Annotated in this window: 60 protein-coding genes, 1 tRNA gene and 2 pseudogenes; 40 read left to right on the top strand and 23 right to left on the bottom strand. The window is 62.0% G+C overall.

Going from position 1 to position 48551, the window contains the following annotated elements; all coding sequences use genetic code 11:
* Positions 1-608 (bottom strand): annotated as a pseudogene (locus ACE3PR_RS11380) (acyl-CoA dehydrogenase family protein); the annotation flags it as partial.
* Positions 609-776: 168 nt separating this feature from the next.
* On the opposite strand from ACE3PR_RS11380, the gene ACE3PR_RS11375 reads away from it, so the two are divergent.
* From ACE3PR_RS11375 to thiL, 16 genes are all read left to right on the top strand, one after another.
* Entirely contained in the window at positions 777-992 is a 216-nt protein-coding gene (locus ACE3PR_RS11375; RefSeq protein WP_374371804.1) for a hypothetical protein, read from the top strand.
* 221 nt (positions 993-1213) lie between these two features.
* Positions 1214-2176, top strand: a complete 963-nt coding sequence (locus ACE3PR_RS11370; protein WP_374371802.1) for a branched-chain amino acid ABC transporter permease LivH — start codon at positions 1214-1216, stop codon at positions 2174-2176.
* A gap of 4 nt (positions 2177-2180) precedes the next feature.
* Positions 2181-3698, top strand: a complete 1518-nt coding sequence (gene livM, locus ACE3PR_RS11365) for a high-affinity branched-chain amino acid ABC transporter permease LivM (RefSeq protein WP_374371800.1) — start codon at positions 2181-2183, stop codon at positions 3696-3698.
* Entirely contained in the window at positions 3695-4546 is an 852-nt protein-coding gene (locus ACE3PR_RS11360) for an ABC transporter ATP-binding protein (RefSeq protein WP_374371798.1), read from the top strand. The genes livM and ACE3PR_RS11360 overlap by 4 nt, the downstream gene beginning before the upstream one ends.
* Positions 4547-4552: 6 nt before the next feature.
* Positions 4553-5263: an ABC transporter ATP-binding protein gene (locus tag ACE3PR_RS11355; RefSeq protein ID WP_374371796.1), complete on the top strand. Its 711-nt coding sequence runs from the start codon at positions 4553-4555 to the stop codon at positions 5261-5263.
* Positions 5264-5289: 26 nt separating this feature from the next.
* Complete coding sequence (locus ACE3PR_RS11350; RefSeq protein ID WP_374371793.1) at positions 5290-5616, top strand: DUF6867 family protein; 327 nt, start codon at positions 5290-5292, stop codon at positions 5614-5616.
* Positions 5617-5774: 158 nt separating this feature from the next.
* Entirely contained in the window at positions 5775-7010 is a 1236-nt protein-coding gene (locus tag ACE3PR_RS11345) for a branched-chain amino acid ABC transporter substrate-binding protein (protein ID WP_374371791.1), read from the top strand.
* Positions 7011-7131: 121 nt separating this feature from the next.
* Positions 7132-8301 (top strand): branched-chain amino acid ABC transporter substrate-binding protein, encoded by a 1170-nt coding sequence (locus tag ACE3PR_RS11340; protein WP_374371789.1) that lies wholly within the window; start codon positions 7132-7134, stop codon positions 8299-8301.
* 122 nt (positions 8302-8423) lie between these two features.
* Positions 8424-8858 carry a ribose 5-phosphate isomerase B gene (gene rpiB / locus ACE3PR_RS11335; RefSeq protein WP_374371787.1) on the top strand — a complete coding sequence of 145 codons (435 nt, stop codon included), beginning with the start codon at positions 8424-8426 and terminating at the stop codon, positions 8856-8858.
* 76 nt (positions 8859-8934) lie between these two features.
* The gene (gene glyA, locus ACE3PR_RS11330) at positions 8935-10227 is read left to right on the top strand and encodes a serine hydroxymethyltransferase (RefSeq protein ID WP_374372642.1); all 1293 of its coding nucleotides are present in this window, start codon (positions 8935-8937) and stop codon (positions 10225-10227) included.
* A 29-nt stretch (positions 10228-10256) separates the two neighbouring features.
* Positions 10257-10715: a transcriptional regulator NrdR gene (gene nrdR / locus ACE3PR_RS11325; RefSeq protein WP_374371785.1), complete on the top strand. Its 459-nt coding sequence runs from the start codon at positions 10257-10259 to the stop codon at positions 10713-10715.
* Positions 10699-11826 (top strand): bifunctional diaminohydroxyphosphoribosylaminopyrimidine deaminase/5-amino-6-(5-phosphoribosylamino)uracil reductase RibD, encoded by a 1128-nt coding sequence (ribD, locus tag ACE3PR_RS11320; RefSeq protein WP_374371783.1) that lies wholly within the window; start codon positions 10699-10701, stop codon positions 11824-11826. The genes nrdR and ribD overlap by 17 nt, the downstream gene beginning before the upstream one ends.
* A 31-nt stretch (positions 11827-11857) precedes the next feature.
* Entirely contained in the window at positions 11858-12451 is a 594-nt protein-coding gene (locus ACE3PR_RS11315; protein ID WP_374371781.1) for a riboflavin synthase, read from the top strand.
* Between the two features lie 93 nt (positions 12452-12544).
* The gene (ribH, locus tag ACE3PR_RS11310) at positions 12545-12997 is read left to right on the top strand and encodes a 6,7-dimethyl-8-ribityllumazine synthase (protein WP_374371779.1); all 453 of its coding nucleotides are present in this window, start codon (positions 12545-12547) and stop codon (positions 12995-12997) included.
* Positions 12998-13002: 5 nt separating this feature from the next.
* Entirely contained in the window at positions 13003-13536 is a 534-nt protein-coding gene (gene nusB, locus ACE3PR_RS11305) for a transcription antitermination factor NusB (RefSeq protein WP_374371777.1), read from the top strand.
* The gene (gene thiL, locus ACE3PR_RS11300) at positions 13517-14521 is read left to right on the top strand and encodes a thiamine-phosphate kinase (RefSeq protein WP_374371775.1); all 1005 of its coding nucleotides are present in this window, start codon (positions 13517-13519) and stop codon (positions 14519-14521) included. Before nusB ends, thiL begins: the two co-directional genes overlap by 20 nt.
* Here thiL and ACE3PR_RS11295 read toward each other — a convergent pair.
* Positions 14518-15126, bottom strand: coding sequence for an HAD family hydrolase (locus ACE3PR_RS11295; RefSeq protein WP_374371772.1), 609 nt, complete (start codon positions 15124-15126; stop codon positions 14518-14520). The genes thiL and ACE3PR_RS11295 overlap by 4 nt on opposite strands.
* Before the next feature lie 103 nt (positions 15127-15229).
* On the opposite strand from ACE3PR_RS11295, the gene ACE3PR_RS11290 reads away from it, so the two are divergent.
* The 12 genes from ACE3PR_RS11290 to ACE3PR_RS11235 all read left to right on the top strand — a co-directional run bounded on the left by ACE3PR_RS11290 (position 15230) and on the right by ACE3PR_RS11235 (position 29058).
* Positions 15230-15679, top strand: coding sequence for a hypothetical protein (locus ACE3PR_RS11290; RefSeq protein WP_374371770.1), 450 nt, complete (start codon positions 15230-15232; stop codon positions 15677-15679).
* Positions 15680-15696: 17 nt separating this feature from the next.
* Complete coding sequence (locus ACE3PR_RS11285; protein ID WP_374371768.1) at positions 15697-16899, top strand: MFS transporter; 1203 nt, start codon at positions 15697-15699, stop codon at positions 16897-16899.
* A 232-nt stretch (positions 16900-17131) separates the two neighbouring features.
* Complete coding sequence (locus tag ACE3PR_RS11280) at positions 17132-17524, top strand: hypothetical protein (protein WP_374371766.1); 393 nt, start codon at positions 17132-17134, stop codon at positions 17522-17524.
* 114 nt (positions 17525-17638) lie between these two features.
* On the top strand, positions 17639-18418 hold the full coding sequence (locus ACE3PR_RS11275; RefSeq protein ID WP_374371764.1) for a methyltransferase domain-containing protein: 780 nt from the start codon (positions 17639-17641) through the stop codon (positions 18416-18418).
* A 113-nt stretch (positions 18419-18531) separates the two neighbouring features.
* Positions 18532-19746, top strand: a complete 1215-nt coding sequence (locus tag ACE3PR_RS11270; RefSeq protein WP_374371762.1) for an MHYT domain-containing protein — start codon at positions 18532-18534, stop codon at positions 19744-19746.
* A gap of 249 nt (positions 19747-19995) precedes the next feature.
* On the top strand, positions 19996-20859 hold the full coding sequence (locus ACE3PR_RS11265) for a xanthine dehydrogenase family protein subunit M (RefSeq protein WP_374371760.1): 864 nt from the start codon (positions 19996-19998) through the stop codon (positions 20857-20859).
* Between the two features lie 10 nt (positions 20860-20869).
* Entirely contained in the window at positions 20870-21370 is a 501-nt protein-coding gene (locus tag ACE3PR_RS11260) for a (2Fe-2S)-binding protein (protein WP_374371758.1), read from the top strand.
* Positions 21367-23787 carry an aerobic carbon-monoxide dehydrogenase large subunit gene (locus ACE3PR_RS11255; protein WP_374371756.1) on the top strand — a complete coding sequence of 807 codons (2421 nt, stop codon included), beginning with the start codon at positions 21367-21369 and terminating at the stop codon, positions 23785-23787. Before ACE3PR_RS11260 ends, ACE3PR_RS11255 begins: the two co-directional genes overlap by 4 nt.
* 11 nt (positions 23788-23798) lie before the next feature.
* The gene (locus tag ACE3PR_RS11250) at positions 23799-24689 is read left to right on the top strand and encodes an AAA family ATPase (RefSeq protein WP_374371754.1); all 891 of its coding nucleotides are present in this window, start codon (positions 23799-23801) and stop codon (positions 24687-24689) included.
* Positions 24686-25876, top strand: coding sequence for a VWA domain-containing protein (locus ACE3PR_RS11245; RefSeq protein WP_374371753.1), 1191 nt, complete (start codon positions 24686-24688; stop codon positions 25874-25876). The genes ACE3PR_RS11250 and ACE3PR_RS11245 overlap by 4 nt, the downstream gene beginning before the upstream one ends.
* Before the next feature lie 9 nt (positions 25877-25885).
* A complete protein-coding gene (locus ACE3PR_RS11240) occupies positions 25886-26713 on the top strand; it encodes an XdhC family protein (RefSeq protein WP_374371751.1) in 828 nt (275 codons plus the stop codon).
* A 257-nt stretch (positions 26714-26970) separates the two neighbouring features.
* Positions 26971-29058, top strand: coding sequence for a sodium-translocating pyrophosphatase (locus ACE3PR_RS11235; protein WP_374371749.1), 2088 nt, complete (start codon positions 26971-26973; stop codon positions 29056-29058).
* A 76-nt stretch (positions 29059-29134) separates the two neighbouring features.
* Here ACE3PR_RS11235 and ACE3PR_RS11230 read toward each other — a convergent pair whose 3' ends face one another.
* On the bottom strand, positions 29135-29665 hold the full coding sequence (locus tag ACE3PR_RS11230; RefSeq protein ID WP_374371746.1) for an outer membrane protein assembly factor BamE: 531 nt from the start codon (positions 29663-29665) through the stop codon (positions 29135-29137).
* A 209-nt stretch (positions 29666-29874) separates the two neighbouring features.
* Here ACE3PR_RS11230 and ACE3PR_RS11225 point away from each other — a divergent pair, with 209 nt between their 5' ends.
* The 8 genes from ACE3PR_RS11225 (at position 29875) to ACE3PR_RS11190 (ending at position 34804) form a co-directional block, all read left to right on the top strand.
* Positions 29875-30450 carry a ubiquinol-cytochrome C chaperone family protein gene (locus tag ACE3PR_RS11225; RefSeq protein WP_374371744.1) on the top strand — a complete coding sequence of 192 codons (576 nt, stop codon included), beginning with the start codon at positions 29875-29877 and terminating at the stop codon, positions 30448-30450.
* A 14-nt stretch (positions 30451-30464) separates the two neighbouring features.
* A complete protein-coding gene (locus ACE3PR_RS11220) occupies positions 30465-31016 on the top strand; it encodes a DUF177 domain-containing protein (protein ID WP_374371742.1) in 552 nt (183 codons plus the stop codon).
* A gap of 132 nt (positions 31017-31148) precedes the next feature.
* A complete protein-coding gene (gene rpmF, locus ACE3PR_RS11215) occupies positions 31149-31343 on the top strand; it encodes a 50S ribosomal protein L32 (RefSeq protein WP_374371740.1) in 195 nt (64 codons plus the stop codon).
* A gap of 40 nt (positions 31344-31383) precedes the next feature.
* Complete coding sequence (gene plsX / locus ACE3PR_RS11210; protein WP_374371738.1) at positions 31384-32433, top strand: phosphate acyltransferase PlsX; 1050 nt, start codon at positions 31384-31386, stop codon at positions 32431-32433.
* Between the two features lie 4 nt (positions 32434-32437).
* Positions 32438-33415, top strand: coding sequence for a beta-ketoacyl-ACP synthase III (locus ACE3PR_RS11205; protein ID WP_374371736.1), 978 nt, complete (start codon positions 32438-32440; stop codon positions 33413-33415).
* Between the two features lie 173 nt (positions 33416-33588).
* A complete protein-coding gene (locus ACE3PR_RS11200) occupies positions 33589-33897 on the top strand; it encodes an integration host factor subunit alpha (RefSeq protein WP_374371734.1) in 309 nt (102 codons plus the stop codon).
* Positions 33894-34523: a MerR family transcriptional regulator gene (locus tag ACE3PR_RS11195; RefSeq protein WP_374371732.1), complete on the top strand. Its 630-nt coding sequence runs from the start codon at positions 33894-33896 to the stop codon at positions 34521-34523. Before ACE3PR_RS11200 ends, ACE3PR_RS11195 begins: the two co-directional genes overlap by 4 nt.
* 204 nt (positions 34524-34727) lie before the next feature.
* A tRNA-Pro gene (locus tag ACE3PR_RS11190) sits at positions 34728-34804 on the top strand.
* Between the two features lie 333 nt (positions 34805-35137).
* Here the strand turns inward: ACE3PR_RS11190 and ACE3PR_RS11185 are convergent.
* Both ACE3PR_RS11185 and ACE3PR_RS11180 read right to left on the bottom strand, forming a co-directional pair.
* Positions 35138-35791 carry a DUF4760 domain-containing protein gene (locus tag ACE3PR_RS11185; RefSeq protein ID WP_374371730.1) on the bottom strand — a complete coding sequence of 218 codons (654 nt, stop codon included), beginning with the start codon at positions 35789-35791 and terminating at the stop codon, positions 35138-35140.
* Positions 35792-36264: 473 nt separating this feature from the next.
* The gene (locus ACE3PR_RS11180) at positions 36265-36492 is read right to left on the bottom strand and encodes a hypothetical protein (RefSeq protein WP_374371728.1); all 228 of its coding nucleotides are present in this window, start codon (positions 36490-36492) and stop codon (positions 36265-36267) included.
* A gap of 413 nt (positions 36493-36905) precedes the next feature.
* Between ACE3PR_RS11180 and ACE3PR_RS11175 the strand changes: the two genes are divergently transcribed.
* Positions 36906-37385, top strand: a complete 480-nt coding sequence (locus ACE3PR_RS11175; RefSeq protein WP_374372639.1) for a helix-turn-helix domain-containing protein — start codon at positions 36906-36908, stop codon at positions 37383-37385.
* A gap of 9 nt (positions 37386-37394) precedes the next feature.
* Here the strand turns inward: ACE3PR_RS11175 and ACE3PR_RS11170 are convergent, their stop codons facing one another.
* Complete coding sequence (locus ACE3PR_RS11170; RefSeq protein ID WP_374371726.1) at positions 37395-37760, bottom strand: hypothetical protein; 366 nt, start codon at positions 37758-37760, stop codon at positions 37395-37397.
* 102 nt (positions 37761-37862) lie between these two features.
* Between ACE3PR_RS11170 and ACE3PR_RS11165 the strand changes: the two genes are divergently transcribed.
* Positions 37863-38807 carry a hypothetical protein gene (locus ACE3PR_RS11165; RefSeq protein ID WP_374371724.1) on the top strand — a complete coding sequence of 315 codons (945 nt, stop codon included), beginning with the start codon at positions 37863-37865 and terminating at the stop codon, positions 38805-38807.
* A gap of 43 nt (positions 38808-38850) precedes the next feature.
* Entirely contained in the window at positions 38851-39039 is a 189-nt protein-coding gene (locus ACE3PR_RS11160; RefSeq protein WP_374371722.1) for a DUF3606 domain-containing protein, read from the top strand.
* 149 nt (positions 39040-39188) lie between these two features.
* Here the strand turns inward: ACE3PR_RS11160 and ACE3PR_RS11155 are convergent, their stop codons facing one another.
* Positions 39189-39899, bottom strand: a complete 711-nt coding sequence (locus tag ACE3PR_RS11155; protein WP_374371720.1) for a hypothetical protein — start codon at positions 39897-39899, stop codon at positions 39189-39191.
* Positions 39896-40399, bottom strand: a complete 504-nt coding sequence (locus ACE3PR_RS11150) for a hypothetical protein (protein ID WP_374371718.1) — start codon at positions 40397-40399, stop codon at positions 39896-39898. The genes ACE3PR_RS11155 and ACE3PR_RS11150 overlap by 4 nt, the downstream gene beginning before the upstream one ends.
* Before the next feature lie 60 nt (positions 40400-40459).
* Here ACE3PR_RS11150 and ACE3PR_RS11145 point away from each other — a divergent pair, with 60 nt between their 5' ends.
* Positions 40460-40696 carry a hypothetical protein gene (locus tag ACE3PR_RS11145; RefSeq protein ID WP_374371716.1) on the top strand — a complete coding sequence of 79 codons (237 nt, stop codon included), beginning with the start codon at positions 40460-40462 and terminating at the stop codon, positions 40694-40696.
* Between the two features lie 411 nt (positions 40697-41107).
* Here the strand turns inward: ACE3PR_RS11145 and ACE3PR_RS11140 are convergent, their stop codons facing one another.
* The 15 genes and pseudogenes from ACE3PR_RS11140 to ACE3PR_RS11070 form a co-directional block, all read right to left on the bottom strand.
* Complete coding sequence (locus tag ACE3PR_RS11140; protein WP_374371714.1) at positions 41108-41680, bottom strand: hypothetical protein; 573 nt, start codon at positions 41678-41680, stop codon at positions 41108-41110.
* Complete coding sequence (locus ACE3PR_RS11135) at positions 41677-42276, bottom strand: hypothetical protein (protein WP_374371712.1); 600 nt, start codon at positions 42274-42276, stop codon at positions 41677-41679. The genes ACE3PR_RS11140 and ACE3PR_RS11135 overlap by 4 nt, the downstream gene beginning before the upstream one ends.
* 3 nt (positions 42277-42279) lie before the next feature.
* Positions 42280-42705, bottom strand: a complete 426-nt coding sequence (locus ACE3PR_RS11130) for a hypothetical protein (RefSeq protein WP_374371710.1) — start codon at positions 42703-42705, stop codon at positions 42280-42282.
* A 65-nt stretch (positions 42706-42770) separates the two neighbouring features.
* Complete coding sequence (locus ACE3PR_RS11125; RefSeq protein ID WP_374371708.1) at positions 42771-43436, bottom strand: hypothetical protein; 666 nt, start codon at positions 43434-43436, stop codon at positions 42771-42773.
* Complete coding sequence (locus ACE3PR_RS11120; protein WP_374371706.1) at positions 43426-43764, bottom strand: hypothetical protein; 339 nt, start codon at positions 43762-43764, stop codon at positions 43426-43428. Before ACE3PR_RS11120 ends, ACE3PR_RS11125 begins: the two co-directional genes overlap by 11 nt.
* Positions 43761-44204, bottom strand: a complete 444-nt coding sequence (locus tag ACE3PR_RS11115; protein WP_374371704.1) for a hypothetical protein — start codon at positions 44202-44204, stop codon at positions 43761-43763. Before ACE3PR_RS11115 ends, ACE3PR_RS11120 begins: the two co-directional genes overlap by 4 nt.
* A 124-nt stretch (positions 44205-44328) precedes the next feature.
* A complete protein-coding gene (locus tag ACE3PR_RS11110) occupies positions 44329-45102 on the bottom strand; it encodes a helix-turn-helix domain-containing protein (RefSeq protein ID WP_374371702.1) in 774 nt (257 codons plus the stop codon).
* Entirely contained in the window at positions 45099-45449 is a 351-nt protein-coding gene (locus tag ACE3PR_RS11105; protein ID WP_374371700.1) for a hypothetical protein, read from the bottom strand. The genes ACE3PR_RS11110 and ACE3PR_RS11105 overlap by 4 nt, the downstream gene beginning before the upstream one ends.
* A 9-nt stretch (positions 45450-45458) precedes the next feature.
* A complete protein-coding gene (locus tag ACE3PR_RS11100) occupies positions 45459-45689 on the bottom strand; it encodes a helix-turn-helix transcriptional regulator (RefSeq protein ID WP_374371698.1) in 231 nt (76 codons plus the stop codon).
* Between the two features lie 48 nt (positions 45690-45737).
* Positions 45738-46466: a hypothetical protein gene (locus ACE3PR_RS11095; RefSeq protein ID WP_374371696.1), complete on the bottom strand. Its 729-nt coding sequence runs from the start codon at positions 46464-46466 to the stop codon at positions 45738-45740.
* A gap of 19 nt (positions 46467-46485) precedes the next feature.
* Positions 46486-47034 (bottom strand): hypothetical protein, encoded by a 549-nt coding sequence (locus tag ACE3PR_RS11090; RefSeq protein ID WP_374371694.1) that lies wholly within the window; start codon positions 47032-47034, stop codon positions 46486-46488.
* Positions 47031-47210, bottom strand: a complete 180-nt coding sequence (locus tag ACE3PR_RS11085) for a hypothetical protein (protein WP_374371692.1) — start codon at positions 47208-47210, stop codon at positions 47031-47033. Before ACE3PR_RS11085 ends, ACE3PR_RS11090 begins: the two co-directional genes overlap by 4 nt.
* Before the next feature lie 97 nt (positions 47211-47307).
* On the bottom strand, positions 47308-47709 hold the full coding sequence (locus ACE3PR_RS11080; RefSeq protein ID WP_374371690.1) for a hypothetical protein: 402 nt from the start codon (positions 47707-47709) through the stop codon (positions 47308-47310).
* Between the two features lie 17 nt (positions 47710-47726).
* Positions 47727-48110 (bottom strand): hypothetical protein, encoded by a 384-nt coding sequence (locus ACE3PR_RS11075; protein WP_374371688.1) that lies wholly within the window; start codon positions 48108-48110, stop codon positions 47727-47729.
* Positions 48107-48551 (bottom strand): annotated as a pseudogene (locus tag ACE3PR_RS11070) (hypothetical protein); the annotation flags it as partial. The pseudogene ACE3PR_RS11070 and the gene ACE3PR_RS11075, both read right to left, overlap by 4 nt.

The raw sequence follows: 48551 nt of genomic DNA, 5'->3' as shown, positions 1-48551 counted from the left end.
CCGCGTTCCAGGACGAATCCGCGAATGACGTCGTCCTCGGTCTTGGCCCAGACCACGGCGATATCGGCGATCGGGGAATTGGTGATCCACATCTTTGCGCCGGAGACGCTGTAGCCGCCATCGACCTTCTTGGCGCGGGTCTTCATGCCGCCGGGATCCGAACCGTGATCCGGCTCGGTGAGACCGAAGCAGCCGACGATCTCGCCGGCAGCCAGCTTGGGCAGGTATTTCTGGCGCTGTTCTTCCGTGCCATAGGCATGGATCGGGTGCATCACCAGGCTCGATTGTACCGACATGGCCGAGCGATAGCCGGAATCGACCCGCTCGATCTCGCGGGCCACCAAGCCATAACTCACATAATTCGTGCCGGCGCAGCCATACCCGTCGATGGTGGAGCCGAGGAGGCCGAGCTCGCCGAGCTCATTCATGATTTCGCGGTCGAAGCGCTCATGCCGGTTGGCCGATACGATCCGCGGCATCAGCTTGTCCTGGGCATAGCCGCGCGCGGTGTCGCGGACCAGCCGCTCTTCCTCGCTCAATTGCGCGTCGAGCTGCAGCGGGTCTTCCCACTGGAACTCGGGTTTGGCGGCGTTTCGGGCGGAACTCATCGCAAATACTCCAGATTCTCGTGATCGGCGGCGGATGCTATATCATGCACCATATTCGGGTGACAGGCTGCCGCGCACAAGGCCGCCATGTCGGGCGCGACGAGCTATCGCGGCGACGCATGCGAGGCATGTGGGCCTGATCGGAGACCGACGGCTAGGGCAGGGAACATGCGTCAGGAAGGCTACATCATCGAATTTCATCAGGTTGGCGCATTCGTCAGGGTGTCCGCCATGGACCCTGTGACCCTGACTGAGGTAACGACCATGGGGCCGGCCACCGCGCTGCAGGCCGATCTGGCGCGGGCCGCCATTCGCAAGCTGGAATTCGTTCTCGCCCGGCGGAACGCGGATTCATCCGGCGGAACGACTGGCGAACACAAATAACACCTTGTCGCTCCCCAAGTGTCGAGATAGGTTCCGCCCTAATGACGAGCTGCACGGGCGCTGGGCCTTTTTTTGACCAGCGATAAGCGGCCGGAATGGGGGCTTTAGGCATTCTGGGACGATGGTTGTCGGGATTCATTTCCTGCGGCCAATATCTGGAGCATTTCCCTTTCCGATCGCCGATTCCTTGCATGCCGGGGTAAGGGGAGTTTGCGCGCCAGATGGAATGGCTCATTCAGTTATTTCAGCAAGTCCATTACGAACTCCCATACTTCCTGCAGCAGCTCATCAATGGGCTGACTCTGGGCTCCATCTACGGCCTCATCGCCATCGGCTATACGATGGTCTACGGCATCATCGGCATGGTCAATTTCGCCCATGGCGACGTCTACATGATCGGTGCCTTCCAGGCGATGATCGTGCTGCTCATCTGCGGCACGCTCGGCATCTCGTGGGTGCCGCTGCAATTGCTGCTGATGCTGATCGTGGCTGTGGTTCTGACTGCCGCCTATGGCTGGTCGGTCGAACGCATCGCCTACCGGCCCTTGCGCGGGACGCAGCGCCTGGCGCCACTTATCTCCGCTATCGGTATGTCGATCTTCCTGCAGAATTATGTGCAGTTGGTGCAGGGGCCGCGGCCCAAGCCGGTTGAGCCCCTTATTCGCGGCGGCGTCTCTCTGATGACGCGTGAGGGTGGTGGCTTCGTCGTTCAACTCGGCTATCTGCAGATCATCATCGTGTTGCTGACGGTCGCTCTCATGGCCGGTTTTGCGCTGCTCATCTCGCGTACCTCGCTCGGCCGCGCCCAGCGCGCCTGCGAGCAGGACATGAAAATGGCCTCGCTCCTGGGCGTCAATGTGGATCGAACGATTTCGCTCACCTTCGTCATGGGCGCGGGGCTTGCTGCCGTCGCCGGCATGATGGTGACGCTCTATTGGGGCAACAACGATTTCTTCATGGGCTTCAATGCGGGCATCAAGGCGTTCACGGCGGCTGTCCTTGGCGGCATCGGCTCTCTGCCGGGTGCCATGCTGGGCGGAATCCTGATCGGTCTCATTGAAGCTCTGTGGTCGGCTTATTTTTCGGCGGAATACAAAGACGTCGCCGCCTTCGGCGTGCTGGTGCTGGTGCTCATCTTCCGGCCGACCGGCCTTCTTGGCCGGCCCGAAGTAGAGAAGGTCTGACGTCATGGCCGCGACCTCTCAGACCACCGCTCCCACCAACATCTTCTTTCAGGCGGCTAAGGAAGCCGTCCTGACGGCGCTTCTGGTCGGCATGCTCAGCATCCTGATGGTCGGCTATCAGACCGAGGTCCTGCAGGGCCAGACCATGAGCTATGTGACGCGCTTCGACGACGTCATCTGGGCCATGGTCCTGGTTCCGGCCGGGCGTTTCCTCCTGGTCCTCGGCCGTTCCGGCCTGCTGTGGCCGCCCTTCGTCCTTGGCGGGCTGGCCATGATCTATCTTTTCACCGCGGCCATCCTGGGTCTTGCCGGATCGCCGCTTTATCAATCCCTGCCGCTTCCCTATGACCAGCCGATGGTCAATGCGATCTTCGGCGTCGGCGCGATCTTCGTTTTCGCCGCCGCCATCAAGGCGCATCGCACCAAGGTCAAAGGCGGTCACACGCTCGAGGTACGCGAAGCCGCCGAGGCGCGCCAGGCCAACATTGCCAAGAATCTCTCCCGTATTCTGGGACCGATCTTGATCGTGATTGCGCTGATCGTGCCGTGGACACCCTGGGGGGACCGCGCGGTTGTCGACAGCCTCGTCTTGGTCATGACCTATGTCATGCTTGGTTGGGGGCTCAACATCGTCGTAGGCCTCGCTGGCCTGCTCGATCTCGGTTATGTCGCCTTCTATGCCGTCGGCGCCTACACCTATGGCAAGCTCTCGATCGATCTCGGCCTGACCTTCTGGGAAAGCCTGCCGATCGCCGGCGCAATGGCGGCCCTGTTCGGTGTGGCACTCGGTTTCCCGGTGCTGCGTCTGCGCGGTGACTATCTGGCCATTGTGACGCTCGGCTTTGGCGAAATCATCCGCATCGTCCTCATCAATTGGCAGGAATTCACCGGCGGGCCGAACGGCATCGGCAATATCACGCGCATCGATTTCTTCGGATTGCCCTTCGAACGCAATCCGGCGCCTGGAATCGAGACATTCCATACCTTCTTCGGCCTCGACTTCAACACCACGCACCGCGTCATCTTCCTCTATTACGTCATCATCGCTTTGGCGCTGATCACGAACTTCGTCACCATTCGCCTGCGCAAATTGCCGATCGGCCGCGCCTGGGAAGCTCTGCGCGAGGACGAGACGGCCTGCCGGGCCCTGGGTATCAATCCGACCAATACCAAGCTCACCGCCTTTGCCATCGGCGCGATGTTCGCCGGTTTCGCGGGCTCGTTCTTTGCCGCGCGACAGGGTTTCGTCAGTCCTGAGAGCTTCACCTTTATCGAATCCGCTGTGATCCTCTCGATCGTCGTGCTGGGCGGCATGGGCAGTCAGGTGGGCGTGGCGCTCGCGGCCTTGCTGCTGATTGGCCTGCCCGAAGTGCTGCGCGATCTTTCGCTCTACCGCATGCTGGTCTTCGGCGGCGTCATGGTGCTGATCATGCTGTGGCGGCCGAAAGGTTTGCTGGCCTATCGCGAGCCGACTTTGTTGCTGTTCGGCAGGCGCGGCAAGAAGAAGGAGGCCCAGGCATGAGCAGCGCCTTGGGCAAGAAAAACCCGCAGGCGGCGGCGCGGGCAATAGACGATACTCTTCTGGAGGTCGAGCGCCTCACCATGCGCTTTGGCGGCCTCATCGCCATCAACGACGTGAGCTTCAAGGCCAAGCGCCGGCAGATCACCGGAATCATCGGGCCCAATGGCGCCGGCAAGACCACCTTGTTCAATTGCATCACCGGTTTCTATAAACCGACGGTGGGGCGCCTGAGCCTGCAGCGGGAAGATGGCGAGGAATTTCTGCTGGAGCGGATGGATGGTTTTCGCATCGGCCAGAAGGCACGCGTGGCACGCACTTTCCAGAACATCCGCCTCTTTACCGGCATGTCGGTCCTGGAAAATCTGATGGTGGCACAGCACAACAAGCTGATGCTGGCCTCCGGCTACACCATTTTCGGTCTTTTCGGTCTGCCCAATTTCCGCCGCGCGGAAGCGGCAGCCCGCGATCTCGCCGTGCATTGGCTGAAGCGCACCGGTCTGCTCGCGGTGGCGGATCAGCCGGCGGGAAGCCTACCTTATGGCGATCAGCGGCGACTCGAAATCGCCCGCGCCATGTGCACCGAACCTGTTCTTCTTTGCCTTGATGAACCCGCCGCGGGCCTCAACCCGAAAGAATCGGCGGATCTCAATGCGCTGTTGATGTCGATCCGCGACGAGATGGGCATCGGCCTGCTGCTCATCGAACACGATATGAGCGTGGTCATGGGCATTTCCGATCATATCGTCGTGCTGGATTATGGCCGCAAGATCGCGGAAGGGACGCCACATCAGGTTCGCAACGATCCCGCCGTCATTCGCGCCTATCTCGGCGAAGACGAGCAGGAGTAAGCGCCGATGCTGAAAATTTCCGGTGTTCATACCTTCTACGGCCATATCGAGGCGCTGAAGGGTGTTGACCTTGAGGTGCATGAGGGCGAGATCGTGACCTTGATCGGCGCCAATGGTGCCGGCAAATCGACCTTGCTGATGACCATTTGTGGCGCGCCGCGCGCTCGCTCCGGCCGCATCACTTTCGAGGGGCGCGACATCGCCCATATGCCGACCTATGAAATCATGCGTCTCGGCATCGCGCAGTCGCCGGAAGGCCGCCGCATCTTTCCGCGCATGTCGGTGATGGAAAACCTGCGCATGGGGGCGATCACCTCGGCGCCGCAGCATTTCGAGGGCGACCTTGAGCGTGTGTTCAGCATTTTCCCGCGTCTCAAGGAGCGCGCCATGCAGCGCGGTGGCACGCTCTCGGGCGGCGAACAGCAGATGCTGGCGATCGCGCGTGCGCTGATGAGCCGGCCGCGTCTCCTGTTGCTCGACGAGCCGTCATTGGGCCTGGCGCCCTTGATCGTACGTCAGATCTTCGAAATCATCCGCGACATCAACCGGCAGCAGAAGATGACGGTGTTCCTGGTCGAGCAGAACGCCAATCACGCTTTGAAGCTCGCCCATCGCGGCTATGTCATGGTGAACGGTGTGGTAACCATGTCCGGCACCGGTCAGGAATTGCTCAGCAATGCCGAGGTGCGCGCCGCCTATCTGGAAGGCGGACACTGAGATGCGTGCGGGGATATGAGGGTTCGATGAATTTCTGGGTTTTCATCCTGCTGACCATCATCATTTTCGGCGGTGCCGCGTTCCTGATGGGACAGGCGATCGCCGAAACCTGGCGGCCGGCCTGGCAGAACGTCGCCTATGGTCTGCTCCTTGCCGCGGCCAACAGGTTTCTCGACGGCGCACTTTTTGGTGGTGACTGGCTCGACCTGTGGCAATACGTCCTGGATGCGGCGGTGATCGTCGGTATCGCCCTGTTTGCCCACCGGATCACGCTGGTGCGCAAGATGGTCACACAATATCCCTGGCTTTACGAGCCGGCAGGCCTGCTCTCCTGGCGGGACCGGGCTGGTTAACGAATGCGATTCCCCCGGCAAGGGCTGTCAATTCGTTTGACGGTTGCAGGGCAAATGCTAATTTGTGGCGCAGGCGAATAGGCCTAACCCATCAAATGAACGGCGGTCAGTCAGCCGCCGCGTGTGTTTCTGGGTAAACGAGACAGAGGGAGCTCACCATGAGCAAGAAATTCTCGCTAGCGACGCTAGCGATCGCAGCCACGCTGGTCGTGGCCTGCGGTGAGGAGAAAAAAGAAGAAGCTGCCGCCGAATCGACCACGACGACCACGGAAGCTGCTGCGCCGGCTGCTTCGACCACGCAGGAAGCCGCTGCGACACCTGCGCCCGCTCCGGCGGAAGGCGACATCGTCATTGCCGTTGCGGGTCCCATGACCGGCGACCTCGCTGCCTTCGGCGAGCAGCTGAAGCGCGGTGCGGAAAAGGCGATCGCCGACATCAACGCCAAGGGTGGCGTGCTCGGCCGCCAGCTGAAGCTGGAAATCGGCGACGACCAGTGTGATCCGAAGCAGGCCGTCCAGGTTGCCAACGATCTGGTGAAGAAGGGCGTTTCCTTCGTCGCCGGTCACTTCTGCTCCGGTTCCTCGATCCCCGCCTCGGACGTCTATGCCGAGGAAGGCATCGTTCAGATCACCCCGGCCTCGACCAATCCGGACTTCACCGAAGTTCCGGCCTCCAAGGGCGTGAAGACCATCTTCCGCACCTGCGGCCGTGATGACGCGCAGGGTATCTTTGCCGGCCCCTGGCTGGCCAAGACCTATACCGGCAAGAAGGTCGCCATTCTCGACGACAAGTCGGCCTATGGTCAGGGTCTCGCCAATGAAACCGCGAAGAACTTCGAAGCCAGCGGTGGCACCGTCGCGATCCGCGACACCTATACCGCCAAGGAGAAGGACTTCTCGGCCCTCATCAGCAAGCTGAAGGACGGCGCTATCGACGCGGTCTATGTCGGTGGCTACCACAACGACGTCGGCCTGATGATGCGTCAGGCGCGTGAGCAGGGCTTCAATGCCGACTTTATCTCGGCCGATGCCATGAACACGGCGGAACTCTGGTCGATTTCGGGTCCGGCCGGCGAAGGCCTCCGTTACAGCGACGGTGCCTCGGCGGTCAATCTCGACTCCGCCAAGGCAGTGGTCGAAGCGTTCCGCGCCGACAAGTACGAGCCGGAAGGCTATACCCTGAACTCCTATGCTGCCATCCAGGCCTGGGCGGAAGCCGCCACCAAGGCCGGCAGCATCGAAGGTGCCAAGGTGGCCGACGCGCTCCGCGCTGCCCCGATCCCGACGGTGCTCGGTGACCTCTCCTTCAACGAGAAGGGTGACCTGACCAAGGTCAACTACGCTTGGTACGTCTGGAACAAGGAAGGCAAGGCCGTTCAGGAACCCCTGAACTAAGCTTGGCCCACTAAGTTACGAGCGGAAAAGCCCGGGCCTCGGCCCGGGCTTTTTCTTTTGCGCGCGCCGTTCCGGCTGCTATTGTCTTTGCAATTTTTAAGGATATCTGGTTCTGGGAATCATGCAGAAGTCGACGGCTGCCTTCGTAAAATCCGCCTGTGCGACGTCTTTCCTCAGCTTGGCATTCCTCCTCGGTGCCTGTGCGCAATCCGGCAAGACCGCGACCACGGCGCAGAAGGACGAGGCGATCGCGATCGCTGTCGTCGGTCCGATGAGCGGCGACCTCGCGCCCTTCGGCGAACAGATCCGGCGCGGTGCGGAAAAGGCCGTTGCCGACATCAACGCCAAGGGTGGCGTGCTCGGTCGCCAGCTTCGGCTCGAGATCCATGATGATCAATGCAACCCGTCGCGGGCGGAACGCATTGCTAAAGAACTGGTAGCCAACGGTATCGCCTTCGTCGACGGCCATTTCTGCTCCGGCTCGTCCATCCCTGCATCGAAAATTTATGGTGCCGCCGGCGTCCTGCAGATCACGCCAGCCTCCACGAACCCGGCCTTGACCGAAGAAGCCGCTGCTGCCGGCTATGCAACGGTTCTGCGGATAGCCGCGCGTGATGACCGGCAGGGGGTCACAGCAGCGCATTGGCTGAAGCGGAAATATGCGTGGAAGTCAGTTGCGATCCTCGACGACGGCCGTGCCTACGGAACCGAGATCACCGCCGTGATCATGCACAATCTCGCCGGCTCGTCCGTACGCGTGGCGGTGCGGGAGTCCTTTGAACGCGATCGTACGGATTTTTCCGCGCTGGCTGCGGCACTCAAGGCGAAGGGCGTGACAGCCATCTATCTCGGCGCCTACCACAAACAGATCGCCGCCTTTGTAAAGGCGTTACGAGCGTCGGGGTCGAACGCCGAGGTGCTGGCGGCGGACGTCCTGAACACAGACGAATTCTGGCAACTCGCCGGGGCGGCGGCCAATGGCGTACGCTACACCGACGGGTGGCCCGGCTATGCGCGGGCCTCGGAAACGGTCGTTGCCGCTTTCCGCGCAGAGGGCCTCGAGCCGGAAGGCTACACATTGCATGGCTATGCGGCGGTCCAGGCCTTCGCGGCGGCTGCCACGGGGACCAAGGGCACAAGCGGACCCGCTATGGGCGCTTGGCTGCGGGCCAACCGGGTAGCAACTGTATTTGGCGACATCGGTTGGGACGCAAAGGGGGACATAAAGGATTTCGTTTACGCCTGGTATGTTTTGCGGGGCGGCAAGGCGGTCTTTGATAGCGACCAATAGGGGCTATTCCCCGGCATAGTTTGTGGTTGGCGGCGACCCCGCCCCGGCTATATGGTAGGCGCCGTCCTGAACCCGCCGATTTCTGGCGGGTTCCGGCGTTTTTTGGAGACGAATTGATTAACATGGCCGAGAAAATCGCCATCGCCAGCGACCATGCCGGTTTCGAACTGAAAACGCTGTTGAAGCAAGAGCTTGAAAAGCTTGGCTTTGAGCCGTTGGACCTCGGGACCGATGGCCCTGCCTCGGTCGATTACCCGGATTTCGGCAACAAACTTGCCGCCGCTTTGAAAGCCGGCGAGGCCAAGCGTGGCGTTCTGGTCTGCGGTTCCGGGATCGGGATCTCCATCGCTGCCAACCGACATGCCCATATCCGCGCGGCGCTTTGCCATGACGCGCTCTCGGCCCGCCTGTCGCGCCAGCATAATGACGCGAACGTCGTGTGCTTCGGTGCCCGTTTGATCGGCGTCGATGTCGCTCGGGACTGTTTGGCGGTGTTTCTTGGAACAGATTTCGAAGGGGGCCGTCACCAAAATCGCGTCGCCAAGCTCGGCTGCTGAGTTGTGGCGTCCGCGCGGCTGGGCCGCGCCAGGAAGCGGGTCGTGATGGCCAGGAAAGGTTAAGGACATGAACAAGATGATCAACAATTACAAGCCGATGCCGGGCTTCTTCGACAAGCCCCTGGCGGCTCAGGATCCCGAGATCTTCGCGGCGATCGGCCAGGAACTGACGCGCCAGAAGGACCAGATCGAATTGATCGCCTCCGAGAACATCGTCTCCAAGGCGGTGCTGGAAGCGCAAGGCTCGGTTCTCACCAACAAATATGCCGAAGGCTATCCGTCGCGCCGCTATTACGGCGGCTGCGAATATGTCGACATCGCCGAACAGCTCGCCATCGACCGCGCCAAGAAGCTCTTCAATTGCAAATTCGCCAATGTGCAGCCGCATTCGGGCGCGCAGGCCAACCAGGGCGTGTTTATGGCGCTGCTGCAGCCGGGCGATACCTTCATGGGTCTCAATCTGGCGGCCGGCGGTCACCTGACCCACGGTTCGCCCGCCAACCAGTCGGGCAAGTGGTTCAAGGTCGTCTCCTATACCGTCGACCCGGCGACCCTGCGCGTCGACATGGACGAGGTTGAGAAGCTGGCCCTCGAAACCAAGCCGAAGCTGATCCTGGCCGGCGGGTCCGCCTATCCGCGCTTCTGGGATTTCGCGCGCTTCCGCAAAATCGCCGATGCGATCGGCGCGGTATTCATGGTCGACATGGCGCATTTTGCCGGCCTCGTGGCCGCCGGCTTGCACCCCAGCCCGTTCCCGCATGCCCATGTCGTCACCACGACGACGCACAAGACCCTGCGTGGGCCGCGTGGCGGCATGATCCTCGCGGATGACGAGGATCTCGGTAAGAAGATCAATTCGGCGATCTTCCCGGGGCTCCAGGGTGGTCCGCTGATGCATGTCATCGCGGCCAAGGCCGTGGCCTTCGGTGAAGCGTTGAAACCCGAGTTCAAGGTCTATGCCCAGCAGGTCATCGACAATGCCAAGGTGCTGGCCGAAACCGTGATCGAAGGTGGTTTCGCGGTCACCACCGGCGGCACCGATAATCATCTGATGCTGGTCGATCTCCGGCCCAAGAAGCTCACCGGCAAGGCTGCCGAGCTGACCCTCGACCATGCCGGCATCACCTGCAACAAGAACGGCATTCCTTACGACACCGAAAAGCCGATGATTACCTCGGGCATCCGCCTTGGCACGCCCGCCGGTACCTCGCGCGGTTTCGGCACCGGGGAATTCCGCCTGATTGGCCAATTGATCTGCCGCGTGCTGGATGGGCTCGCGGTCAATGCCGACGACAATTCGACGATCGAGAAGGCTGTGCGCAAGGAAGTTGAAACCTTGTGCCGCCAATTCCCGATCTATCCGAACTGACGCGGGTTTAAACGGGAAGAGGGGGACCGATGCGCTGCCCGTTCTGTGGCAATGAAGATACCCAGGTGAAGGATTCGCGGCCGACCGACGACAACGCCGCGATCCGCCGCCGCCGCCAATGCAGCAATTGCGGCGCGCGCTTCACGACCTTCGAGCGCGTGCAGTTGCGCGAGCTCGTGGTGGTGAAGGGCAATGGGCAGCGTGAACCTTTCGAGCGCGAGAAGCTTCTGCGCTCGATGCAGATCTCCTTGCGCAAGCGCCCGGTGGATGCCGAGCGGCTGGAGCGGGTGGTGAACGGCATCGTCCGGCGCCTGGAAAGCTCCGGCGAGCCGGAAATCCAGACCTCGATGATCGGCGAGGCGGTGATGGACGCCCTCGCCAATCTCGACAAGGTCGCCTATGTGCGGTTCGCCTCGGTCTACCGCAACTTCCGCGAAGCGAAGGATTTCGAAACCTTCGTCGGCAAGCTCGGTGGCGAAAACGACTAAGCCGGATCCGGATCTCGATCGCGGCCATATGGCGGCCGCTCTCGGCCTGGCCCGTCGCGGGCTGGGCCGGGTCTGGCCCAATCCCAGCGTCGGCTGCGTCATCGTAGCGTCGGGTGGCCGCGTCGTCGGGCGTGGTTTCACCCAGCCCGGCGGCCGCCCCCATGCCGAAACCGAGGCCCTGCGCGAAGCTGGGAGTGCCGCCAAGGGGGCGACGGCCTATGTCAGCCTCGAACCCTGCGCCCATCACGGCAAGACGCCGCCTTGTGCCGAGGCGCTGGTCGCAGCCGGTATTGCCCGCTGCGTCATCGCCGCGGACGATCCCGACCCCCGTGTCGCTGGCGGCGGCATTGCCATCCTGGAACGCGCCGGCATCGCCATCACCCGCGACGTCCTGCGGGAGGAGGCGGTGGAACTCAATGCCGGCTTCTTCAGCCGCATCGCCCAAGGCCGCCCGCTCGTTACCCTGAAGCTTGCCACCTCGCTCGACGGCAAGATCGCGACGATGACGGGCGAGAGCAAATGGATCACCGGGGCCGATGCCCGCGCCCTCGGCCATCGCTTGCGCGCTGACCATGACGCCATCCTGGTCGGCTCCGGTACCGTGCTCGCGGACGATCCGGAACTGACCTGCCGCCTACCCGGACTGGAAGGCCGCTCGCCCATTCCCGTGGTGCTCGACACCCGCCTCCGCCTGCCGCTCTCGGCTAAGCTGGCGCGGGCCGGCACCTGGCTGGTGACCGGGGCAGGGCAGGCGGATGCTGCCTTGCGCCCCTATCGCGATGCCGGGATTGAAATCCTTGTCGCCCCCCTGGCGGGGAACGGCTCTCTTGACCTAGCCGCGGTGCTCCGCGTCCTGGGCGAACGAGGGCTGACCCGATTGCTGGTCGAGGGGGGCGCCACTGTGGCGACCGGTCTTATCAATCAAGACCTGGTCGATCGCCTCGCCTGGTTTCAGGCGCCGGTGCTGATCGGCAATGACAGCATGGCAGCCATCGGCCCAATGGCGGTGGCGCGGCTTGACCGGGCACGGCGATTTGAGCTTCTGTCCGCTCAGCGAAGTGGCGACGACGGCTTTGCTTTGTATCGCCGAGCAACCTCTGTTGCCGCTTAAGAAAACAAATTTAACATACAGAAATTAAAGCATGTTCACTGGAATTGTGACGGATCTTGGTCGTGTTCGCAGCCTTCAGGACGGGGCCGTTCGCCGGCTGGAGATCGCGACCCTCTATGACACCGACGACATCGCCCTCGGGGCCTCGGTCGCCTGCAACGGCTGCTGCCTCAGCGTGGTCGAGAAAGGGCAGGGCTGGCTTGCCTTTGAGGCGGCCCAGGAAACTCTTGCCGTCACGACCCTCAAGGATTGGCAGATCGGCACCCCGGTCAATCTGGAGCGGCCGATGAAGATCGGCGACGAACTGGGCGGCCATATCGTGGCCGGCCATGTCGACGGAATTGGCCAGATCGTGGTCGCTGCCGAGGATGGCGGGTCTCTCCGCCTCACCGTCGAAGCCCCTGATAATCTGGCAAAATACATTGCCTCGAAGGGGTCGGTGACGATCGACGGGGTGTCCCTCACGGTCAACGAGGTCGTCGGCAACAGGTTTGGAATCTGCCTCATTCCGATCACCCGCGAGGCCACCAATCTGGGGAAAGCCCAGCTTGGCCAGCGGGTCAATCTCGAGATCGACCTCATTGCCCGCTATGTCGCCCGGCTGCTCGGCCAGGACGGGAAATAGGGACGGCACGTAGACCTGCCGCCCGGAACTCGCTAAGAAGGCGCCAACCAGGAAATCGGGGCGCCCATCAGCCCTCACGGACCCTTAGGAATCATGACCGACAAGCCGCATATCATGGTCGTCGAAGCCCGCTTCTATGACGACATCTCCGACGCCCTCTGGGAAGGCGCCGAGCGCGCCCTCAAGGGTGCCGGCGCCACCTATGAACGTTTTGCCGTCCCCGGCGCCCTCGAGATCCCGATCGCGATCCGCCTCGCGCACTTGGCCGCTGGCAAGATGAAGCGCCCCTTCGACGGCTATGTCGGTCTGGGCTGCGTGTTGCGGGGCGAGACCACCCATTACGACACGGTCTGCAACGAGAGCGCCCGCGGCATCATGACTCTCGGGACCGAGTTCGGCCTCTGTATCGGCAACGGTATCCTCACCTGCGAGACCGAGGAACAGGCCTGGGCGCGCGCCCGGGCGAATGAGCTCGACAAGGGCGGCGGCGCCGCCCTCGCGGCACTGGCGCTGATCAAGACCCGCCAGCGTCTGGCCCAGGGCTGATCACGATGGCCGAAGAAAAACCGCTCTCGGGCAAGGAACGCAGTCAGCAATTGGCCCTGGAGCGCAGGGCGGCGCGACTTGCCGCCGTGCAGGCGCTCTATCAATGGGAACAGACCGGTGCCAAGCCGGACGCCATCATCGCCGAATTCGGCGCCCACCGCATGGTGCGCAAGGCCGCGGCGGCGGGTGACGAATCCCAATTGGCGCCCCCCGACCGCAAGCTCTTCGCCGAAATCGTGCGCGGTGTCGCGGCCGATGTGGAACAGCTCGACGACATGCTCTCGGCGGTCCTCTCCGAGGAATGGCGGGTGGAGCGGCTGGAATCGATCCTGCGCGCGGTGATGCGGGCGGGGGCTTTCGAACTGGCCCATCGCCAGGACGTCCCGCCCAAGGTGGTGATCAGCGAATATCTCGCCGTGACCGACGCCTTCTTCGGCGACAAGGAAACGGCGATGACCAACGGTGTCCTCGACAAGCTGGCCCATGAATTGCGGCCGGACGAGATGGGAGCGGCACGCGGTGGCCATTCCGCCCGCTAGCAAGCTGCCGGGCGAATTCGATCTCATCGCCCGCTATTTTGCGCCGTTGAGCGCCGGGATGCCGGGGGCGCTCGGCCTGCAGGACGATGCCTGCACCTATGCCCTGCCGCTGGGTGAGGAACTGGTCCTCACCGTCGATGCGCTGGTGGCCGGCATCCATTTTCTGGCCGATGACCCGGCCGATTTGGTGGCGCGGAAGCTCCTGCGCGTCAATCTCTCCGACCTTGCCGCCAAAGGTGCCAGGCCGGTCGGCTATCTGATGACCACGGCCTTCACGGCGGAAACCGATGAAGCCTGGGTCGCGGCCTTCGCCAAGGGGCTTGCCGCTGACCAGGCGGAATTCGGGGTCGGCCTCCTGGGCGGCGACACGGTCGCGACACCCGGCCCGCTCAGTCTGACCCTTACCGCGATCGGCACGGTCCCGATGGGTTGCGCCTTGCGCCGCAACGGGGCCAAGGCCGGCGATGCCGTCCTGGTATCCGGCACGATCGGCGACGGTGCGCTAGGTCTCAAGGTCCTGCGCCACGAATTTCTCGAACTGCCAAGCCACGAGCGAAAGTTCCTGGCGGATCGCTATCACCTCCCGCAGCCGCGCGTGGCGCTCGGCCAGGCACTCATGGCGAGCGGGCTTGTACATGCGATGATGGACGTCTCCGATGGTCTCGTCGGCGATCTCGCGCATATTGCCGAAGCGTCAGGCCTGGGCGCCACCTTGCGCGCCGCCGAGGTGCCCTTGTCCTCGGCTGCCGCCGAGATCCTGGCCGAGGCGACCGATCTCCTGCCGCTGATCCTCACCGGCGGCGACGATTACGAATTGCTGCTGACGGCGGCACCCAATGACGTTCCCGCCTTGCTGGGCCTCGCCGCCGAGATCGGCACGCCGCTCAGCGTCATTGGCGAGATCACCTCCGGGGCTGGTGTGCATGTGGTTGACCGCGATGGTGGCGACATGGCCATGGTCACGGGCGGCTATCGGCATTTCTAGACGTTCAGGCCCAGCGACCGCGCCTTCTCCAAGGTTGTCCCGTCATTCTGGAAATGGATCGTCTTCAGGCCGATACGTTCCGCCGTCGCGATGTTGGCGGCATTGTCGTCGATGAACAGGCAATGCTGCGGTGGCTGCGCGATCCGCTCCAGCAGGTGGTGAAAGATCTCCGGCTCCGGCTTCACCATGCGAAGATGGCCGGACACTGCAACGTATTCGAGATGTTCCAGGAAGCCGAAATTGGGCACCGTCCGGTCGTAGGTCTCTCCCGACCAGTTGGTGAGGCCATAAGCTGGTATGCTGGCCGCTGCGACGCGGCGCAGCAGGTCATGGCCCTCGGCCACCGGCCCTGAAATCATTTCATCCCACTGATTGTAGAAGGCACGGATGAGCGGCTCATGCCGCGGGTGCTCGGTGACCAGCAGATCGATCGCCTCTGCCCAGGGGCGACCGCGATCCTGTTCCAGGTTCCAGGCCGGGCTGCAAATGTCGCGCAGGAAGGCCCCGCGCTCGGCGGCATCGGGAATGAGGCGGCGATAGAGATTCTCGGGGTCCCAACCGATCAGAACATTGCCGAAATCGAAGATGACGGCGCCTATGGTCATGAAAATCCTCTGCTTTCGGGGAATCAGATGCTTCGTGTAGAGTGGCAACCGAATATGGCATTTTTGGGCGCGACCCACGCAAGGCAAGAAAACTGATCAGGGCATGAAGAAACTCATCATTATTCTGGTCTTGCTGATCTTGCTCGGCGGCGGGGGTGCCGCCGCCTGGTGGTTTTTCTTGCGTCCGCCCGAAGAAGGTGCCGAGGCCGTCGTCGAAGAGGCGCCGCCGCCGGAACTCAGCCAGATTCCGCTGGGGCCGTTCGGCGTCAGCGTGGTCAAGGAATCCGCGGCCAAGCGGACCATCTGGTTCGTGCTCAATCTGACGGTCGACGGAGCCGAAAATCAGGCCTGGGTTGAGGATCACCTGCCGCTCATCCAAGACACGATCGTCACCGAATTGCATGGGCTGCTGCCGCGCAAGCTGGTGGAGCAGGGCGGCTATGACGCCAAGCTGATCCGGGAACGATTGCTCAAGGCACTGACACAGAAATTCGGCGAAAGCCGCCTCTACGACCTCACCATCACCAATATGGAGATCAGGGACCAGGAATAGGCCCTGAGGACATCAACGTGACCGCATTGCGTACCGCCCACAAGGCCGTCTTCTTCCTCGCCATGGCCCAGGCCACGGCGATGACCTGCAACGTGGTCATGATCGCCACCTCGGCCTTGACCGGACGGATGCTGGCGCCGATCGAAGGCATCGACACGCTGCCGCTGGCCTTGCAATTCATCGCCACCATGGCGACGACCTTCCCGGCTTCTTTCCTGATGAAAAAATGGGGGCGTCGCCGCGGCTTCATGCTGGGCGCCTGGATCGGCATCCTCGGCGGGCTCGTCATGGCCGCCGCGACCTACATCGCCAGTTTCTGGCTGTTCGCCTTCGGCAACGCGATCTTCGGCGTCTCGGCGGCCTTCACCCTGTTCTACCGTTTCGCGGCGGCCGAGGCGGCCGATGATGCGTTCCGGCCCAAGGCAATTTCGCTGGTGATGGCGGGCGGCGTCATCGCGGCCATCTTCGGTCCGGAACTTGCCAAATACGGTCAGGATTTTTTGACACCGCATCTCTTCGCCGGCGGCTTCCTCTTCGTAGTCCTCTTGTCGGTGCTGGTCGTGTTGCTCCTGTTGCCGTTGCGCCTGCCGCCGATTGCCGGCGATACGCCGCTAACCATGTCGCAACCGGCGCGACCGCTGCTCGAAATTGCGATGCAACCCTTGGCGCTCTCGGCCATCGCCGCCGCCATGCTTGGTTACGGCGTCATGTCCTTCGTCATGACGGCGACGCCGCTCGCCATGGCCTTCTGCGGCTTCGATCTCAATTCCGGCATCGCCTTCGTGATCCAGTGGCATGTCCTGGCCATGTTCGCGCCCAGTTTCGTCACGGGCCATATCATCAAGCGCCTCGGCGAATTCCGCGTGATGAGCATAGGTGTCGCCTGTTACGCCGTGTGCATCGCGATCGGACTCTATGGCATCGACATCCAGCATTTCTGGCTGGCGCTGGTGTTGCTGGGGCTGGGCTGGAACTTCCTCTACGTGGCCGGCACCAGCCAGCTCACCAAATGCTACCGCCCCAGCGAGCGCGCCAAGATCCAGGCCTTCAACGACTGCGCCATCTTCTCCAGCGTCGCCCTCTGTTCCTTCACCGCGGGAACGGTCGAGCAGATCTTCGGCTGGGATTGGGTCCTGCTGGGTGCCACCGTGCCCGTCATCCTGATCGCCCTGGCGCTCGGCTACGGCTATCGCCAACACCAGCGTCATGTCCCGGCGTGACCCGGAGTGTTCAGTTTAGGCAATTGGCCCCACCTAAACTCACTTGTCATCCTCCGCGAAGGCGGAGGATCCACGAGTTTCTGGCCGAATATAGAATAGCTGCGGGCAAATTCATGGATGGCCCGCCTTCGCGAGCCATGACAAAATTGGTGGGAGAGAAGCCGCGTCCAGATCGCCGTGAGAAATCGGGGGGCAGAGTGAGATTCCAGACAATTGATGGAAGTCTGCAACGATGAGCATGCGAAATAAAGCAGCCAAGTTGATCGCGGCTGCATTTCTTCTCGTGCTATCAGCGCTGTTGTTGGCGAGCGCCTATGCCCAATATACGGACCCCGCTCGGCGCGCCGGTGTATTCTGCGACGAGCTATATACCGCACTCACGTGCAGCGGTGACGAAGTGGCTTGCATGGTGCGCTTCCACAAATCCCTGTCGACCGATTTGAGCGCGCTAAAGAATTCGCGTGGCTCGTTCTGGGAAGCCGTCGAAAACCTTGAGCTCGCTGACAAAGTCTACCAGGAAGCAAAGGAGTCGGCCTCAAAGAGCTGGAAGGCGGGCTCTCCTGTAGCCGCCGACGAAATCGACAGACTTCTCGACTTCTGTGAATATCTATCTGGGTCTGAGTGAGATTTTTAGCAGTGGATGGAGATCTGCCATGGCGCGCGTTGGCAGATCGTCTTCGACGCTGACGGTTATCGGCCTTGTCGGCAGAGGCCGGATACAAAAGAGAGGGAGCCGCACATGACCGATTCCGCGACCGAAGAATATGACGGCGGCATGTTGACCCTTCTGCAGATGGTCTGGGGCGAGGGCTTTTTGTCGCCGGGTGGTCCGCAGGCGGTGCGCGATATCATGAGCGGCATCGATCTTGGCTCGAAACACATCCTCGATATCGGCTGCGGCCTTGGCGGCCTCGATCAGGTGCTGCTGACGCTGGGCGCCGGTAGAGTGACCGGTATTGATGTGGCGCCGGCCATCGTCGAGCGTGGTCAGGAACGTATCCGCCGCGCCGGACTCAACAACCGCATCGAGATCAAGCTGGTGGAACCGGGGCCATTGCCTTTTCCCGATGCCAGTTTCGATCTCGTCTTCGGCAAGGATGCCTGGCTGCACATCCCCGACAAGGTGGCGCATTTCTCGGAAGTTCTGCGCGTCCTTAAACCCGGCGGGCGTATCGCTGCCGGCGATTGGATGAAGTCGCCCGGCCCCTATAGCCGCGACATGGACTATTTCTTCGAGATGGAAGGGCTCACCTATCATCTGGTGACGTTGGCCGAATACGACACTTTTCTGCATGAGGCCGGCTTCGTCGACATCCGCCTCGAAGACATCACCGAGCTCTACCGGGTCGAAGCCCATGGCGAGCTGGACCGCATGAAGGGGGAACTTGCCCCCATGATCGCGGACGAACTCGGTGCCGAGGGCTATGCGCATTTCGTCGAGGATTGGCGGTCGCTGACCGTCGTGCTCGACAAGGGGGAATTGCGACCGGCCCGCATCTGGGCCACCAAACCGGCCTGACGCTACCGCGCTCTCGGGCCTTCCCATCGGTTGCATACCAAGGGTAACATTCGGCCAGTTTTACAGCCGCCACCCGATATTCGGCAGCGGCACAAGACGCGTGGTCGCATGCGATGACGGTAACGCACGAGCCCTGGCTGGTTCTGCTCTCGATCCTGATCGCCATTCAGGGCAGCTTCGTCGGGCTGCGGCTTGCCGTGCAGATTCCATTGGCGAGTGGGGTGCGGCGGCGGTCGTTGCTCGCGGGTGCAGCATTGTCCTTGGGGATCGGCATCTGGTCGATGCATTTCATCGGCATGCTGGCGGCGAAACTGCCGGCCGAGATCGACTTCCTGGTCTTTCCGACCTTGCTCTCCTTTCTGGTCTGCGTGCTGGTGGTGGGGCTGGCGCTGGTCGCCGTGGCGCTCGAAGGCCGCGTTGCCTGGCGCCTCGCCGCCTCATCCATCTTCATGGGCGCCGGCATCGCCACCATGCATTACATCGGCATGAGCGCGCTCCACGGTGCCGCACATCTCGAACACGCACCCTGGTCCGTGGTGGCCAGTATCGTCATCGCTATCATCGCCTCGGGCGGGGCCCTGTGGCTCGCCTTCCTGGGCGGGCGCCGCGTGGCTCTGCCGGTCTCGGCATCCGCAGTGGCCCTCGGCCTCGCCATTTCCGGCATGCATTACACCGCCATGGCCGGGCTCACCCTGCACCCGATGGCGGCCATGGGCGCAGTTCTCTCGCCGGTTCTCTCCAGCGATCTCCTCGCCATCCTGGTTGCTGTCGTGGCCTTCCTAGTGACGGGCGTCTTCTTCCTGATCCTGGTGCCGGATCGTTCGGCGCGCATCCTCGTTGAACCCGCGGCGGCATCCCAATCATCCGAGCCAATGCCGGAATTGGTTGAGGCACATCTCCCGCAGCATCTCCCCGGCACCACGGCGCTCGGTCCCTTGGGCGGCGTCGGCAGCGCGCCCTTGCGCTACAGCGACCGCCTGCCGGCCGAGCGCGACGGTGCCACCCTGATGGTGGCGATCGACCAGATTCTCGCCATCCATGCCAACGCGCATTACACCTATATATTCACCGGCACCGACCAACTCTTTTGTTCACTCTCGATCGGCGAGGTGGAAAAGCGTCTCGACCCCAACCAGTTCGCCCGCGTGCACCGCAGCCATATCGTCAGCCTGCGGCATGTCGCCGGCCTGCGGCGGGTGGGCGATCATGGCATGGTCCAATTGAACTCGATGCCGCCGGTCGACGTGCCGGTCAGCCGCGCCAAGATCCCGCTTCTGCGCCGCGTGCTCTCGCTGCCGGCACATCCGCTCACGCAGGCCGCTTCCTGACCCATTGTTTGCCGCGCCGCAACATGCGCGACGGCAATTGGGAGTCTCAAGCGAAGTCGAGCGTTGTTCGTGAAGACTGTCAGAAATATTGACGCAATTCGTGCGCCGATTCCGCATTTGATGCGCGGAAACGCTGTCTGGTGCAGGGCAATTTGATACTGCGCCGCACCATCCAGCACCCTCTCTCCTAACAAGAGCAAGAACGCCAGCCGACGCAGGTCGGCCAGCCAGCCAGGGGAGGATTGCGGCATGATTCCAGGTGCCTTCGATTACCATCGCCCGAAAAACCTTAACGAGGCCATCGGGCTGCTCAACGATCTCGGCGAGGACGCGCGCGCCATCGCCGGCGGTCATTCCCTGATCCCCATGATGAAGATGCGGCTCGCCAGCCCATCGCATCTCATCGACCTGCGCGGGCTCCGCGATCTCAACTTCATCAGGGTGGAAGGCGCCGAGATGGTGATCGGCGCCATGACCACCCAGCACGAGGTGATCGGCTCGGCCGAACTCGCGGCCAAGGTTCCGCTGCTGCGAGAGGCGGCCTTGCAGATCGCCGATCCGCAGATCCGCTATGTGGGGACCATCGGCGGCAATGTCGCCAATGGCGATCCCGGCAACGACATGCCGGCCGTCATGATGTGCCTCAACGCAAGCTACGACATCGCGGGGAAGGGCGGTACGCGCCGGGTGGCCGCGCGGGAATTCTACCAGGGCGCCTATTTCACGGCGCTGGAGCCCGGTGAATTGGTGACCGCGATCCGCATTCCCATGCCGACGGCCGGGCACAAGGCGGCCTATGAGAAATTGAAGCGCAAGATCGGCGATTACGCCATCGCGGCTGCGGCCGTGCTGCTCTCGGTCAGCGGCGGCAAGGTGACCGGCGCCAGCATCGCCCTCACTAATGTGGGCGAGACGCCCTTGCTGGCTGCCGATGCGGCGGCCCTGCTGGTTGGGCAAACGCCCGATAAGATGCTCTGCAGGAAGGCCGGGCAGGCCGCAGCCGCTATCAGCGATCCCGCCAGCGATGCCCGCGGTCCCGTCGTCTATCGCCGCCAGATGGCCGGCATCATGACCGAGCGCGCGCTGATCCGCGCCCTCGGCCTTTCGGCTTGAGGAGAGCGTCATGGCGAAATCCCATGTGAAGATCAAGATCAACGGCAAGGAAGTCGAGGCGCTGGTCGAGCCGCGCACCTTGCTGATCCATTTCCTGCGCGAGCAAATCGGTCTCACCGGCCCCCATATCGGCTGCGAGACCACGCATTGCGGGGCCTGTACCGTCGATCTCGACGGCAAATCGGTGAAGTCCTGCACCATGTTCGCGGTCCAGGCCGATGGCGCGGATCTCGTGACCATCGAAGGAATGGCCAATGCCGATGGCTCGCTCCATGTCCTGCAAGAAGCCTTTCGCGAGCATCACGGTTTGCAATGCGGCTTCTGCACCCCCGGCATGATCACCCGCGCGCATCGCCTGCTGCAGGAAATTCCCGATCCTTCCGAAACCGAGATCCGCTACGGGATCGCCGGCAATCTCTGCCGTTGCACGGGCTATCAGAACATCGTCAAGGCCATCCAGGCCGCCGCCGCCAAATTGAATGGCCGCGAATTCAAGGAGGCCGCGGAATGAACGACATGACCCCGAGCCAAAAGGAACGCAGCGACAAGCTGGAAGGCATGGGCTGCAAGCGGAAGCGCGTCGAGGATGTGCGCTTTGTGCAGGGGAAGGGCAATTACGTCGATGACGTGAAGCTGCCCGGCATGGTGTTCGGCGATTTCGTCCGCTCGCCCTATGCCCATGCCCGCATCAAGAAGATCGATGTCAGCAAGGCCCTTGCCCTGCCTGGCGTGAAGGCGGTCCTGACGGCGGCGGAACTCAAGCCCCTCAAACTCCATTACATGCCGACCCTGGCCGGCGACGTTCAGGCCGTGCTGGCGGAAGAGAAGGTGCTCTTCCAGAACCAGGAAGTAGCCTTCGTGGTCGCCGAGGATCGCTACATCGCGGCCGACGCGATCGAGCTGGTCGAGGTCGAATATGAGGAACTCCCCGTCGTCATCGACCCCTTCAAGGCAATGTTGCCGGATGCCCCGCTCCTGCGCGAAGACATCAAGGACAAGATGGACGGCGCCCATGGCAAGCGCAAGCATCACAACCACATCTTCACCTGGGAAGTCGGCGACAAATCCGCGACGGAAGCCGCTTTTGCCAAGGCCGATGTGACGATCAAGGAAATGATCTCCTACCAGCGCGTGCATCCCTGTCCGCTGGAAACCTGCGCGGCCGTTGCCTCGATGGACAAGATCAAGGGCGAACTGACTCTTTGGGGTACATTCCAGGCCCCGCACGTCATTCGCACGGTGGGCTCGCTCCTCTCCGGTATCCCTGAGCACAAGATTCATGTCATCGCCCCGGATATCGGCGGCGGATTCGGCAACAAGGTCGGCGCCTATCCCGGCTATATCTGCTCGATCGTCGCCTCGATCGTGCTGGGCGTTCCGGTGAAATGGGTCGAGGACCGCATCGAGAACCTCTCGGCCACCGCCTTTGCCCGCGATTATCACATGACCACGGAACTGGCCGCCACCAAGGACGGGAAGATCACCGGCATGCGCGTGCATGTGCTGGCCGATCATGGTGCCTTCGATGCTTGCGCCGATCCCACCAAATACCCCGCCGGCTTCTTCAACATCGTCACCGGGTCCTATGACATCCCCGTGGCGCATCTGGAAGTCGACGGCATCTATACGAACAAGGCGCCAGGTGGTGTTGCCTATCGCTGCTCGTTCCGCGTCACCGAGGCAGCCTATTGCGTCGAACGGGCGATGGATGTGTTGGCGCAGAAACTGGGCATGGATCCGGCTCAATTGCGCATCAAGAATTTCGTCCGCGCCGAGCAATTCCCTTATCAATCGGCCTTGGGCTGGGAATACGATTCCGGCGACTACCACACCGCCATGGACAAGGCGCTGAAGGCGGTCGATTACGATAAGCTGCGCGCCGAGCAGAAGGCGAAGCAGGCGGCCTTCAAGCGCGGCGAGACACGCGAATTGATGGGTATCGGCATCGCCTTCTTCACCGAGATCGTCGGTGCCGGCCCTTCCAAGAATTGCGACATCCTCGGCATCGCCATGTTCGATTCCGCCGAGATCCGCATTCATCCGACCGGCTCGATCATTGCTCGCATGGGCACCAAGAGTCAGGGCCAGGGGCACGAGACGACCTATGCCCAGATCCTCGCGACCGAGCTCGGCATTCCCGCCGCCGACATCATGATCGAGGAGGGGAACACCGATACGGCGCCTTACGGTCTTGGCACCTATGGCTCTCGCTCGACGCCGGTTGCCGGCGCCGCCATCGCCATGGCGGCCCGGAAGATCCGCGCCAAGGCGCAGATGATCGCGGCACATCTTCTCGAGGTTTCGGAATACGATCTCGAATGGGATATCGATGGCTACCGCGTGAAGGGTGCGCCGGACAAGTTCAAGACCATGAAGGAGATCGCCTGGGCCTCCTATAACGCGCCGCCGCCGGGTCTGGAGCCGGGCCTGGAGGCGGTCAATTACTACGACCCGCCCAACATGACCTATCCCTTCGGCGCCTATATCTGTGTCGCCGATGTCGATGTCGATACCGGCAGCACCAAGATCCGGCGCTTCTACGCCCTCGACGATTGCGGCACTCGCATCAACCCGATGATTATCGAAGGCCAGATCCATGGCGGCCTCACCGAGGCCTTCGGCATCGCGATGGGGCAGGAGATCCGCTACGACGATTACGGCAATGTGGTGACCGCCTCGCTCATGGATTACTTCCTGCCGACCGCGGTCGAGACGCCGCATTGGGAGACCGACTTCACCGTGACGCCCTCGCCGCATCATCCTATCGGCGCCAAGGGGGTGGGCGAAAGCCCCAATGTCGGCGGCGTGCCCTGCTTCTCCAATGCCATCAACGACGCCTTTGCGTTCCTGGGCTCGACGCATATCCAGATGCCGCACGACAATTGGCGCACCTGGATGGCGGCCGACAAGCTCGGGCTGCACAAATAGGGTCCGCGCGCATGCTGGACGGTCTTCCAGGCGATCGCGACCGGATCGCGAAAGCTCTGGTCGAGGCGGGCTACGTGCCGGATACCGAATTGCCAACCGCCATCTGGCTGATGGGCCTGCTGGGAAGGCCCCTGCTGCTGGAAGGGGAGGCGGGGGTCGGCAAGACGGAAGTGGCGAAAGCCCTCTCCGTCTTGCTGACGACCCGGCTTATCCGATTGCAATGCTATGAAGGGCTCGACCAGCAATCGGCGCTCTATGAATGGAACTACCAGCGGCAATTGCTGGCGATCAAGGCACGCGAGAATGCGGGCGATGCTGATGCCGTCGAGCGTCATGTCTTCAGCGAGGAATATTTGCTGGAGCGGCCCTTACTGGCAGCCATCCGCCAGGACCGCGCGCCGGTCCTGCTGATCGACGAGATCGACCGCGCCGACCAGGAATTCGAGGCATTGCTGCTGGAGATCCTCTCCGATTTCCAGATCACGATCCCGGAACTAGGCACGGTCACGGCCAAGGCGCGGCCCTTCGTCATCCTCACCTCGAACGGCACCCGCGATCTTTCCGATGCCTTGCGCCGGCGCTGCCTCTATCACCACATCGACTATCCCGATGCCGAGCGCGAGGCGCGCATTATCCGCGCGCGTTTGCCGGGCATCGACAGCGATCTTGCCGCCCAGATCGCGGCGGCGGTGGGCCGCTTCCGCAAGGAGAACCTCGTCAAGGTGCCCGGCGTCGCCGAGACACTCGATTGGGCGGCGGCCTTGATGGGGCTCGGCATCAAGGATCTCGGCGCCAATATCGAGGCCGCTTACGACGTCATCGCGACGCTGGTCAAAACCGACCAGGACCGCGCCGCCTTGCCGCGCGAGGTCTGGACCCGGCTGCTGGAGCGCGTGGCATGAGCGCCGATCTCACCCTTCTCAGCGATGGCGCCGGGCCGCTGGCGCGCCGGCAGATGTCGCACTTCCTGCGGGTGTTGCGTGATCACGGCTTCCGGATCGGCCCGACGGAATTGGGTGATGCGCTGACGGCGCTGGCGCATGGTGCTGGTGAGCGGGTACTGCTCTGGCGCCAGACCTTGCGGGCACTCTGTTGCCGCAACCAGAAGCAATGGGCGGCCTTCGACGAGATCTTCGATGCCTTCTGGCTGCGGCGCTCGGTGAAGACGCTGCTGCGCCAGCGGAACTTGCCCGTTCCATCGAAGGCGCCCACGGTGACGCAGCCGGGAAAGGCCGGATCGCACCGCGCCGGATTGAGCGTTGATTCCTGGCGCAGCCAGACCGGCATCGAGGAATCCGGGTCACCCTCGGAGATGCGGACCGAAGGTGCTTCCGCCGCGGCTGCGACCACCAAGACCGATTTCAAGGACATCGCCGATCCTGCTGCCTTGCGCGCGGCGGAAGACGTGGCGGTCGAGCTCGCCGCCGCCTTGCGGGCGCGGCGCACGCGCCGCTTCCGGTCTTCGCATCACGGTCGCGTGGATATCCGCCGTACCATCCGCCGCAGCATCGCGCGCGGTGGCGTGCCACTCGATCTCGTGCGCCGCCAGCGCCGCGAGGAACCGATGCGCATCGTGGCTCTGCTTGATGCCTCGGGCTCGATGGAACCTTATATGCGCGCCTTCGCCCGATTCCTGCGCGGCCTGGTGCTGAAATCGCGCATCGCCGATGCCTATCTCTTCCACACCCATCTGGTCCATGTCTCGCCCGCCTTGCGCGAACCCGATCCACAGCGCGCGATCGACCGCCTGGTGCTGATGGCCCAGGGCCTCGGCGGCGGCACGCTGATTGGCGAGAGCCTCGCCACCTTCAACCGGCATCATGCCAAATCGGCGCTCTCGGGCCGCGCCTGCGTCATCATCCTCTCGGACGGCTTCGATGCCGGGGCCCCCGATCTCCTGACCGCGGAGCTCGCCACGCTGAAGCGCCGCTGCCGCCGCCTAGTCTGGCTCAACCCGCTTCTGGGTTCGCCGGATTACCGTCCCGAAGCGCGCGGCATGCGGGCGGCACTGCCGTTCATCGATCTCCTGGCCAGCGCCCACAATCTCGACAGCCTTGCCGCCTTGGCGCCGAAGCTGGCCCGTTTATAGGAGGTGGCCATGGTCACCAGCGACAACATCCTCGATCTCGTCAACACGATGAAAAGCGGCGACCGACCCTTTGCGCTGGCGACCGTCGTGCGCACGGTGGCGGCGACGGCGGCGAAGCCCGGCGCCAAGGCTGTGATCCTGGCCGATGGCTCGATCGAGGGCGGCTGGATCGGCGGCGGTTGCGCCCGTGCTGCCGTCTTGAAGGCGGCGCAGGCGGCGCTGGCGGACGGCCATCCGCGCCTTGTCTCGATCCAGCCTATGGATCTCCTGAAGGATCAGGGCCTGAGGCCGGGCGACGAGCGGGCCGGCATCGCCTTTGCCAAGAACATGTGCCCCAGCCAGGGCACCATGGACGTCTTCGTCGAACCCTTCCTGCCGCGACCGCAGCTTATCGTCTGTGGATCAAGCCCGGTTGCCATCGCCCTGGCGCGCCAGGCGGCGGGCTTGGGCTTCGCACTGACGATCTGTGCGCCGGCAGTCGAGCATGATGCCTTTGAGAATTTGGATGGCCGCGAAATAGATGGCTACGATCTTTCCGATCTTCCGCCGGGTGAAAGGTTCATCGTCGTTTCGACCCAGGGCAAGGGAGACGGGGCGGCGCTGAAAACAGCGCTCGGAGCCGCGGCATCCTATGTCGCCTTCGTCGGCAGCCCGAAAAAGGCTGCGGCCTTGCGCGCACAAATGGCAGAAGAGGGTGTGCCGGCGGATCGCCTTGAAACGCTGCGGGCGCCGGCCGGCCTCGACCTTGGCGCCATCTCGCCCGAGGAGATCGCGCTCTCGATCCTGGCCGAGATCATCCAGGTCCGCCGCCGCGGCCAGCGCCAGCGTCTCGCCTAAGTACAGCGGCGACTCGACCACATCTTGGGGCGTTCGCGCCCCCATTCCCGGATAAGCCCCCAGATATTGCCACCACTGGCCGATTCCATTAAGGTCGCGGCACTTTGAATGACCGCTGCAGGCTTAATTGGGGAGGCCTGTCAGAGCCTGAAGGCCGTGGTCCAGGAATTGGTTGGCACGGTCTTTCTCTGGGGTACCCCGAGGGCACCAAGCGTCGGCCCAATAACAAAGCAAGTTCTGATGGAGGGGATGGACTAATGGATTCGTTACTCTGGTTGGTAATTGGATGCGGCGTGCTCGCGCTCGTCTATGGCGCCTGGGCCACCAAATCCGTGCTGGCGGCAAGTGCCGGCACCGCGCGCATGCAGGAAATCGCCGCGGCGATTCAGGAAGGCGCCAAGGCCTATCTGAACAAGCAGTACACCGCGATCGGCGTCGTCGGCATTGTCGTTGCGGTCATTCTGTTTTTCGCGCTCTCGGATCTCTCGGCCTATGGCTTCGTCATTGGTGCGATCCTCTCGGGCGTCGCCGGCTATGTCGGCATGAATGTCTCGGTCCGCGCCAATGTCCGCACGGCGGAAGCCGCGCGCAGCGGCATGGCCCCGGCACTTGCCATCGCGGCGAAGTCCGGTGGCATCACCGGCCTCCTGGTGGTCGGTCTGGGCCTGCTGGGTGTTGCCGGCTATTACATGGTGCTGCGCGGCAGCAACGTTGAGATGCGGGCGATGCTGGAGGCCCTGGTCGGTCTCTCCTTCGGTGCGTCGCTGATCTCGATCTTTGCGCGACTGGGTGGTGGCATCTTCACCAAGGGCGCCGATGTCGGCGCCGATCTGGTGGGCAAGGTCGAAGCCGGTATCCCCGAGGATGATCCCCGCAATCCGGCTGTCATCGCGGACAATGTCGGCGACAATGTCGGCGATTGCGCCGGCATGGCGGCAGATTTGTTCGAAACCTTCGCCGTCACCGTGGTGGCGACGATGTTGCTCGGCTCGATCTTCTTTATCGATCCCCTGCAGCAGGAGCAGATGATGCTCTTCCCGCTGCTTGTCTGCGGTGTCGGGGTTGTCAGCTCCGTGGTCGGAATGTTCTGCATCCGGCTCGGTGCCAGCCAGAACATCATGGGCGCCCTCTACAAGGGCCTGATCGCGGCCGGCGTGATCTCGATCGCGCTGATCGCTGCCATCATCCACTGGACGATGGGTTTCTCAACGATCTTCACCGCGGGCGACCTCGCCATCTCGGGTAGCGGTCTGTTCTGGTGCGCGATCGTTGGTCTGGCCGTGACCGGGCTTCTGGTCTGGATCACGGAATACTACACCTCGACCGCCTACCGCCCCGTCCGCAGCGTGGCACAAGCCTCGACCACCGGTCATGGCACGAACATCATCCAGGGTCTGGCCGTTTCCATGGAAGCGACTGCGCTGCCGGTGATCGTGATCTGTGCGGCGATCATCGCGGCGTTCTCCCTGGCGGGCCTCTATGGCATCGCCGTGGCGGCCACCACGATGCTGTCGCTGGCGGGCATCGTCGTCGCCCTCGACGCTTATGGACCGGTCACCGACAATGCCGGCGGCATCGCCGAAATGTCGGAACTGCCGCCGGAGGTGCGCAAGGTGACCGACGCGCTCGACGCGGTCGGCAACACCACCAAGGCCGTCACCAAAGGTTACGCCATCGGTTCCGCGGCCCTCGCGGCACTGGTCTTGTTCGCGGCGTACACCGAGGATCTGAAGCACTACTTCCCGCAACTCATCGATACCATCAAGTTCGAGCTCAACAATCCTTATGTTGTCATCGGCTTGTTCATCGGCGGCGCCATGCCGTTCCTGTTCGGTGCGATGGGCATGATGGCGGTGGGTCGTGCGGCCGGGTCTGTCGTCGTCGAAGTGCGGCGCCAGTTCAAGGAAATCCCGGGCATCATGGAAGGCACAGCCAAGCCGGAATACGGCAAGGCGGTCGCCATGCTCACCACCGCGGCGATCAAGGAGATGATTATCCCCTCGCTGCTGCCGGTGGTGGCGCCGATCGTGCTCTATTTCGTGGTCTATGCGGTTGCGGGTCAGGCTGAGGGCTTCATCGCCCTGGGCGCCATGCTGCTGGGTACCATCGTCACGGGCCTCTTCGTTGCCATCCAGATGACCTCTGGCGGCGGCGCCTGGGACAATGCCAAGAAGTATATCGAGGACGGCCATCACGGCGGCAAGGGCTCCGACGCCCATAAGGCCGCGGTGACCGGCGACACGGTTGGCGATCCTTATAAGGATACGGCCGGCCCGGCGGTCAACCCGATGATCAAGATCACCAACATCGTGGCGCTTCTGCTGTTGGCCGCCCTGGCGGCCTGAGGCAGCTTGCCCAAACGAATGCCCCGGCCGAGTGATCGGCCGGGGTTTTTTTATGCGATCGAATGAAGCGGTTTGGTTATGGCGCGCCGGCCCCCCCGGTCGGCAGGTTGCCGCCACCGCCGGGGGTGCCCGGCGACGAGGAGCTATCGGGATCGAAGCGCCCGAGATTGCCCAGCAATTGCTGAAGGATGGTCAGTTCGTTGCCATGGGTCGGCGTGACGCGGTCGACCATGGCGACCAGGCGGCCGTCGCGCTGGTCATAGACCTTGAGGTCGTTGACGATGCCTTCCTGGTCGAAGCTGATCGCCAGCACACCCTGATCGACGACATCCGGCTCGAAGAAGGCGGTCTGGGTCGTTTTCTTGGAAACGTAGTACCAGACCTCGTCGCCGAAGGATCCCTGAGTCGAGGGAGAGCCCAGCAATTGCTGGACTCGGGTCTTGTTGTCGAGGCCGGGCTGAATCTGCACGACCTGCTCTTCGTCCGGCACGTTTCCATGCTGAACGATCTTGGGGGCGCAGGCGCCGAGCGAGATCGAGAGAATCACCGTCCCGGCCAGGCACATTTTTGGCAAAGCGTCCCGGATACAGTGAAAATAGGTGGTCATGGTAAGCGACCTGGATCCTGCCAAAGGTGTTGCACCGGCGGCTACCGGTCAGTACCGTCAGCCGAGGTTTGCGGCCGCGCGTCCTTGGACGGGGCGGCGCCGCGGGCAAGTTCGCACCGGGCGCCACAATCGTCAAGTTCCGGCCGAATGGGCGGTTGGGTTATTCCCGGCCGGCCCGGTTAGGGAAAAGGCAAGTGACTCAATCAGCCATGACCGGCTTGCTCTCGCGTTTGCTGCGGGGGCCGAGCGCGGCCAATCAGATCGCCGCGCAATTGTTTAATCGGCTGGTGACGCAGGCCAGGCAACCGGTCTTCTTCCGTGACCTGGGGGTGCCGGACTCGGTCGATGGCCGGTTTGACATGCTGGCTCTTCATGTCTTTCTGGTTTTTCAGCGTTTGAAAGGGCAGGGGCCGCGAGGCGCTGACCTGGCCCAAGCGCTCTATGATACCGCCATTCAGGATATGGAGGCCTCTCTGCGCCAGCTTGGCGCCGGGGACGCCGGGGTCGGCAAGCGGATCCGCGTGATGACCGAGGCCCTTCAGGGCCGTTTCGTGGCCTATGAAACGGCTCTTGCCGGTAACCAGATGGACGTCGAAGGAGCAGTCCGGCGAAATCTCTATGGGACGGTCGAGCCAAACCTAGAGGCCGTTCGGGTTGTTGCGCGCTATCTGCGACAAGCCAAGGAATTGGCCGACCGGCAGCCGGTTGATCGGGTCCTGCGGGGCTATTTTGAATTTCCACCGCCCCCGCTATTCCCGAGTGACACAACCACACAGAATTACTGAGTTAGCTGAGAAAAATGCCTGAATTATCTGATCAAAAAGCATTTTCTAGAATAATCGAGGCGGGCTCGATTTCGTCGCGGGGCAGCGAGCGTCGGATCGAGGCGAACGCCGCCGAATGCAAGGCCCTGGCCGATCTGCTGGATTTGCAGGCAATCGGTTCCTTGGCTGCCGATTTGTCGATGAGGCGTCTCGCTTCGGGCCTTATCGAGATCAAGGGTCGTCTCGAAGCGGATGTCATCCAGACCTGTGTCGTGACCTTGGAGCCGGTGCCGGCGAAGGTCTCTGAATCGTTCAGGGTGACTTTCGGCGAAGGGGTGGAAGAGCCGGACTTGACTGAGATCGATCTCGATTATGAGGATCAGGACCCGCCGGAGCCGATCGTCGATGGAATGATTGACCTCGGGGCCCTGGTAGCGGAGCATTTATCCTTAGGTCTTGATCCCTACCCGCGCAAGGCAGATGCTGCAATTCCGACAGAATATGAGGCTGGCCCGCTAGAGGTGCCGGAAATAGAGCGGCCGGCGACCCGTAAGCCATTTGCCGGATTGGATAAGTTGATCAAATGAGGCCGGTGACCCAAAGCGGGTGGCTATTGGCGAGGCGTGGCAAGAGGCTTGCCATCCCTCAGGAATTTGGTTATTTACGCGCCAATTGGCGGCAGGTCGTGCTGCCTCGTTTTTTTTTGAAGAGAGTGGATCATGGCAGTCCCCAAGAAGAAAGTCAGCAAGTCGCGTCGCAACATGCGCCGCAGCCACCATGCGCTGACCGTGGCCTCGTCGGCCGAATGCCCGAATTGCGGTGAGTTGAAGCGCCCGCATCACGTTTGCGGCTCTTGCGGCCATTATGACGGCCGTGAAGTCGTCGCGCAGGGTTCCGAGGCTGAGGCGGCCTAACTCCAGACCCGCTACACTCATGGCCGGGAAGGAGTAAGGGGTGAACGCCAGCCTGGCTATATCATTGGACGCAATGGGTGGCGACAACGCGCCTGACATGGTGGTCAGGGGTGCTGATATCGCACGCCAGCGTTTTCCCAATGTGCACTTCCTGCTGTTCGGCGATGAAGCACGGCTGAAGCCGATGCTCGATTCCCTTCCCGAACTCGCCAAGGTCAGCACCATCCGCCATACCGAGGTCATGGTCGCCATGGATGACAAGCCCAGTCAGGCGCTGCGCGCCGGCCGCGGCTCCTCCATGCGTCTTGCCATCGATGCCGTTCACACCGGCGAAGCTGCTGCCATCGTCTCGGCCGGCAATACCGGCGCCCTGATGGCCATGGCCAAGTTCGTGCTGAAGACCATGCCGGGCATTGATCGTCCCGCGATCGCCTCGTTCTTTCCGACCATGCGCTCGGAAAGCGTGATGCTGGATCTCGGCGCCAACGTGCAATGCGACGCCAATAATCTGGTCCAGTTCGCCGTCATGGGAAACGTCTTTGCGCGCCTCGTCCTCGGCGTGCAGGAGCCCAGCATGGGCATTCTCAATGTCGGCGCGGAAGAGCTCAAAGGCCATGATGCGGTCAAGGTCGCGGCATCCATTCTGCGCGACGTGCCGCTGCCAGGCCGCTTCGTGGGATTCGTCGAAGGTGACGACATTGCCAAGGGAACGGTCGACGTCATCGTCACCGACGGCTTTACCGGCAACATCGCCTTGAAGACCATCGAAGGTACCGTGAAGCTCTACGGTCATTGGCTGAAGCAGACCTTCAGCATGTCGATCTGGTCCAAGATTGCCTATCTCTTCGCGCGCCCGGCCTTGAACGGCCTGCGTGCCCAGGTCGATCCCCGCCGCTACAATGGGGCGATTTTGATGGGCCTCAACGGCATTTGTGTCAAAAGCCATGGCGGCACCGATTCCTTCGGCTTTGCCAATGCCATTGGGGTCGCCGTGAATATGGTCCAGAATGACGCCATGGAACGGATGCGCCACGACATCGCGCAACTGATGGCGATACCGGGTGGTGAACCGATGGCGGCGGCGCTCTAAAATCATGAATACCCGCAGATCCCTCGTCCTGTCCGCCGGCAGCTATCTGCCGAAGACGATTATCACCAATCAGGAACTCGCCGCGCGAATCGATACTAGCGACGAGTGGATCCAGCAGCGGACCGGCATCCGGCAGCGCCATGTGGCGGCCGAGGGTGAGCTGACCTCCGATCTCGCCTGCCATGCGGCCGAACAGGCGCTGCACCATGCCGGCTTGCGCGGCGCCGATATCGACCTCCTGATCCTGGCCACCACGACCCCGGACCATACCTTTCCGGCGACCGCCACCAAGGTACAGCACCGCCTGGGCATGAAGGGTGGTTTTGCCCTGGATCTCCAGGCCGTTTGCTCCGGTTTCGTTTACGGCTTGGCGGTTGCCGACAATTTCCTGCGCTGTGGCCAGGCCAAACGGGCCCTGGTGATCGGGGCCGAAACCTTCTCGCGCATTCTCGACTGGAACGACCGCAACACCTGCGTCCTTTTCGGGGACGGTGCGGGGGCGGTGGTCCTGGAAGCGGGTGAGGGCGAAGGAACCGCGAAGGATCGCGGCGTGCTTTGCACCCATCTCTTCTCCGATGGCGCCCATTACGACAAGCTCTATGTCGATGGTGGTCCTTCGACGACGCAGACGGCTGGCGTCGTTCATATGGAAGGCAAGGAAGTCTTCCGTCACGCCGTCGTCAATCTTGCAGCAGCCGTCGATGCTGCCATCGCCTCGGCCGGCATCAGCCCCGAAGATGTCGATTGGCTGGTCCCGCATCAGGCCAATCGCCGCATCATCGACAGCATGGGCAACAAGCTCAAACTGCCTCCGGAAAAGGTCGTCGTCACAGTGGACCGGCATGCCAACACCTCCGCGGCCTCGATCCCGCTCGCCTTCGCGGAAGCGGTCAATGACGGTCGCATTCAGCGTGGCCATTTGGTTTTGATGGAAGCGATGGGCGGTGGCTTCACCTGGGGCTCGGCGCTGATTCGCTACTGAATCGGCAGGACTCCGCGCGAATCGGGCGTTCTTCCAGCCCACACATGGGAGCGCAGTTAAACGTCGCTCTCTAATTGACTGATTTCAGAGTAAACGATACGCTTCCTTCCCCATGCGGCGACGGGCTAGAATGCCGCCGATCAACGTGGCCCACCAATCAGGTAGGGGGGGAGATGAAGGGCAATACAATCACCCGCGCGCATCTGGCCGAAGCGGTCTATCAAGAGGTCGGTCTGTCGCGCAACGAATCCGCCGAGTTGGTGGACACCGTCCTTGACGAAGTCTCGAACGCGCTCGTGCGCGGCGAGAGCGTCAAGATTTCCTCCTTTGGCAGCTTCCTCGTGCGCATGAAGGGCGAACGTATCGGTCGCAATCCGAAGACCGGTGAAGAAGTGCCGATCAAGCCGCGCCGCGTCCTCGTGTTCCGCGCGTCGCATGTCCTCAAGGACCGGGTCAACAAGGGCGCCGATAAGCAGCCATGAGTTCTTCCGCCGAACGTGCATCATCCGAGCGCGCCCTGGCAGATACCGGGTCGCAAGCCAAGAACGAAGCCGCCAGGGCCGAGCAGCGTCGTGCGAACGCGCGCCGGGTTGAGAAGGCCGCGGGTGCCTTCCGTACCATCAGCGAGGTCGCGGACGATCTGGAGGTGCCGCAGCATGTCCTGCGGTTCTGGGAGACCAAATTCCCCCAGATCAAGCCGATGAAACGCGGCGGTGGCCGGCGCTATTACCGGCCCGAGGACGTCGACCTGCTGCGCGCCATCCGTGGCCTGCTCTACGACCAGGGATACACCATCAAGGGCGTCCAGAAGCTGATCCGCGAGGGGGCTCTGCGCCTTGGTGCCGAGGCCGACCTTGATGGCAGTTCCAGCACGGCTGAGGCGGCGCTGGTGGCAGCCATGAGCAATGGCCATGCGGAAGATGCCCTGGCAGCGGCCGATTCCGCCGCCGACCCGGCTTTCGCCGCCAAACTGGGCCAGGCGCAATCCATGTTGGACTTGCCCCTGTTCAAGGCCGCCAGCCTGGACGAGCGCCAGGTCCGCGAAGTGAAGGCCATCACCGAGGAACTCGAGGAATTGCGGGACCGCCTGCGAAAGGTCCTCGGCTAAAGCCGGGGGCCTTCAGGCTGCTTGGCAGACGCCCGTTAACTATTCCCCCCGCTAAGTATCCTTTGACACCGGTTTCTTTACGTTGCGCGGGGCCATGTGCCCCGCTATATAGAGCGCGCCGTCGGCACCCCCTAAGGCCCGAGTGAACCTCGCCTTTCGCCGGCCGGTCCAGGCTCCCGTCAGTGGAGCCTCGAGAACAAGCGTCGGAGCGTGGCGCAGCCTGGTAGCGCACTAGACTGGGGGTCTAGGGGTCGCAGGTTCAAATCCTGTCGCTCCGACCATTTTTTCAATAAGTTAGCTGATATGCGAGAGCGGCGATTTGGCCGATTTCGTAGCCTGGGTAACAACCTGGGTAACGTGAGAAAATACACGGCATCGCGAACGCCGTTCGCAGTGGTGGCCGGGGCCGGCATTCAAGCGAACGACATCGCCGGGAACGGCGGGCTAATGGTGGTTGAATGTCACGTAATGCTTGGAGGGCAAGCCTCTGCACCGATATATCCCGGCAGAATCAAAAGGGCCGCCTAGGGGCGGCCCTTTCTCGGTCAGGCTACTAGCCTTTAGATGGCATATCCTTGGGTCATTGTGTGCTCCCTTTCTACTACTTGATGTGGTCAGTGAGGCGTTGATTTCCAAACGTTATAGATCTTCTCAAGGTCGTCCCACATCATGTTGTCGTGATGGACCCGACGCGTCTGGCTAATCCATGGCAGCAGCTTGGGCCATGTAGCGATAACAATGCCGCAAAATTGCGCTTTGACGAGGTCCGTGTCAACCAGCCCGTGTCTAATCGAGACTGAGATTTCCTCAAGGAAATTAACGACATGGATAACATTCGTGCGCCGGGAGGCGTCAGAAACAAAGTTTATTAGCTCGTCGTTGGAGTGTGTCTCAAATTCCATGACGGAGCGCAACGTATTCCTAACGTGAAACATGGCGGGATCGTTCCATCGCTCGCCGTATCGCATGGCAAGCAATTGTGACGCCCTGAGATCGCTGAATTTTTCGCGCTCTTCACGTCGGCGAGCTATCTCGGCGTCTTCGGCATTGCGGCCGATCATCGCATTCAGTGTCTTGCCGGTATAATAGGCCGACACAACGACCCCTACGGCTGCCACGCCGGTTGCGAAGAAGACTAGAGTCTCTTTTGCGCTGCCGGAGAGCCAGTGAAACATAGCCGTCAATACGACCAAAGTGATGCCGGCAAGGACGGTAACGGTTATTGGAAATTTAACCGTAACGATTGTCCCCACCTTTTGCCCTGTCACATCGGCCTCCCCCGTTGGCGTTGGGCTGATTGTAATCCAAAGGACGAAATTGCCATGAGATATTTTTAGCGATGGCTATCGTTTTGATGGCAAGATTGGCCTGATTGGACTTACCTCGCCACCAAACAAGGGATGAAAGGCGCAAAAGCGGCGGCACGCACTGCCCGTCGATAGTCTCTAAGCCCCGCTCCGGCGGGGTTTTCCTTTGCGGTGAGCTTGGGGTCACGGGCAGCCGAATTTGAGGAACCTGGGTTCCCTGAGCATCACGTGATGCTCAGTCCGAGATGGAACGATCTTCAGCTAAAGGATGGGAACAATCGCCGATTATAACCATCCTTTTTGCCGATTACCTATGCACAGCATCCCGAATCCGGAAGACGACAGGTAGGATCTGCGCGGACTGCAAACCGGTGCGTGCGTCGCCCCCGCTCCAGTACTTTCTCTGGCCCGGCCAGCGAAGGCGCAGAATAATCTCATTCGCCGATCAGCTGACCCTTGAGAGCCTTGACGCATCGTGCACGCAAGGCCGCCTCCTGTGCGGTGTCGACGCCCGCGTCGAGATCCTGCAGGAGCTTGCTGCGGTCACTCCCGCCGGCGCCGGGCGTCGCCCTGATGAGTTCTCTGATCTGGAAAAACTCACTCATTGCGACCGGTGTTCCGCCCCGGATGATCAGGGGATTCTGGAAAATCGCTATCAGCATCTCTGGTCTCACTAACCCGCCTTAAAGGCTGCGATCAGCAAATTGCATTCCGCCACAATCCTGTGCTGCTCGGCGATGAGGCTCTCATGGTCCTTGAGGGCTTGCCCATCAGTTTCGCACCTGATCGTCTTAGACAAGTGTCTAGCGCTGATACCTGCCCGTCTGGCCTTGGCGTTGGCCCTTAGGCGCTCCAGGCGTTTCCAGGCCACGTAGTTATCGTCGGTCATTAAGCGAGGCTGTTTCATACAGCACCTCCTACTAATGCACCTCCTGGCAGGTTGGTTGAGTATTCCCCTAGCGAAAACAATAACACGCGAAGAGCGGACAAAATAGGGCCCAACCTGCGCCAGGGTATTGCCAGGGCAGCGACTATTCGCCAGCCTGCGCCGGGGCATGAATCTGGAGAAAGAATGATGGCGAAAAAGCCGGCCGCGAAGACCAAGCAGCGTAAATCCTCGGGCCGCATGGCCAGCAAAGGCTTCCCGAACCCGATCGACGTTCACGTCGGGCAGCGGATGCGCCAGCGCCGGACCCTGCTTGGCATGAGCCAGGAGACGCTCGGCGCGGCGATCGGACTGACCTTCCAGCAAGTGCAGAAATACGAGCGTGGGGCCAACCGGGTATCCGGCAGCCGCTTGTTCGACCTCAGCCGCGTGCTCGACGTGCCGATTTCCTATTTCTTCGAGGACATCCCGGGCGACGTCCAAAACAAGTCGCCGTCGAAGCTGATGGGCGTCAAGACCCTCGAGGCGGTCGAGTATGAGCCCGATCCGATGGCCAAGCGGGAGACGCTCGAGCTCGTGCGAGCCTATTATCGGATCCCAGAAGCTGCAGTGCGGCGCCGGATCGCAGAGATGGTCAAGACGCTGGCAAGGGCCGGGGGCGGGGAGTAGTCGGTCGGCCTAGTCCCCCAGAAACTCCGCGCAGAGTGCCCGGATATTCCGCTGGAAGTAATCGAACTGCCGATCGGCATCGATGACCAGATTCTCCGGCCCCCATGCCTGTCGGTCGACGTCATCGAAGACGTGCAGGGCCAAGAAGTCGACATGGTGCGGCTTCACGAATGGCGCCGCCGCCTCGGGCTGGTTCTCGACATAGCCGGCGAAGTGCCGCCACAGCGGATCCCGCATGCGCTTGTTGATGCCGCGGTCGTGAAGGTGCCGGCCGTATTCGAAAAGCCTGGCATGCCAGCCGTCAATGAAGGTGATCGCCTGGCCCTCGATTTCCATGGTGGTTGGCGCCGCGAGCGGTCGTGCAGCCTTCAGCATCGATACCTCCGTTAAGTTGTATTAACGGGGCAATGCTATCGAGAGTTGCTTTAGCGATGTCTCTGCTGCACTCTGTTATGGATAGCGGCGACAGAGGCCTTGATGAGCGACGCTGGCTTTTCCGCATTGGCCCTGCTGATTCTCACGCTTCCAGTTTGGGCGTTCTTGCTCTGCTGGCTGCTTGCTGGGTTGTCTATAAGAACGAGCATCAAAGTAGGTGCTGCCGGGGCATTGGCTATAGCTGTGGTAGGAAGCCTCCTGCTGGTCCGCTTTTTAGCGCTCGACTCGCAGTCAGCACTCATCGTCGTCATGGAAGAAAAGAGAAACGCGGAATCAGAGCAGAGATTTTCTCGAGATCCGGGACTCATTGTCACCGACATTCCTGCGGTCGCTCGTTTTAGAGAGCCCCTTACCGTTCGAGTTTCCATTGAACGCTTTGGCGCACTCGCCGATCAGCGAGCCGCGATTGCAGCGGCGAACGCTGCCGATCCCAGAGAAATGGCAGAAGCATTACCTACTACCGAGCTAATGTATGTGGATCTGATGTCGGGGGACGGGGCGTTTGAGATTACGCGTATTGCTCCGGATGAGCCCGTTCAATTCATCGCAAAAGGTAGCAGCGGTTCATGGCTCTACCGAGTCATTCCCATCATGGGCGGCAATCATTCACTCGAAGTTTATGCCGAGCAGCGAGGCTCAGGTCCAGAAGGCAAAATCGTAGTTGGGTGGCAGCCATATTCGCGAGAAATCTCAGTCGAGGTGTCCAATTTTCATGGTGTAAGCCAATTTTGGGAAGACAACAAAAAAAAGATACTAGATGTCACGATTTTCTCGGCGGTAGGGGCCATCGCGGCTGCGATTGGAACGGGCGGATACAAAAAACTCCTAGCCTGGCGGAAACTTCGTGCAAAAAAACGTCAGGACATCGCGCAGGCGCCGGGACCGGCGCCAATACTTACTCAAGAGCCTGGCGCACCCGGACTGATCGCCGAGGAGCCATCGGCGAAGCCGAGAGTCGAGCCCCCTGAGGGGGACTTGCAACCTTGACCCCCTTGTGCAGTTGGTGTGGCGCCAAACAAAGGAGGCTTCAATGGCAGACGATCTCAGCAAGCGCGGTCCGGCCGATCGTGCTCGGGTCAATGTAGAGGAGGAATGGGAGGTCAGATATTGGTGTAAGGAATTCGGTTGCACCGAGGGTGAATTGAGAATGGCGGTAGTAGACGTCGGTGTCATGGCGGCGGATGTTAGGCAATATTTCCGCAAGCCCACCGCTGACTAAACAACTGACAAGCCCTGAAATGCGAAAATATCGCCGGGATTACCCCTGCCGCATTCTTCGAAGCTGCGCCTAGATCGTTCGGCAGATCAGCCCTGCGCCGATCGCCAAGACGTAAAGCGCCAGGATCGCGAGCCACCATACCGGGCGTGTCATGCCGCCTCACCAGATATGGTGATCGCATCGGCCGACACGGTGACGCTCTGCAGTTGGCCGCCGATCCCAACGCCGGGCGCCATCTTGCCAGCCTCGAATGCGCGGCAGGATTGGGCGAATACCGCGCGATGCAGTTCGACGACGTGGCGGCCTTGATTGGCCTCGGCCCACAGCGCGTAAATCTCGGCATAGTCAGGATCGTTCACGTCGAGACCGGCCGAAAGCGTCTCGCCGGGCGACAGCTCGACCGGAGCAAAATCATCGTGGAAAGAATAGACGAATCCGATTCCTGAGCCACGCTCGCAGCAATAACCGACATGCACAATAACGGCGTCACCCGCCTCGCCCAACTCGGAGCGCAGGCGGCACAAGGTGGCCGGCGCAACGGCGTTCAATTCATCGATCGTCGTGACGCCCAGGATGGGTATTTCAGACCACCAGCGGGCGATCATGGCAGTGCTGCCCGTGCCGCCTATGACCATGTTGAGGTGCGGCATCGGGAACATCTTAAACGTATGGCCGAGGACATCGATCGTGTGGGCGCCACCTCCACCTTTGAAACACGATGTTGCGGCATCCTGCTGATCTACGGCCAGGCCGCCGTGGTCCCGGCCATGTGCAAAAGCGGCGGCATTGGCGCGATACGCCATTGTATCTTGCGAGATGACTCCACCTTCTTTCGTGATCGTCGCGCAGATGAACGTCATCTCGAGACCCTCTCGAAAATCATCAGTTTTCCAGTAATGGGAGCGACGGCACCGGCTATAGCACCCGCTGCCGCTGCGGCTGTTGCGCTATAGCCGGCGAGCAAAACGGCGTTGCCGACGCCCCACGTCACGAACGCGACCGCGATCATCACGACCACGGACAGAAGGATGCCGATCCCTGACTTGCTGCCGCCGCCCCCGCCGCCCGCAGACGGGCGAATGCGGAGCGTCAGTGACATGCCGGGCTTCGGCCGAACGACCTTCCACAGGTCCTGCGGCACGAATGTCTCGCGGTCCGTCGCGGGCTCCTTGATCCAGCACCGGGCTCGCCGCAGCGTCTTCCGATCGATTCCGGAGACCGCGATCATTTCAGCGATGGTGAGGCCAGTCGGGACCGTCCGCTGCACCACGAAATCGCCGGTATCGATCGGGATGGCCGACGAAATGGCAAGCGCCGTCACCGCGCCCGGATCGCTCATCGATTCAGCCGGGGAGATCATTGCCGACCTCCCCGGCTTCGGCCTACCATCGGAAGTTGCGAGCAACCAATGGAGGTCGAGATGTTGACGGATAAGGAAATCGAAACCTGTCGCGCGCTGGCATTGGACAACGCGGGTGAAACCACCGAAGCGCTGATGCTCGGATTGCTTACGCTCATCGGGCTTCTCCGGCAGAAAGAGGTTCTGGGGCAGCCGGAAATAGATGCCGCCTACAGAAGCACGATGAATTCGTACATGGCGACGCGGCAGCCAAATCACGCGCTCTTTGCGCTTGTTGATCTAGCCGGGCGGTCCTAGCGGCGATCCAGCGCGGGTCAGACCGGACGGGGTCATCTTCCGCGATGACGTGGAGGCAGCCCTGCCGGTCTCGCCAGATTTCGGAGCCTGTTGCCATGGTGTCGGCATCGTCGAAGGCTGTGTTGGGCGTGGGGATCATGCGGCCTCGCTCTCTGCCTGCGGTACAGGCAGCGGCGCTGCCTTCGGATCGGTCCCAAATATCACGGCGGTCTCGCCTGGCTTCGGGCCGGGTGGCCGCTTCCGCTCTTTCATCAGCCTTATCCTTTCAGTGTCCCGGCCGGTAACGAGGGGATCAATACCGGCCGGGAGTCGCGCTCGACCTGCCACGGCTTTGCGCTAGTTGTGAGCCGAGGCGTAGGGAGATCAACAACATCTCGGCTCCGCCCGGCCAACCTGCCCGAGCGTTTAAACTCATCTCGCCACCTTCGCCTTGCCGGCCTGCGCCAGGGCGCGATCCCAGCCGTGATTGCCTGCAGCGGTACCGGCGATGTCGCTGGACGAAAGTTGCCCCATGATCTCGGGGCTTTGGTGATCAGCCAGCCATTCGCAGAACATTTTCCCCGCGACCTCGGGCGATGTCGTACCGCCCGCGATGCCGCGAAGCATTTCGTCGAGAAACTGCTGTGGGATTTCCGGATTGACTGCCCGGGCGGCTTCAAACTGCGTCCTGATCCTGTCTGATACGTCGACAAGGCGATGAACTTCAGCCATCGGCACCCGATCGCGGATGAATTTTGCCGCCATGTCGGGTCGACCATTGGCGGCGCAATACTCGGCCACTTCCGCAGGATCTGGGGAATCAGTGGCGGGCGCCGGATTGCTCGGGGGCTCGACCTGCTGTGGCGCTGGCGACGGGGCGGGTGTGCTGGCTTGCGGTGCGTTTCGCGCCTCGCGCACCGCATTTCGCGCCTTGCGCTCTGCATCAACAGCGGCGTTATACTCCTTGATGGTTACCCACTTGCCGTTGTGTTTGACGAGACTCATTGCGCCGCATCCTGCTGGTCGGCGTCTTCGCCATCATCGATCTCAAGGAACGCCTCGGCGGAAATGTCCGGTCGGGGCGCCAGATCGATGCCAGCTTGCGCCGCTTCGGCTCGGATGGATTCTTCGGCTTCCTCGAGGTCGGCGATCCGGGCGTCGATCTCGTGCAGGCGTTCGGCCCGCTCCTCATCACCGATGGGGGTGATGCCCTGCTTGGTGATCGCCTTGTATTCGCTTTCAACCCTCGTAGCGAGGGCTTTGCGCAGCTGATCGCCGAAGAGTGCCGCTAGCATCGGCTCAAGGTTGTTGCTCTGATGCGCTTCGCCGACGAAAATATCGACTAGGCCGAGCGGTTCGTCGCCGAGATCCGGGCGCCAGAGCCGATCAATGAAGCTTCCATCAACGTCGAACTTCGCGGCTTCGGCGGCGAGCTTGGCATCGAGCCGAGAGAGCGCCAGAGCTTTGGTGACGGGCGCTGCCGCGACCGTCTCGCGTTCGGCCTTGAGGGTGGTGATCTCGGCCCGGATCTCGCCAAGTTTCGTTTCCACCTCGCCAACGGCGGCCTTGATGGCGGCGGTAAGTTCATTGAGTTTTTGCATGGCTCAGCGGCTCCCGAATGTGATGTCGGCCCGGCGGCCAGTGGTGGCGTTTGGCGTCTCGTCGACGAAAGCGGGATCGATACCGCGCGCCCTCAGCGCGTCGAGGCAGCGCTGTAGAAGCTGGCCGCGCTCTTCCTGCTGGGCCGCGAGACGGTCGCGCTCGGCGCCGATCTGCTGCAACTCCCACTCGTCGGCGGCCAACTTATGCTGGAGCGCGTTGAATGAGCGTATCAGGTCATCGCGCGCGTCCTTACGACTCTCAACCCGCATCGTGCCAATCGGATGCCGGCGCATTTCGGTTTCGGTGCGGCCGATGTGATCGCGGTAAAATTCCGCGCTGCTGCCCAGATCGCGGAGGCGGCGCCATCCGGCATCTTGCGCGACCTTGAGCGCCTGGAGTTTCGAGTGATTGAATCTTGCCTGTGCCATGCGCCCTTCTTGGCGCTGCTGAAAAATCGCCGTCTACTGGAAAGTTGGCGAATAAACGGCGATTTCTAGGCCGTTGATTTCGGCGGCCTTCCGCGCATCGGCGGGCGATCCGCGTAGATTTCCTTCCGCGCGCCGCGAATTAGTTGCCGCGAAACACGCGCGCCGAATCGGGCTTTCGCCGCTTTCCAGTCCTCGGATTCGCTCGGCGCCGCTGTATCGGCAGGCGTGCGACCGGCGAGGAATTGCACAAGCGCGCTATAGGGTACGCGCTCCAGCTCGGCCGCTGCGGAAAGCCAGGCCGCGAATTCGACACGGTCGAGATAGATCGCGGGCCGGTGCCAGCATGCGTGCTGGAATTCGGCATCAAGCCAGAACGAGGGCGGCAGCGCGCATTCGCGACCATCGTGCAGAACACGCGCTGTCAGGGCGCCGGCAGCCAGTACCGCCACGAAAGCGGCCGTGGCGTGGCTGTATTGCGCCAGGGCGGCGCGTTGGGCGTAGAGGCGGCGCTCGACGTCGTCTGCACGGCGGAAGGCTCCGAGCGCCTCGGTCGCGGCGCGCAAGGTGTCGGTGGCACCAGCGGCCATCGCAGCGGCTGCGGTAGACTGGATCTCCGCTTCCCACCAGATGAGCGCCTCGGCCTCGGTCGGGCGGATACGGGCCCACCAGGCGGCCATAGCGTCGGACAGGCGCAGGCCGGTGGCGGGGGTCAAGGCCCGGTCAAGATCCACGTTCGCCACCTTCGCCTACGCGGGCGTCATACACGCTAGCCAGCAACTCGACGATCATCATCAACGCCGCCGAAGTTCGCTTGTGATGACGCTCCGCCACAATGCCGGCAACGCGCCGCACTTCGTCCGGCCAGGTTGACCGCGTCTCGATCGGCGGCCACTGGCCATCGCCTAATATCGTCGCGTGCCGGCGCGCGAATTCAGCCGCGACCCACTCCGCCTTGGCAGGTGGATAATCGAAAAGCACCGATAGCAGTCGCGCATAGTCCGGCGGCGTGGCGGCGCTGGCGGGGCCTGGCGCGGGGAATCGCAGGATCTCGGCGGTCATGGTTCTTTGCCCCGCAGCAGCTCAAATCGCCCCAGCACGTGAAGGAAATTGCCGATCATGGCGCGGCGCCTTTTCGCGTTGGACTCGGGGCCGATCGCAGCGAGGAAGTCCCGCAGCTGCAGGATCATGTCATCCAACATTTCTTCGACAAGCGGATCCCAGGGCGGCGGCGCGTAGGGATCGATGGGAAGTCCCTGCTGCCGCCGCAACTTTGCGTATGCCTCCTTGCGCTTTTGGAGCGCTCGGAAGGCAATAATGTAGCCGATGCAAAGCTTCCACTCTTTCCGCCGATCACGATCCGCACGCTCGATGTAGGGCAGGCCCTCGCGTAGCAATCGTTCCAACGTCGACCGGCTGAGGCCGGTGATTTCTGCGGCATCGGCGAGGCTATAGCTCGGCTCTTCGGCCGCCCAATCCTTGGCCCCTTGTTCTTCGCTCATCCTGATTCCTCCGTTGCTGATCCGTCACCACCTAAAAAAAAGTTCTAAGCCAGTCGTTCAACGCGACTGGATGCGCCCCCGCCTGGGTAGGGTAGGGCCTAGGGGCCCCCGGGCATGGCTGCCGCTACTTGTCATTTAGCACCTGCCAGTGCGCGTCATTGAGCGCATCAACCGTGTATCGGCTGCAGCCGCTCACCCGCCGTAGGGCTTCCTCGGCTGGTCCGGGGCCGTTGTGCTCGATGGCATTGGCGATCCAGGACAGCAGGTCGGCCCTGTCGATCTCGAGCGTCAGGAGCTCGTACTTCGCCAAGAGATGCCGGGTGGCTGCCTCGTCCTCTTCCTTCTCATGAGCATCTTGTGGCGCCGCAGCGGCCTGTCGCTGCGTAACATGGGCTGATTCAGGTGGGCTGTTTAAGATGGGCTGTTTAGATGGGCTGTTATATATGGCGACACCCTGGTGTCGTTTCGGATGACGCTGGGTGTCGTTCTGGATGCCATCAGGTGTCGTTTCGCTATCGCCCGTAGCGACACCAGATGTCGTTTCCAATTCGTCATCATCGTCATTAAGAACGACACCAGATGTCGTTTCATCTTCTGGCAAAACGACACCGGGCGTCGCTTCCGGATAGCTGACCTTGAGTGCTGCTGCTCGCCTTCCGTCCTCCATATCGAACGTGCCGGCCTTGGCGACGTACCCATAGCCCTTGAGCGTCTTGATATGGCGCTGCACTGATCGCCGATGAATGCCTAGGTCAGAGGCGAGTCGGTCGGTGCTGACCCAGCAACGGCCTTCCCGGTCGACATAGCAGCACAAGGCGGCCAGGGCGCGGAGATCGTCACCTGATAGCCGGCGATCAGCGACGGCAGCACGGGGAAGGCGCGAGAAACGGCCTGTCATTCTTCACCCCTCTGCATCCGCAAGAGCTTCGATATGACGGCAGGCAGGTGAAGCGGATCGATTGTTATGACGGTGTCGTCTTCGTTGCAGTACCCACGGGGATCCCACTCGCCTTCCGCCCTGAAGGCGACGTGGCCTCGGGTATTCCAGTAGACGGCAATGCGCCGCTGCTCCTGAATCAGAGCATCACGAGACCAGGCGAATTCGCGATCATTGCCTTGATCATCGATGCCGGCGGCGCTATCTTCTCCTGGCGAGATTTCCCGTTTTTTCGACATAGAAGGCGATGCGCTGGCGGGCGTGTCGCCTTCTTCCGTTTTCGGCCCCGGCGGGCGCTGGGCGTTCATCACGCGCCATCACGCGGCTCGCTCGGCCGGCTTTTCGATCGTCATGCCCGCGCGGGCGGCGACCCAGATATCGACGGCATCGGCGTTGAACGCGATGGAGTTCGGGCCGAGTTTAATGCTGTCGGGGAAGCCGAGATCACGCTGCCAGCGGGCGAGGGTCACGCGATTCGTGACGATCTTCTTTGCTACGAGGTCGGGGTATCGATACAAGCGCATGGTGGCCACCTCCTGCTGTTTCAAGGTGGCTAACCATGTATACCGATTAAACTAGGGCAAACAGATGGGAAGTTACTTCGCCCTTTTGCGTGCCGACTTCCCACCCCCTGATGGCTTCCTCTTGCGGCCTCTTGCCTCGCGGAAAACGTCATCCGTCAGACGTGGCGCAGTGCCAATGGTGGATTTCATCTCCCGAATCACCGCGTCCACAAATCGTCTAAACGGAATGCCGCGCGTCTTCCGAAAATAGGACTCCCATATGCCGCCGAGATCGATCGCCAGGCGCTGCCGCGCTAACTTGCGAAGTTGCTGCACTACAGGCTTCTTTACCAGGGGCATGACGCGCTGGGCCGCTGCCTTGCTTTCGTGCTCCAGGAAATCCAGAGTTTGCAGCACCCTCGATGCGTCGTGAGATCCTGCAGCAGAGCGGGCAATCGCCCAAGGCTGCGGCCACCTGGCGGACGCTCGCGCAATAGCATGGTCCCAAGATGTGCCGACGCGAAACGCCGTGACTTCTATTCCGAGGTCTGCCCTTAGCGCCGCAACGCTTGCCGCAATTCGAAGGAAATAATCGCGGGTTGCCGCATAGGACGGCGGTTGGTGCTTGCTATCCTTTGCGAAAAGCTTCACGGCACCGTCGAGGGCGATCGAGAGGAATTCTCGCGCAGAGGCACCGCTCGCGCGGTATTCTTCCTCGAGCTCTGGCGGCTCGGTCCCGACCGCGTCGACGATGCGCTCGATAGCGTCACGATCGAAGTAAATCGGCTTGTAAACCCAGGCCGCCGGTTTCTTCGCCATCATCCCCTCCGCGGGCGAACGGTCACAGCTTACCCGACGCCTCTTGGATCACCTGCCGCTGCCACAGCAGATCCGCAACAACCGGCCGCAGTTTCTTGAGGCCCGGCACAATGACGCGCTCCCAGGCCTGCACGTCGCATTGCGGTTCGGGCAGGGGCTCGAGGTTATCGTCGACAAGCGGCGTGCTTGCGGAAATGCGATCGCGCCCGCGATCGTCAATCCAGATGTGAAGATGAAACCTCGCTCTATCAGCTGCGGCGATGATAGAGGCAGCCTCTTGCGCAGGCGTTAGGCCCGACGTCGTGCCGATCGGCCGGACGCGGCCACCCCAGCTGTAGCGCCAAGCTCCAAGGCCCTGGAGATACTGCATGACCTCGGCGTCGTGTTGGCGCATCCAGTGCCAAAGTTGGCAGTCATCATCATCATAGTCTCGGCCTAAAACCTTGACCTCGACGATGCGCCGGCCCGTGATTCTACCGGTGCCGAAATCGATCAGCATCGGGCGTTGATCCTGCCGGCACATGGCGTAGTACCAGCGGGAGACGGTGAGCCCGTCGAAGTCCGCGCTCATGACGCACCCCCATCATCCGAAGTCGTGATCGTCGCCGTCGATCCCATGCCGTCGCGAGCTTCGGGCAGCTTTGTCCTGGCATCTGCCGCGATCAACTCCGCGGCAAGATGCTCCAGGTCTGCGAGCTGCGGCATTTCCGCTGCCGGCAACGGTGTGGTAGTGGTCATTGTAGCCATGATTGGGGCCCTCCGTTGGCCCTTTCGTGGTCAGGCCCCGCCGGGTGGTTCCAACACTAGGCGGGGCCGTCTCTATGCCGGCGACCGGCCGGCGCGGTCAGTTAATAAAGCCCTTAATCGTTTTCATCGTTTGTTGGCAGTAATCGTTCTCGCTGTACGGCTCAAAATCGCCATTTGCGACACGGTCGATCGCGTGCTCGAACTCAGCAGTCAGGAGCATTGGATCGAACAAGGGAGCGCTATTTCCTGCTCGCGCTGCAATGTCACGCTCTACTTTAATTTCAATGCAGAAGAGCATATCCGATATCTGCCACTCCGACATTTTGTCGAGAAATGGATGTTCTCTGTGCAAGCGCTCCATATCGAGTTCGATGGTGACCTCTTCTGGCAAAGTTGTAGTGGTGTCGCCAAGGTCGAGCTCCTGCGCCACGCTCCCGCCGGCAGCAATCAGTGGCGCGAGTAAAGTGAGGACAGAAAAGGTAGTCCGAAACAAGCTCATGGGCCTCTCGCGCATTATCAAGGGATGTACTGTTTCAGCTGTTCAATTGTCTCAGGGCAGTAGAGTTCGAAATCCGCGAACTCCCGTGCTCCGAGTTTATCAATGGCGGCCAAGTGAGTGTCCAGGTATCGCGGAAGTGGCGGCGGATTCGGATTGTCTTTGTACTTCAGCCACGCCTCGTGAAGCCCCTTGTCGAAAATGCAGCGACCCATTTCCTTTTTGAGCTGCGCAGGCAATTCATCCAGCCACGGGTTTCGTTCCATTGCCGCCTCAGCCTGAGCTTTCGCCGCGGCTTTCTCTTCCGGGGTTGGTTCGGGGAAAGTCGATTGCGCGTTGCAGTCTGTCGCCGCTCCGACGAACGACAGGGCCAAGGCGAGAGCAAACGGTATATGCCAACTCATTTCGAACCTCTGAGCATTCGGACGTTGGATTGCACCGGCTCGATCAGCCGCGCCACATAGTTCGCCCATGCCTCAAAGGCCTGGCGCTTTTCATCTTCGTATTCGTGCACGTCATAGACCCGGGCAATCCCGCCGGGGATATGCGCGATGCAGCGTTCGGCGATATGCGGCGGTATCCGCAGCTTGGATAAGCCGCTGCGGAATGTCCGGCGAAGATCGTGCAATCGCCAATCCGGCATCGGTTTCGCCTCGGGGTCATCTTTCTGCCGAGCCTCGAGAATGTGCTTGTCGAGTTGCAGCTTCGCCTTGTTGAAACCGGAGACTGGGGCGTCCCCGCGGCGCCCGGTCGTGAAGACGAACGACTTGGCACCCTCGATCACGGGTGCATCCTCGATCAATGCCTTGACCTGAGGGGCGAGGGGGACCGCATGCGCCACGCCG

The sequence above is a fragment of the Dongia sp. genome (genome assembly GCF_041909655.1).
Lineage (GTDB): Bacteria > Pseudomonadota > Alphaproteobacteria > Dongiales > Dongiaceae > Dongia.
The sequence above is the reverse complement of the archived record's forward strand: the minus strand, read 5'-3'. Positions and strand labels throughout refer to the sequence as shown.

Excerpts from the sequence above, each read along its gene's own strand:
- ACE3PR_RS11375 (WP_374371804.1), top strand. The coding sequence starts at position 777 with ATGCGTCAGGAAGGCTACATCATCGAATTTCATCAGGTTGGCGCATTC.
- ACE3PR_RS11370 (WP_374371802.1), top strand. The coding sequence starts at position 1,214 with ATGGAATGGCTCATTCAGTTATTTCAGCAAGTCCATTACGAACTCCCA.
- livM (WP_374371800.1), top strand. The coding sequence starts at position 2,181 with ATGGCCGCGACCTCTCAGACCACCGCTCCCACCAACATCTTCTTTCAG.
- ACE3PR_RS11360 (WP_374371798.1), top strand. The coding sequence starts at position 3,695 with ATGAGCAGCGCCTTGGGCAAGAAAAACCCGCAGGCGGCGGCGCGGGCA.
- ACE3PR_RS11355 (WP_374371796.1), top strand. The coding sequence starts at position 4,553 with ATGCTGAAAATTTCCGGTGTTCATACCTTCTACGGCCATATCGAGGCG.
- ACE3PR_RS11350 (WP_374371793.1), top strand. The coding sequence starts at position 5,290 with ATGAATTTCTGGGTTTTCATCCTGCTGACCATCATCATTTTCGGCGGT.
- ACE3PR_RS11345 (WP_374371791.1), top strand. The coding sequence starts at position 5,775 with ATGAGCAAGAAATTCTCGCTAGCGACGCTAGCGATCGCAGCCACGCTG.
- ACE3PR_RS11340 (WP_374371789.1), top strand. The coding sequence starts at position 7,132 with ATGCAGAAGTCGACGGCTGCCTTCGTAAAATCCGCCTGTGCGACGTCT.
- rpiB (WP_374371787.1), top strand. The coding sequence starts at position 8,424 with ATGGCCGAGAAAATCGCCATCGCCAGCGACCATGCCGGTTTCGAACTG.
- glyA (WP_374372642.1), top strand. The coding sequence starts at position 8,935 with ATGATCAACAATTACAAGCCGATGCCGGGCTTCTTCGACAAGCCCCTG.
- nrdR (WP_374371785.1), top strand. The coding sequence starts at position 10,257 with ATGCGCTGCCCGTTCTGTGGCAATGAAGATACCCAGGTGAAGGATTCG.
- ACE3PR_RS11315 (WP_374371781.1), top strand. The coding sequence starts at position 11,858 with ATGTTCACTGGAATTGTGACGGATCTTGGTCGTGTTCGCAGCCTTCAG.
- ribH (WP_374371779.1), top strand. The coding sequence starts at position 12,545 with ATGACCGACAAGCCGCATATCATGGTCGTCGAAGCCCGCTTCTATGAC.
- nusB (WP_374371777.1), top strand. The coding sequence starts at position 13,003 with ATGGCCGAAGAAAAACCGCTCTCGGGCAAGGAACGCAGTCAGCAATTG.
- ACE3PR_RS11295 (WP_374371772.1), bottom strand. The coding sequence starts at position 15,126 with ATGACCATAGGCGCCGTCATCTTCGATTTCGGCAATGTTCTGATCGGT.
- ACE3PR_RS11290 (WP_374371770.1), top strand. The coding sequence starts at position 15,230 with ATGAAGAAACTCATCATTATTCTGGTCTTGCTGATCTTGCTCGGCGGC.
- ACE3PR_RS11280 (WP_374371766.1), top strand. The coding sequence starts at position 17,132 with ATGAGCATGCGAAATAAAGCAGCCAAGTTGATCGCGGCTGCATTTCTT.
- ACE3PR_RS11275 (WP_374371764.1), top strand. The coding sequence starts at position 17,639 with ATGACCGATTCCGCGACCGAAGAATATGACGGCGGCATGTTGACCCTT.
- ACE3PR_RS11270 (WP_374371762.1), top strand. The coding sequence starts at position 18,532 with ATGACGGTAACGCACGAGCCCTGGCTGGTTCTGCTCTCGATCCTGATC.
- ACE3PR_RS11265 (WP_374371760.1), top strand. The coding sequence starts at position 19,996 with ATGATTCCAGGTGCCTTCGATTACCATCGCCCGAAAAACCTTAACGAG.
- ACE3PR_RS11260 (WP_374371758.1), top strand. The coding sequence starts at position 20,870 with ATGGCGAAATCCCATGTGAAGATCAAGATCAACGGCAAGGAAGTCGAG.
- ACE3PR_RS11255 (WP_374371756.1), top strand. The coding sequence starts at position 21,367 with ATGAACGACATGACCCCGAGCCAAAAGGAACGCAGCGACAAGCTGGAA.
- ACE3PR_RS11250 (WP_374371754.1), top strand. The coding sequence starts at position 23,799 with ATGCTGGACGGTCTTCCAGGCGATCGCGACCGGATCGCGAAAGCTCTG.
- ACE3PR_RS11245 (WP_374371753.1), top strand. The coding sequence starts at position 24,686 with ATGAGCGCCGATCTCACCCTTCTCAGCGATGGCGCCGGGCCGCTGGCG.
- ACE3PR_RS11240 (WP_374371751.1), top strand. The coding sequence starts at position 25,886 with ATGGTCACCAGCGACAACATCCTCGATCTCGTCAACACGATGAAAAGC.
- ACE3PR_RS11235 (WP_374371749.1), top strand. The coding sequence starts at position 26,971 with ATGGATTCGTTACTCTGGTTGGTAATTGGATGCGGCGTGCTCGCGCTC.
- ACE3PR_RS11230 (WP_374371746.1), bottom strand. The coding sequence starts at position 29,665 with ATGACCACCTATTTTCACTGTATCCGGGACGCTTTGCCAAAAATGTGC.
- ACE3PR_RS11225 (WP_374371744.1), top strand. The coding sequence starts at position 29,875 with ATGACCGGCTTGCTCTCGCGTTTGCTGCGGGGGCCGAGCGCGGCCAAT.
- ACE3PR_RS11220 (WP_374371742.1), top strand. The coding sequence starts at position 30,465 with ATGCCTGAATTATCTGATCAAAAAGCATTTTCTAGAATAATCGAGGCG.
- rpmF (WP_374371740.1), top strand. The coding sequence starts at position 31,149 with ATGGCAGTCCCCAAGAAGAAAGTCAGCAAGTCGCGTCGCAACATGCGC.
- ACE3PR_RS11205 (WP_374371736.1), top strand. The coding sequence starts at position 32,438 with ATGAATACCCGCAGATCCCTCGTCCTGTCCGCCGGCAGCTATCTGCCG.
- ACE3PR_RS11200 (WP_374371734.1), top strand. The coding sequence starts at position 33,589 with ATGAAGGGCAATACAATCACCCGCGCGCATCTGGCCGAAGCGGTCTAT.
- ACE3PR_RS11195 (WP_374371732.1), top strand. The coding sequence starts at position 33,894 with ATGAGTTCTTCCGCCGAACGTGCATCATCCGAGCGCGCCCTGGCAGAT.
- ACE3PR_RS11180 (WP_374371728.1), bottom strand. The coding sequence starts at position 36,492 with ATGCTGATAGCGATTTTCCAGAATCCCCTGATCATCCGGGGCGGAACA.
- ACE3PR_RS11175 (WP_374372639.1), top strand. The coding sequence starts at position 36,906 with ATGGCGAAAAAGCCGGCCGCGAAGACCAAGCAGCGTAAATCCTCGGGC.
- ACE3PR_RS11170 (WP_374371726.1), bottom strand. The coding sequence starts at position 37,760 with ATGCTGAAGGCTGCACGACCGCTCGCGGCGCCAACCACCATGGAAATC.
- ACE3PR_RS11165 (WP_374371724.1), top strand. The coding sequence starts at position 37,863 with ATGAGCGACGCTGGCTTTTCCGCATTGGCCCTGCTGATTCTCACGCTT.
- ACE3PR_RS11160 (WP_374371722.1), top strand. The coding sequence starts at position 38,851 with ATGGCAGACGATCTCAGCAAGCGCGGTCCGGCCGATCGTGCTCGGGTC.
- ACE3PR_RS11155 (WP_374371720.1), bottom strand. The coding sequence starts at position 39,899 with ATGACGTTCATCTGCGCGACGATCACGAAAGAAGGTGGAGTCATCTCG.
- ACE3PR_RS11150 (WP_374371718.1), bottom strand. The coding sequence starts at position 40,399 with ATGATCTCCCCGGCTGAATCGATGAGCGATCCGGGCGCGGTGACGGCG.
- ACE3PR_RS11145 (WP_374371716.1), top strand. The coding sequence starts at position 40,460 with ATGTTGACGGATAAGGAAATCGAAACCTGTCGCGCGCTGGCATTGGAC.
- ACE3PR_RS11140 (WP_374371714.1), bottom strand. The coding sequence starts at position 41,680 with ATGAGTCTCGTCAAACACAACGGCAAGTGGGTAACCATCAAGGAGTAT.
- ACE3PR_RS11135 (WP_374371712.1), bottom strand. The coding sequence starts at position 42,276 with ATGCAAAAACTCAATGAACTTACCGCCGCCATCAAGGCCGCCGTTGGC.
- ACE3PR_RS11130 (WP_374371710.1), bottom strand. The coding sequence starts at position 42,705 with ATGGCACAGGCAAGATTCAATCACTCGAAACTCCAGGCGCTCAAGGTC.
- ACE3PR_RS11120 (WP_374371706.1), bottom strand. The coding sequence starts at position 43,764 with ATGACCGCCGAGATCCTGCGATTCCCCGCGCCAGGCCCCGCCAGCGCC.
- ACE3PR_RS11115 (WP_374371704.1), bottom strand. The coding sequence starts at position 44,204 with ATGAGCGAAGAACAAGGGGCCAAGGATTGGGCGGCCGAAGAGCCGAGC.
- ACE3PR_RS11110 (WP_374371702.1), bottom strand. The coding sequence starts at position 45,102 with ATGACAGGCCGTTTCTCGCGCCTTCCCCGTGCTGCCGTCGCTGATCGC.
- ACE3PR_RS11105 (WP_374371700.1), bottom strand. The coding sequence starts at position 45,449 with ATGAACGCCCAGCGCCCGCCGGGGCCGAAAACGGAAGAAGGCGACACG.
- ACE3PR_RS11095 (WP_374371696.1), bottom strand. The coding sequence starts at position 46,466 with ATGATGGCGAAGAAACCGGCGGCCTGGGTTTACAAGCCGATTTACTTC.
- ACE3PR_RS11090 (WP_374371694.1), bottom strand. The coding sequence starts at position 47,034 with ATGAGCGCGGACTTCGACGGGCTCACCGTCTCCCGCTGGTACTACGCC.
- ACE3PR_RS11085 (WP_374371692.1), bottom strand. The coding sequence starts at position 47,210 with ATGGCTACAATGACCACTACCACACCGTTGCCGGCAGCGGAAATGCCG.
- ACE3PR_RS11080 (WP_374371690.1), bottom strand. The coding sequence starts at position 47,709 with ATGAGCTTGTTTCGGACTACCTTTTCTGTCCTCACTTTACTCGCGCCA.
- ACE3PR_RS11075 (WP_374371688.1), bottom strand. The coding sequence starts at position 48,110 with ATGAGTTGGCATATACCGTTTGCTCTCGCCTTGGCCCTGTCGTTCGTC.